The sequence below is a fragment of the Thermocatellispora tengchongensis genome (assembly GCF_014202315.1).
Classification (GTDB): domain Bacteria; phylum Actinomycetota; class Actinomycetes; order Streptosporangiales; family Streptosporangiaceae; genus Thermocatellispora; species Thermocatellispora tengchongensis.
Genome location: NZ_JACHGN010000008.1, coordinates 56,924 through 105,244, shown reverse-complemented (window position 1 = coordinate 105,244; position 48,321 = coordinate 56,924). Strand labels below are relative to the sequence as shown.

39 protein-coding genes (1 of these 39 running past the window's edge) are annotated in these 48,321 nt (G+C 74.0%); 17 read left to right on the top strand and 22 right to left on the bottom strand.

Going from position 1 to position 48,321, the window contains the following annotated elements; genetic code table 11:
- Positions 1–282 precede the first annotated feature (282 nt).
- Together HNP84_RS19820 and HNP84_RS19815 are read right to left on the bottom strand one after the other, a co-directional pair.
- Positions 283–1,443, bottom strand: coding sequence for an amidohydrolase family protein (locus HNP84_RS19820; RefSeq protein WP_185051252.1), 1,161 nt, complete (start codon positions 1,441–1,443; stop codon positions 283–285).
- Positions 1,444–1,553: 110 nt separating this feature from the next.
- Positions 1,554–3,701: an anthranilate synthase component I gene (locus tag HNP84_RS19815; RefSeq protein ID WP_312925258.1), complete on the bottom strand. Its 2,148-nt coding sequence runs from the start codon at positions 3,699–3,701 to the stop codon at positions 1,554–1,556.
- Between the two features lie 412 nt (positions 3,702–4,113).
- On the opposite strand from HNP84_RS19815, the gene HNP84_RS19810 reads away from it, so the two are divergent.
- Positions 4,114–5,151 carry a helix-turn-helix transcriptional regulator gene (locus tag HNP84_RS19810; RefSeq protein WP_185051250.1) on the top strand — a complete coding sequence of 346 codons (1,038 nt, stop codon included), beginning with the start codon at positions 4,114–4,116 and terminating at the stop codon, positions 5,149–5,151.
- Between the two features lie 31 nt (positions 5,152–5,182).
- Here HNP84_RS19810 and HNP84_RS19805 read toward each other — a convergent pair whose 3' ends face one another.
- Positions 5,183–6,115: an SDR family oxidoreductase gene (locus HNP84_RS19805; RefSeq protein WP_185051249.1), complete on the bottom strand. Its 933-nt coding sequence runs from the start codon at positions 6,113–6,115 to the stop codon at positions 5,183–5,185.
- A 345-nt stretch (positions 6,116–6,460) separates the two neighbouring features.
- Here HNP84_RS19805 and HNP84_RS53185 point away from each other — a divergent pair, with 345 nt between their 5' ends.
- The 7 genes from HNP84_RS53185 (at position 6,461) to HNP84_RS19770 (ending at position 15,590) form a co-directional block, all read left to right on the top strand.
- Complete coding sequence (locus tag HNP84_RS53185; protein WP_185051248.1) at positions 6,461–6,694, top strand: DUF3311 domain-containing protein; 234 nt, start codon at positions 6,461–6,463, stop codon at positions 6,692–6,694.
- A complete protein-coding gene (gene mctP, locus HNP84_RS19795; RefSeq protein ID WP_185051247.1) occupies positions 6,691–8,289 on the top strand; it encodes a monocarboxylate uptake permease MctP in 1,599 nt (532 codons plus the stop codon). Before HNP84_RS53185 ends, mctP begins: the two co-directional genes overlap by 4 nt.
- A 319-nt stretch (positions 8,290–8,608) precedes the next feature.
- Positions 8,609–10,375 (top strand): serine/threonine-protein kinase, encoded by a 1,767-nt coding sequence (locus tag HNP84_RS19790; RefSeq protein WP_185051246.1) that lies wholly within the window; start codon positions 8,609–8,611, stop codon positions 10,373–10,375.
- Between the two features lie 143 nt (positions 10,376–10,518).
- The gene (locus tag HNP84_RS19785) at positions 10,519–11,664 is read left to right on the top strand and encodes a hypothetical protein (protein ID WP_185051245.1); all 1,146 of its coding nucleotides are present in this window, start codon (positions 10,519–10,521) and stop codon (positions 11,662–11,664) included.
- Complete coding sequence (locus tag HNP84_RS19780; protein ID WP_221336489.1) at positions 11,661–12,791, top strand: hypothetical protein; 1,131 nt, start codon at positions 11,661–11,663, stop codon at positions 12,789–12,791. Before HNP84_RS19785 ends, HNP84_RS19780 begins: the two co-directional genes overlap by 4 nt.
- 13 nt (positions 12,792–12,804) lie before the next feature.
- Positions 12,805–14,274 (top strand): hypothetical protein, encoded by a 1,470-nt coding sequence (locus tag HNP84_RS19775; RefSeq protein ID WP_185051244.1) that lies wholly within the window; start codon positions 12,805–12,807, stop codon positions 14,272–14,274.
- Positions 14,271–15,590 (top strand): AAA family ATPase, encoded by a 1,320-nt coding sequence (locus tag HNP84_RS19770; RefSeq protein ID WP_185051243.1) that lies wholly within the window; start codon positions 14,271–14,273, stop codon positions 15,588–15,590. The genes HNP84_RS19775 and HNP84_RS19770 overlap by 4 nt, the downstream gene beginning before the upstream one ends.
- On the opposite strand, the gene HNP84_RS19765 is transcribed toward HNP84_RS19770, so the two are convergent.
- Together HNP84_RS19765 and HNP84_RS19760 are read right to left on the bottom strand one after the other, a co-directional pair.
- A complete protein-coding gene (locus HNP84_RS19765; protein WP_185051242.1) occupies positions 15,580–16,539 on the bottom strand; it encodes a GNAT family N-acetyltransferase in 960 nt (319 codons plus the stop codon). The two genes, HNP84_RS19770 and HNP84_RS19765, sit on opposite strands and share 11 nt — an antisense overlap.
- Positions 16,540–16,602: 63 nt before the next feature.
- On the bottom strand, positions 16,603–18,240 hold the full coding sequence (locus HNP84_RS19760; RefSeq protein ID WP_185051241.1) for an AMP-binding protein: 1,638 nt from the start codon (positions 18,238–18,240) through the stop codon (positions 16,603–16,605).
- 84 nt (positions 18,241–18,324) lie between these two features.
- Between HNP84_RS19760 and HNP84_RS19755 the strand changes: the two genes are divergently transcribed.
- Positions 18,325–19,188 (top strand): helix-turn-helix transcriptional regulator, encoded by an 864-nt coding sequence (locus HNP84_RS19755; protein WP_312925254.1) that lies wholly within the window; start codon positions 18,325–18,327, stop codon positions 19,186–19,188.
- Between the two features lie 50 nt (positions 19,189–19,238).
- On the opposite strand, the gene HNP84_RS19750 is transcribed toward HNP84_RS19755, so the two are convergent.
- From HNP84_RS19750 to HNP84_RS19740, 3 genes are all read right to left on the bottom strand, one after another.
- Positions 19,239–19,874, bottom strand: coding sequence for a DUF5709 domain-containing protein (locus HNP84_RS19750; RefSeq protein ID WP_185051239.1), 636 nt, complete (start codon positions 19,872–19,874; stop codon positions 19,239–19,241).
- A 103-nt stretch (positions 19,875–19,977) separates the two neighbouring features.
- Positions 19,978–21,093: a 5-methyltetrahydropteroyltriglutamate--homocysteine S-methyltransferase gene (locus HNP84_RS19745; protein WP_185051238.1), complete on the bottom strand. Its 1,116-nt coding sequence runs from the start codon at positions 21,091–21,093 to the stop codon at positions 19,978–19,980.
- Positions 21,094–21,182: 89 nt separating this feature from the next.
- Entirely contained in the window at positions 21,183–22,604 is a 1,422-nt protein-coding gene (locus HNP84_RS19740) for a rhamnulokinase (protein ID WP_185051237.1), read from the bottom strand.
- 127 nt (positions 22,605–22,731) lie between these two features.
- Between HNP84_RS19740 and HNP84_RS19735 the strand changes: the two genes are divergently transcribed.
- Together HNP84_RS19735 and HNP84_RS19730 are read left to right on the top strand one after the other, a co-directional pair.
- On the top strand, positions 22,732–22,980 hold the full coding sequence (locus tag HNP84_RS19735; protein WP_185051562.1) for a hypothetical protein: 249 nt from the start codon (positions 22,732–22,734) through the stop codon (positions 22,978–22,980).
- Between the two features lie 37 nt (positions 22,981–23,017).
- A complete protein-coding gene (locus HNP84_RS19730; protein WP_185051236.1) occupies positions 23,018–23,584 on the top strand; it encodes an ATP-binding protein in 567 nt (188 codons plus the stop codon).
- A 601-nt stretch (positions 23,585–24,185) separates the two neighbouring features.
- On the opposite strand, the gene HNP84_RS19725 is transcribed toward HNP84_RS19730, so the two are convergent.
- The 3 genes from HNP84_RS19725 to HNP84_RS19715 all read right to left on the bottom strand — a co-directional run bounded on the left by HNP84_RS19725 (position 24,186) and on the right by HNP84_RS19715 (position 26,190).
- A complete protein-coding gene (locus HNP84_RS19725) occupies positions 24,186–24,932 on the bottom strand; it encodes a DUF72 domain-containing protein (protein ID WP_185051235.1) in 747 nt (248 codons plus the stop codon).
- A 47-nt stretch (positions 24,933–24,979) separates the two neighbouring features.
- Entirely contained in the window at positions 24,980–25,147 is a 168-nt protein-coding gene (locus HNP84_RS19720; RefSeq protein WP_185051234.1) for a hypothetical protein, read from the bottom strand.
- Between the two features lie 119 nt (positions 25,148–25,266).
- Positions 25,267–26,190, bottom strand: a complete 924-nt coding sequence (locus HNP84_RS19715) for a Ppx/GppA family phosphatase (protein WP_185051233.1) — start codon at positions 26,188–26,190, stop codon at positions 25,267–25,269.
- A 93-nt stretch (positions 26,191–26,283) separates the two neighbouring features.
- Here HNP84_RS19715 and HNP84_RS19710 point away from each other — a divergent pair, with 93 nt between their 5' ends.
- Positions 26,284–26,529: a hypothetical protein gene (locus HNP84_RS19710; RefSeq protein WP_185051232.1), complete on the top strand. Its 246-nt coding sequence runs from the start codon at positions 26,284–26,286 to the stop codon at positions 26,527–26,529.
- Positions 26,530–26,710: 181 nt separating this feature from the next.
- On the opposite strand, the gene pgm is transcribed toward HNP84_RS19710, so the two are convergent.
- The 4 genes from pgm to HNP84_RS19690 all read right to left on the bottom strand — a co-directional run bounded on the left by pgm (position 26,711) and on the right by HNP84_RS19690 (position 31,344).
- Entirely contained in the window at positions 26,711–28,351 is a 1,641-nt protein-coding gene (gene pgm / locus HNP84_RS19705) for a phosphoglucomutase (alpha-D-glucose-1,6-bisphosphate-dependent) (RefSeq protein WP_185051231.1), read from the bottom strand.
- 114 nt (positions 28,352–28,465) lie between these two features.
- A complete protein-coding gene (locus tag HNP84_RS19700; protein ID WP_246518396.1) occupies positions 28,466–29,146 on the bottom strand; it encodes an NUDIX domain-containing protein in 681 nt (226 codons plus the stop codon).
- Positions 29,147–29,204: 58 nt separating this feature from the next.
- On the bottom strand, positions 29,205–30,443 hold the full coding sequence (locus HNP84_RS19695; RefSeq protein ID WP_185051230.1) for a DNA polymerase domain-containing protein: 1,239 nt from the start codon (positions 30,441–30,443) through the stop codon (positions 29,205–29,207).
- 106 nt (positions 30,444–30,549) lie between these two features.
- Positions 30,550–31,344, bottom strand: a complete 795-nt coding sequence (locus HNP84_RS19690) for an MBL fold metallo-hydrolase (protein ID WP_185051229.1) — start codon at positions 31,342–31,344, stop codon at positions 30,550–30,552.
- Between the two features lie 72 nt (positions 31,345–31,416).
- Between HNP84_RS19690 and HNP84_RS19685 the strand changes: the two genes are divergently transcribed.
- The gene (locus HNP84_RS19685; protein WP_185051228.1) at positions 31,417–32,034 is read left to right on the top strand and encodes a TetR/AcrR family transcriptional regulator; all 618 of its coding nucleotides are present in this window, start codon (positions 31,417–31,419) and stop codon (positions 32,032–32,034) included.
- A 16-nt stretch (positions 32,035–32,050) separates the two neighbouring features.
- Here the strand turns inward: HNP84_RS19685 and HNP84_RS19680 are convergent, their stop codons facing one another.
- Positions 32,051–32,716, bottom strand: coding sequence for a TetR/AcrR family transcriptional regulator (locus HNP84_RS19680; RefSeq protein ID WP_185051227.1), 666 nt, complete (start codon positions 32,714–32,716; stop codon positions 32,051–32,053).
- 91 nt (positions 32,717–32,807) lie between these two features.
- Here HNP84_RS19680 and HNP84_RS19675 point away from each other — a divergent pair, with 91 nt between their 5' ends.
- On the top strand, positions 32,808–33,173 hold the full coding sequence (locus HNP84_RS19675; RefSeq protein WP_185051226.1) for an SgcJ/EcaC family oxidoreductase: 366 nt from the start codon (positions 32,808–32,810) through the stop codon (positions 33,171–33,173).
- Positions 33,174–33,533: 360 nt separating this feature from the next.
- Here the strand turns inward: HNP84_RS19675 and HNP84_RS19670 are convergent, their stop codons facing one another.
- The 3 genes from HNP84_RS19670 to HNP84_RS19660 form a co-directional block, all read right to left on the bottom strand.
- Positions 33,534–35,984, bottom strand: coding sequence for an FAD-dependent oxidoreductase (locus tag HNP84_RS19670; RefSeq protein WP_185051225.1), 2,451 nt, complete (start codon positions 35,982–35,984; stop codon positions 33,534–33,536).
- 1 nt (position 35,985) lies between these two features.
- Positions 35,986–37,092, bottom strand: coding sequence for an alpha/beta hydrolase (locus HNP84_RS19665; protein ID WP_185051224.1), 1,107 nt, complete (start codon positions 37,090–37,092; stop codon positions 35,986–35,988).
- Positions 37,093–37,271: 179 nt separating this feature from the next.
- Positions 37,272–40,151: a helix-turn-helix transcriptional regulator gene (locus tag HNP84_RS19660; RefSeq protein ID WP_185051223.1), complete on the bottom strand. Its 2,880-nt coding sequence runs from the start codon at positions 40,149–40,151 to the stop codon at positions 37,272–37,274.
- A 168-nt stretch (positions 40,152–40,319) separates the two neighbouring features.
- Here HNP84_RS19660 and HNP84_RS19655 point away from each other — a divergent pair, with 168 nt between their 5' ends.
- Positions 40,320–41,300, top strand: coding sequence for a sulfotransferase family protein (locus HNP84_RS19655; protein ID WP_185051222.1), 981 nt, complete (start codon positions 40,320–40,322; stop codon positions 41,298–41,300).
- Between the two features lie 19 nt (positions 41,301–41,319).
- Here the strand turns inward: HNP84_RS19655 and HNP84_RS19650 are convergent, their stop codons facing one another.
- Positions 41,320–42,213, bottom strand: coding sequence for a hypothetical protein (locus HNP84_RS19650; protein WP_185051221.1), 894 nt, complete (start codon positions 42,211–42,213; stop codon positions 41,320–41,322).
- Between the two features lie 161 nt (positions 42,214–42,374).
- Positions 42,375–43,589 (bottom strand): hydroxymethylglutaryl-CoA lyase-like TIM-barrel protein, encoded by a 1,215-nt coding sequence (locus tag HNP84_RS19645; RefSeq protein WP_185051220.1) that lies wholly within the window; start codon positions 43,587–43,589, stop codon positions 42,375–42,377.
- 110 nt (positions 43,590–43,699) lie between these two features.
- Here HNP84_RS19645 and HNP84_RS19640 point away from each other — a divergent pair, with 110 nt between their 5' ends.
- The gene (locus HNP84_RS19640) at positions 43,700–44,962 is read left to right on the top strand and encodes a citrate/2-methylcitrate synthase (RefSeq protein ID WP_312925242.1); all 1,263 of its coding nucleotides are present in this window, start codon (positions 43,700–43,702) and stop codon (positions 44,960–44,962) included.
- Here the strand turns inward: HNP84_RS19640 and HNP84_RS19635 are convergent.
- Positions 44,955–46,328: a lanthionine synthetase LanC family protein gene (locus HNP84_RS19635; RefSeq protein ID WP_185051218.1), complete on the bottom strand. Its 1,374-nt coding sequence runs from the start codon at positions 46,326–46,328 to the stop codon at positions 44,955–44,957. The two genes, HNP84_RS19640 and HNP84_RS19635, sit on opposite strands and share 8 nt — an antisense overlap.
- A gap of 1,620 nt (positions 46,329–47,948) precedes the next feature.
- On the opposite strand from HNP84_RS19635, the gene HNP84_RS19630 reads away from it, so the two are divergent.
- Positions 47,949–48,321 carry the 5' portion of a PPOX class F420-dependent oxidoreductase gene (locus HNP84_RS19630; protein ID WP_185051217.1) on the top strand. 92 nt of this gene lie beyond the right edge of the window, so 373 of the gene's 465 nt are visible here — the first part of the coding sequence; the start codon lies at positions 47,949–47,951; its stop codon lies beyond the right edge, outside the window.

The following is a 48,321-nucleotide window of genomic DNA, read 5'->3' as shown; positions in this document are numbered from 1 at the left end:
GGGCCGGGCCAGGCGCGGGGGGCCGGGCCAGGCGCGGGGGGCCGGGCCAGGCGCGGGGGGCCGGGCCAGGCGCGGGGGGCCGGGCCAGGCGCGGGGGGCCGGGCCAGGCGCGGGGGACGGTGGCGCGGGCCGGAGCGGAGAACGCCGTGGTGCCGGAGGGGTGGCCGTCACAGGCGGTAGACGCGGCGGGCGCTGCCGGAGCCGGTCATGTGGGCGGCCCGGGGCGGGCGCGGAGGGCGGTGGCGCGGGCCGGAGGACGCGGTGGTGCCGGAGGGGTGGCCGTCACAGGCGGTAGACGCGGCGGGCGTTGCCGGAGCCGGTCATGTGGGCGGCGCGGGCGGCGTCGATGCTGCTCCACTCGCCCTCGTCCACGCGCGCCGCGAGGGCCCTGGCCAGGCCGCGGCGGAAGTACAGCGCGCCGAGGAAGCAGGTCTCGGCCACGCCGTAGCAGTCGGAGCTGTAGAGCTGCTTGTGGAAGGGCACGAGCTCCAGCAGCTCGGCGAGGATCGCGGGCGACCCGGCGGCGGCGTGGGTGAGCGCGAGGCCCACGTCCACGTACACGTGCGGGTACACCGCGGCCATGTACGCGGCCTGGCGGTGGTAGGGGTAGCAGTGCAGCAGCACCACCGGCAGGCCCAGCGGCTGCATCAGGCGGACGAAGCCGGTCAGCAGTGACGGGTCGCTGGCGTGCAGGTCGAGGTCGGGGTCGCCGAAGCCGGTGTGGAACTGCAGCGGCAGGCCGCGCTCGCGCGCCGCGTCGACGGCGGTCCAGATCAGGTGGCGCAGCAGCACCGGGTCGGTGAGGCGTTCGCGCGGCTCGGCGAGGCGGCGGTTGGCGGCGGCGATCACCGAGCCCCTGCTGGGCCGCGAGGGGTCGAAGCCGAGCCCGTGCCGGTAGGCGACGATCGACTTGAACCCGGCGGCGCGGGCGGCGCACTTGGCCAGCTCCTCGCCCAGGCGGTCCATGTAGTCGACGGCGGAGGGGCCGTCGGCGGCGACCTCGCGCTCGACGCGTTCCAGCCGCACGATCTCGTCGGCCGCCGCGCCGCCGAGGCGGCCCATCTCGGCCGGGGTGAGCAGGCCGGGCTCGTCGAGCCCGGTGTCGACCAGGAACGCGCCCACCCCGGCGGCGGCCAGGAGCCGCCGGTTGACCTCCTCGGCGCCCAGCTCGGAGCGGCGGGCCAGGTAGACGCCGGGCGGGGCGTGCGGCTCCAGGTCGAGCAGCGGCGCGCACCAGCGGCGGATCGCCACGCCGAGCGGGGTGTCGAAGTGGGTGGTGCCCGGCGGCGACGGCGCGTGCGACTCGGTCATGGCCAGCTCGAAGCGGGCGCGGTCGAGCTCGTCGCGCAGCACGCCGTGGCAGTGATGGTCGATGAGCGGCGCGAGCACCGCCTGCCGAGTCACCTCGGGCAGCCGCGACGGTATCAGGTCCTCGGCCCGCATGCGCCCCACCCCCGCTCTCCGGCGTCCCGGTCTGTCGTGATCACTCTACGTCCCCGCCCGCTCACGCACCTCCCCTTCGCGGGGCGGATCGCGGCGGGCGGGGACGGCGGTCAGCGGCGGGCCAGCCGCAGCACGTTGGCGATGATCCTGGCGCCCGCGCCGCCCTCGGCGGTGAGGATCGACTCGGGGTGGAACTGCACCGCGAAGCGCCGGTTGACCGGGTCCTCGATCGCCATCACCGCGCCGTCGGGGGTCTCGGCGGTGGCGGTGAACCCGCGTACGCTGTGCCGCTTGGCGTGCAGCGAGTGGTAGCGCGCGGCCACGAACTCCTCCGGCAGCCCGTCGAGCAGGGCGCTGTCGCCGGAGCGGCGCACCCGGCCGCGCTTGCCGTGCTCGGGGTACGGCAGCAGCTCCAGCTCGCCGCCCGCGTGCTCGACCATCGCCTGCAGGCCCAGGCACACGCCGAAGACCGGCAGGCCGCGCTCGTACAGGGCCTCGACCAGGGCCGAGCAGCCGAAGTCGGACGGCCAGCCGGGGCCGGGCGAGAGCACGACCAGGTCGGGGCCCAGCTCGTCCAGCATGGCCTGCGGGAAGCCGTGCCGCAGCGTGGTGACCTCGGCGCCCTGCTGGCGGAAGTAGTCGGCCAGGGTGTTGACGAAGGAGTCCTCGTGGTCCACCAGCAGCACCCGCATGCCCTCGCCGGGGAGCTCGCGCGCCGGGACGCGGGCCTCCTCCGCCGAGGCCGCGGACGAGCGGCCCACCGCGGCCAGGGCGCCGAGCAGCGCGCTGGCCTTCAGCTCGGTCTCGCGCTCCTCGGCGGCGGGGTCGGAGTCGAACAGCAGCGTGGCGCCGGCGCGCACGGCCGCGACGCCGTGGCGGATCTGCGCGGTGCGCAGGGTGAGCCCGGTGTTCATCGAGCCGTCGAAGCCGAGCACGCCGACCGCGCCGCCATACCAGCGGCGGGTGGTGGCCTCGTGGTCCTCGATGAACTGCATCGCCCACGTCTTGGGCGCGCCGGTCACGGTGACCGCCCACATGTGGGTGAGGAAGGCGTCGAGGGCGTCGAAGCCGGGGCGCAGCCGGCCCTCGATGTGGTCCACGGTGTGGATGAGCCGGGAGTACATCTCGATCTGGCGGCGGCCGATGACCTGGACGCTGCCGGGGACGCAGATCCGCGACTTGTCGTTGCGGTCCACGTCGGTGCACATGGTCAGCTCCGACTCCTCCTTGACGCTGGACAGGAGGGTGCGGATGGCCTCGGCGTCCTCGACCGGGTTGCTGCCCCGGGCGATGGTGCCCGAGATCGGGCAGGTCTCGACGCGGTCGCCGTTGACCCGTACGTACATCTCGGGCGAGGCGCCGACCAGGTGCTCGCCGTCGCCGAGGTTGAACAGGAACTCGTACGGCGCGGGGTTGCTCTTGCGCAGCGCCCGGTAGAACCCGGCGGGGTCGCCGCAGGCGGCGTGGAACACCTGGCCGGGGACGACCTCGAACAGGTCGCCGCGGACGAACTTCTCCTTGGCGGCGGCCACGACCTCGGCGTACTCGCCCTTGGGCGGGTCGGCGGGCAGCTCGGCCGGGGCGGGCACGAGCGGGATCACCTCACCGGTGCGCTCCATGCCGCGGGTGGAGACGCCGTCCACGGTGAACTCGTAGCGGTACTCCTTGCTGGTCTCGCGCTTGCGGTCGATGACCATGATCCGGTCGGGCAGGTGGAGCACCAGGTCGCGCTGGTCGGCGGGGCGCTCCAGCACCTGGCGGATCGGCTCGAACTGGAAGGCCAGGTCGTAGCCGAAGGCGCCGTACAGGCCGAGGTGGCCGTCCTCGCCCTTGAAGGCCGCGATGACCTCGCGGATCGCGGTGAACACGGTGGGCCGGCGGCTGCGCATCTCCTCGGGCAGGATGTCCTCGGACTCCGCGACGTACACCTCGACGAAGTCGGCGGAGGGCTCGCCGCCCGGCACCGGCTTGCCGGCCGCCAGCAGGCAGGTGGCCACGGCGGGCAGCACCACGCGCCCGCGCTCGTTGAGCGCGCGGGCGGAGATCCTGCGGCCCCTGGCCACGATCTCCAGGCACGGGTCCACGTAGGCGAGGTGCCAGCGGCTGTAACGGCCGGGATACTCCATGCCGGAGGAGAGCACGCCGCCCCGCCGCTCCCCCAGCGCGGTCACGACGTCGTCGAGCACCGACTCCGGCACGTCGAAGGTGGACACCTCGACGCCGACGCCGCCGGAGGTGGTATATCCGCTGATCTCCACGCTGTCTCGCCCCTTAATACCGTCTGTCAGGTGATGCCCCGGGGGCGGACATGCAGAAAGCCGCCTCTCGGGGCGGCTCATTCGCCTTCTCGCGTATGCGAAATCGAGCGCCGCCTAGAAGCGACGCCACCACTGGAGGGTCGGCTGATTTCGCATGCCGACCAGCGTAGCCGGGGCTCAGGACCCGTGCAACGCAATCCGCCCAACCGGGTGCGCCGCGTTCGCCCCGGATTCAAGCGGTCCAAGCGCTCCGGGCGTCATCCGCGGCGGCGCCGGCGGCGAATTCATGGTAAGCACGAGCCGGGCCCGGGGACCGCGGGCACTGTGGTGAGGCGACCGGTCCCCGGGCCCCTTGCGCACCCGTGCGCCTGCCGCGTCCGGTTCCGTTGCCCGCGCGCGTAGGGTCGTAGGCATGCGGGCGGCGCGGCTGATCTCACTGGTGCTGCTGCTCCAGACGCGGGGCGGCATGACCGCGGCCGAGCTGGCGCGGGAGCTGGAGGTCTCCGAGCGCACGGTGCACCGCGACGTGCTGGCGCTGGCCGAGGCCGGGGTCCCGGTGTACGCCGACCGGGGCCGGGCCGGCGGCTACCGGCTGCTCGACGGATACCGCACCCGGCTGACCGGCCTGGGGCGGGCGGAGGCCGAGGCGCTGTTCCTGTCCGGGGTGCCGGGCGCGCTGCGTGAGATGGGGCTGGCCGAGGTGGCGGCGGCGGCCCGGCTGAAGGCGGCCGCGGCCCTGCCCGAGGGCGTGCGCGACGCCCCCGAGACGGCCGCGCAGCGCTTCCACCTCGACGCGCCCGGCTGGTTCCAGAACGGCCAGACCCCGCCCGAGCTGGCCGCCCTGTCGCGGGCGGTGTGGGGCGACCTGGTGGTCACCGCGCGCTACCGCGACGAGGAGCGCACGGTCGAGCCGTACGGGCTGGTGCTCAAGGCGGGGGTGTGGTACCTCGTGGCCCGCCGCCGCGACCGGTTCCTGGTCTACCGGGTGGACCGGTTCGCCGGGGTCCGCACGGACGGGGAGCGGTTCGAGCGGGTGGCGGGGTTCGACCTGGCCGCCTTCTGGGCCGAGCACGCCGAGCGGTTCGCCCGCTCGCTGCTGCGCACCCGGGTGACGCTGCGGCTCAGCGCCCAGGGGATGCGGGCGCTGCCGCACATCGCCGACCGGGCCGCGCTGGAGGAGACGCTGGCCTCGGCGGGCGAGCCCGACGCGCTCGGCCGGGTGACCGTGACGCTGCCGGTGGAGTCGCTGGAGGTGGCCCACAGCCAGGTGCTGCGCTTCGGCGCGGAGGCGGAGGTGCTCGGCCCGCCCGAGCTGCGCGCCCGCCACGCCGCCGACGCGGCCCGCCTGGCCGCCCTGTACGCGGCCCCGGCCGGGCAGGAGGCCGGTCAGGAAGCCGGGCAGGAAGCCGGGCAGGAAGCCGGGCAGCGGGCCGGTCAGGGAGGCGGGTAGCGGGCCGCGCAGGGGCCGATGAGAGGGACGGTCAGCGGTAGCCGGTGGTGTCGGCCGGCTTGCCGGCGTCCTGCACCTCCACGATGTAGCGCCAGGCGTCGGGCCTGCTGCCGTCCACGTCGGTGAAGCCGTACTCCTTGGCGAGCTGCCCGCTGGACAGCGACCGGCCGGACCAGCGGGCGCGGGCGGGGTCGGCGGCCAGTGCGGCCACGGCCCTGCCGGTGAACGCGGGCGTCTCGGAGATCGCGAAATGCGGCTCCTTGTCCAGGGCGTCGCGCCAGTTCGCCTCGGTGACGCCGTAGATGTCCAGCATCATCTCCGAGCGCAGCCAGCCGGGCGTGAGCGCGACGGCGGTGCACCCGTGCGGGCGCAGCTCCTCCGCCTGCGCGTACGCCAGGCGCAGCACCGCCGACTTGGCCAGGTCGTAGTACAGGTTCAGCCGGTAGTGGCCGGCGTTGTACTCCAAGGTGCCGTCAGTCACCTCGACCACCAGGCCGCCCGGGTTCCTGATCAGCAGCGGCAGCGCGAAGTGGCTGGTGATGATGTGGGTGTCCACGGCGAGCCGGAGCAGGCGCAGCCCCTTGTCCAGGGAGTGCCGCCACACCGGCGTGTCCCACTCGGCGAGCGGGTCGCCGCCCCAGACGTCGTTGACGAGCACGTCCAGGCGGCCGTGCTCGCGGTCGATCCGCTCCACGACCGCCCGCACCTCCTCGGGCACGAGGTGGTCGGCGCGGATCGCGATCCCGGTGCCGCCGGCCTTGGTGACCAGCTCGGCGGTCTCCTCGATCGTCTCGGGGCGGTCCAGCTCGGAGCGGTGCTCCCGGGTGGTGCGGCCGGTGCAGTAGACGGTGGCGCCCGCCGCGCCGAGCTCCACCGCGATGCCCCTGCCGGTGCCCCGGGTGGCGCCGGCGACGAGCGCGACCGTGCCGCGCAGGTTCACGTTCTGGCTGGTGTTCTGCGTCATGCGGCCAGCCTCCCCGGAAAACAGGACATCTTCTGTCAACTTTTCCGGCGGCTTCCCCCGGCCGCCCGCGCCGGCACGGCTGTCAAGGGCCCTTACCACCGTTTTCGACAAGCGGCGGTAAATCCTCGTCGAGCGGATGAACGGTTCTTCCGCGGAGCGGGGTTGACGGGCGTGTTGACCTGGCGCGAGTGGACGCGGTCACCGCTTGCCGCGCCAACGCATCCGTTCGGCGATTGGTGAACGGCATTTCACCGCGAGGTAATTACGCTCCCGGCAGGGTCCCTGCTTGTTCGCGCTTTCGCCGCTCCGCCTGCTCCCACGCACCACCTCGCACCTGGAGATCGTGTGACCGCACAGAACGACGACCGGACGCCGCCCGTCAGGAGCGACCGCAGCCCGTGGAACTGGCTGCTGCTCCTGCCGATCGTCCTGCCGCTGCTCCCCTTCCTGTTCAACGCCGAGGAACCGGCCCTGTTCGGGTTCCCGCGCTTCTACTGGCTGCAACTGGCCTTCATCGCCGTCGGCGTGGCCTCCACCACGATCGTCTACCGGATGACCAGGCGGAGGAACGGCCGATGAGCGAGCACCTGACCGAGATCGTCATCTTCACCGTGCTGTTCCTGGTCGTCAGCGGCATGGGGTTCGTGGCCTCGCGCTGGCGCCGCCCCGAGAGCCTGGACAGCCTGAACGAGTGGGGGCTCGGCGGGCGCAACTTCGGCTCGTGGGTGACCTGGTTCCTGGTCGGCGGCGACCTGTACACGGCCTACACCTTCGTGGCCGTGCCCGCGCTGCTGTTCGGGGCGGGCGCCACCGGCTTCTTCGCGGTTCCCTACACGGTGATCGTGTACCCGATCGTGTTCCTGGTGCTGATCCGGCTGTGGTCGGTCTCGCACGTGCACGGCTTCGTCACGCCGGCCGACTTCGTACGCGCCCGCTTCGGCTCGCCCACGCTGGCGCTGCTGGTGGCGATCACCGGCATCGTGGCCACCATGCCGTACATCGCGCTGCAGCTCGTCGGCATCGAGGCGGTGCTGAAGTCGATGGGCGTGACCGGGCACCTGCCGATCGTCATCGCCTTCGGCATCCTGGCGGCGTACACCTACCAGTCGGGGCTGCGCGCGCCCGCGCTGATCGCCTTCGTCAAGGACACGCTGATCTACGTCGTGATCCTGGTCGCGATCATCTACATCCCGACGCAGCTCGGCGGGTGGAGCGGGATCTTCGGGGCGGCCGAGCAGAAGTTCGCCGCCACCCCCTCGGCCGCCGACGGCATCACGCTCACCGCCACCAACCAGTTCCAGTACGTCACGCTGGCCCTGGGCTCGGCGCTGGCGCTGTTCCTGTACCCGCACAGCATCACCGGCGTGCTGGCCTCCAAGAACCGCGACGTGATCAAGCGGAACATGTCCGCGCTGCCGGCCTACAGCCTGCTGCTGGGGCTGATCGCGCTGCTCGGCTACATGGCCATCGCGGCGGGGATCAAGCCGATCGGCACCGACACCAACACGGTCGTGCCGCAACTGTTCGACCGGATGTTCCCCGACTGGTTCACCGGCATCGCGTACGCGGCCGTCGGCATCGGCGCGCTCGTCCCCGCGGCGATCATGTCGATCGCGGCGGCGAACCTGTTCACCCGCAACATCTACCGCGAGTACCTGCGGCCGAACGCCGACGACGCCGAGGAGGCCCGGGTCTCCAAGCTGGTCTCGCTGGCCGTCAAGATCGGCGCGGTGCTGTGCATCCTCTTCCTCGACCTGCAGTTCGCCATCGACCTGCAGCTCATCGGCGGCGTGGTCATCCTGCAGACCCTGCCGGCCGTGGCGCTGGGCCTGTACACGCGCTGGTTCCACCGCGGCGGCCTGGTCGCGGGCTGGATCGCGGGCATGGGCGCCGGGATGTGGATGCTCTACAACATCCCCAACCCGGCCACCGGCAAGGCCCACTTCGGCGGCTCGGCGTTCTCGCTGGAGAAGCTGGGCTTCGACACCAAGATCACCCTCTACGCCGGCCTGCTGGCGCTGGCCGTCAACCTGGTCGTGGCCGTGATCGGCACGGTGGTCTGCCGCCGCCTGGGCATGGCCGACGGTCCCGACGTCACCCGCCCGGACCACTACCTGGCCGACGAGGGCGACCCCAGGATCAAGGACCTGGACATGAGCACCTCCTCCACCTGACGGGCCGCTCCCCCTCCCCCGCGCGACCGGCCTCCCGGCTCCCCCTGCCGGGAGGCCGGCGCGCGTTCAGCGCACCGCTCCAGGACGGCGTCCACGAGCGGGCCGGTGAACTGCGGCCCGACCGGCTCCCCTGTCACCAGCACCCGGTAGTACCGGGGCCCGACGAGCCGGCCGGCCTCGGCGGCGACGTCCAGACCGGCGTTCTACCCGGTGGAGGACGGCATGGAGATCAGTCGCCGCCTGTGAGCCGGGGCGGCACGCGAACAGGCTCGCCGTCCCCGCCGCCCCACTAGCCTTGGTCTCGCGACCATGGAGGTGGGTGTTGGGCGAGTTAGAGGTGCCGGGCTACGAGGTGCTCGGCGTCCTCGGTCAGGGCGGGTTCGGCATCGTCTACCGGGCACGCCAGTTGGCCGTGGGCCGCGAGGTCGCGCTCAAGGTGGACAACCGGGTGCTGGTGTCCGAGCGCGACCGGCGCAGGTTCATGCGCGAGGTGACCTCGGCGGGCGCGCTGTCGGGGCACCCGCACGTCGCCCACGTCTACGACGCCGGGGTGCTGCCCGACGGGCGGCCGTACATGGTGCTGGAGCTGTGCCCGGGCGGGTCGCTGCTCGACCGCATGCGCGCCGAGGGCACCCTGGCGCCCGCCGAGGTGATCGACATCGGCGTGCGCATCGCCGACGCCCTGGCCGCCGCGCACGCCGCCGGGGTGCTGCACCGCGACGTGAAGCCGGCCAACATCCTCATCAACCGGTACGGCAACGTGGTGCTGTCCGACTTCGGGCTGGCCACGATGCCGACCGGCGGCTCGTCCGGCGACCAGGTCTCGGTCACCCGCGAGGCGCTCACCCCGGCGTACGCGCCGCCCGAGGCGCTGCAGTTGAGCGAGCCCACCCCGCAGGGCGACGTCTACTCCCTGGCCGCGACCCTGTACGCGCTGATGTTCGGCCGCCCGCCGCGCTTCCCCGAGACGGGCGTCGTGAACGTCGTGGTGATCATGGCGTTGCACCGGCTGCCGATCCCCGACATCCCCGGCGTGCCCCCGGAGCTGACCGAGGTGCTCAGGCGCGCCATGGACAGCGACCCGGCCCGCCGCACCCCGTCGGCCGCGGCGCTGCGCGACGCCCTCGCCGCCCTGGCCCCCGGACGCCCCCACCCGGCTCCGGACCAGCAGGACCATCCGGCACAGGACCACCCCGCTCAGGACCACCCGGCGCAGGACCGCCCCGCCCCGGTCCACGACGCCGCCGCGGCCGTGCCGTCTCTGACCCCGGCCGCGCCGTCCTCCGCCCCTCCCCCGGTCTCGCCGTTCCCCGTCCCGCCGCCGGCCGCGGGGCCGCGCCTGGCGGCGTACGAGACCTCGCCCAAGGCGGTGCCCGGCGCGCCTCCCCCGCCGCCCGGCCTGCGCGCCGCCCCGACCTACCCGGGCGTACGGCGGGCCGACGGCGCGCGGCTGCCCGAGCCGCCCCAGACCTCCGGCTCGACGAAGGCGTTCGTCGCGGTCACGGCGGTGTTCCTGGTGCTGCTGCTCGCGGGCGCACTGATGATGGCCTTCGAGGGACGGCTGCCGGGCGGGCTGTTCGGCCAGGGCGACGACCCGGCGGTCTCCGATGCGGGCACTCTGGCGGCCGGCGCGGAGCGGTCGGAGGCGCCTTCGACCGGCGGCTTCGACGGCGTGGCGACCTACACCGAGGGCTGCCCGGCCGCCGCGGTGGCGGGCGCGGGCGCGGCCTGCGTGAAGGATCCCGAGTGCTGGGGCGGCATGCTGATCCTGACCGGCAAGGTCACGATCCGGCGGATCGCGTGCGAGGAGTCGCACGTGTGGGAGACGTACGCCATCGCGCCGCTCCCCCGTGACTCGATCACGTTCTACGCCGACGAGCTGGAGAAGCACCCCACGGTGAAGAAGACGTGCGCGGCCCGGATCATGCTCGCCTCGCGCAAGGGCGCCGCGAAGACCGTGGCCGCCTCCCGCTGGCAGAGCTCGGTGCTGCCGCCCTCGGAGGAGCAGTTCCAGCAGGGCGTGCGCACCTACCGCTGCGTGGGCTCCGTGCTCGGCCGCGAGGCCCCGGGCTCCCTGTTCCACTGATTCGCGGCCTTCGAGCCGAGGCCGCGACACCACATCCCGGGAACGCGCGGGAACTCACGGAAATGCGCGGGAACTCGCTGGAGGATGCTGGAAATCCCGGGAAATGATCGGAAGTGTCCAGGAGTGCTGTTACGCTCGCCCGCGTGAGTGACGCGTTGGACGCCCTGGAGCGGCGGATCGACGAGCTCAGGGCCGAGGTGCGCCGCGCCGTGAGGGTGCGCGACGCCGCGCTCGCCCGAGCCCTGCGCGCCGAGCTCCGGCGCGCCGAACGCGACTGGGACGCCACCGTGTCCGAGGAAGCCCTCGACACCCCGGCCACGGTGCCCGGGGACGTCCTCGACGCCTCCGGGCCCGCACCCGACGCCGCCTCCGCAGCGTTCCGGGCAGCCCTCGGCGGCCCGGCCACCGTGCCCGCGCATGCCCTCGGCACCGCCTCCATCGGGTCCGGGCAGGTGCCTGGCGCCCTCTTGCCCGGGGAAACCGCCGGCGCCCTTCGCTCCGGCGTCGCCTCCCCCTCTGCCGGCGCCTCCGGAAGCTCCGAGAGCGCCTCCGGAAGCTCCGAGAGCGCCTCCGGAAGCGGCGGCCTCCTGTCCTCCTCCTCTCGGCGGGCGGGCGGGCAGGCGTATGGCGGGCGGCGGCGGTCCGGGGGCGCGGAGCGGGCTGAGGGCGGCTCGCGGGCGGGGCTGGTGCCGGTGCGGGAGCAGGTGCATCAGGCGCTGGCCATGCTGGGGGCGCCGGCCGCGGGGCGGATGATCGTGGCGGTGCACGAGGCGTTCTTCGCGGGCGGGCTGCGGGCGGGCCGGATGACGAGCCTGCGCCGCGACGAGGAGCGGTCGTTCCGGGCGGCGCCGTACGCGCGGCCGTACTACCTGTGCGCGGCGCTCACCGAGCGCCTGTCCCCCGCCCGCGGCCTGTACGCCGTGAGCACCTGGCCGCTCGACCGCCGGATCGTGACCCCGCTGAGCCCGCGCGTGGACTTCCTGACGGCCGCCCGGCGCGTCGCCGAGCGGATACAGCTTCTGACCGGGCGCGGCGAGGAGCCCTCGGCGGCGGCGGTCCGCCTGCTCGCCCGCATGGCCAGGAACATCCCCGGCGCCATGCCGGGGGACGTGCTGCCGCCCGACCCGGCGGACGTGATCCGGGCCGCGGCGGCGGAGCTGGAGGTGCACCTGCCCGCCGACGCCGCCGGCCGCGCGAGCGCGGCGCGGCGCGCGGCGCGGCAGCTCGCTGACGTGGAATGCCTGTTCGGCGCCGCTACGCTGAGTGACGCCGCACGAAAGGGAGCATGATGAAGGATCGGCTCGATGCCCTGCGCGGCCCGGTGCCGCCGCTGGCGCACGACGCCCGCGCGATAGCGGCGCTGGCCGCCAACCCGGGCTGCGCGCGCCGCGCGGTGCTCGACGCGGCGGGGGTCGACAAGGAGCTGACGGCCCGGCACGTCGGGTTCCCGGCGCCGTTCGGGCGGTCGCGGTTCGCGATCACCCGGGGCGACGCCTTCGAGGCGCAGGTGAAGGAGTCCGGCTGCGCCGAGCTGCTGCGGCTGCTGCGCGAGGTGCTGCACCTGCCGATCCCGGAGGTCGCCTACCACGACGTGTCCGACGTCGGCGCGCACCTGCGGCACTCCCACACCCGCCGCCTGATCGACCGGGCGGCGCGCGACGACGGCGACGCGGGGACGTTCTACGACCATCCGCTGTTCGCGCTGGAGATCGCGGGCCACACGTCCTACCTGGAGCCCGACGTGATCGCCTTCCGGCTGGGCGGGCGGTTCCACGTCGTGGAGATCAAGTCGTTCCCGGTGATCGACGGCCAGGCCGACCCGGTCAAGGTGGCGGCGGCGGCGCGGCAGGCGGCGGTGTACGTCCTGGCGCTGCGCGAGCTGCTGCGGGAGCTGGGGCACGACCCGATGCGGGCCTCGCACGAGGTGGTGCTGGTCTGCCCGGAGAACTTCGCCAACAAGCCGGTCGCGGCGCTGCTGGACGTGCGCAGGGAGCTGGCCGTGCTGCGCCGCCAGCTCGCCAGGATGGCCCGGGTCGAGGACCTGGTGGCCTCGCTGCCGGAGGAGCTGACCTTCGACCTGGCCCGCGACGCCTCCGGCATCCCCACCCGGCCGGCGGCCGAGCTCGCCGACGCGCTGGGCGCGGTGGCCGCGCGGTACGCGCCGGAGTGCATGTCGGCCTGCGACCTGTGCTTCTTCTGCCGCGACGAGGCGCGGGCGTGCGGCTCGACCGACCTGCTGGGCCGGCACGTACGCGACCAGCTCGGCGGGGTGGCCACCGTGTCGGAGGCGCTGGCGCTGGCCGAGGGCGCCCGCGAGCCCGCCGACGGCCAGGACGAGATCGCCCGGCTGCTCCGCTATGCCGGCGAGCTGCGCGCGGAGTGCCTGGAGGGCCTGGAACTGGAAGGGGCGCGGTGAGGGTGATGCCCAGGTGAGCGCGCTGGCCGCGCTCGCGCGGCTGCGGGCGGTGCGCGAGGGGCGGGCGCAGCGGCTGACCACGGTACGGCACTGCCACGTGTCCGACCGGCCGATGGTGTTCGTGCCGTTCCAGCTCGCGGGCGAGGCGGCGGCGCCCCTGGCGGCGATGGTGGGCACCGACCCGGGCTCGCCCCGGCTGCTGGTGGTGCCGCAGCCGCGCGACCGCGACCTGCGCTTCGCCTTCGCCGCCGAGCTGGCCGAGGTGGTGCTGCCGTACGTCGAGGGGTTCGGCAAGGTGACCGAGACGGTCGAGCGGCGCAACGCCGACCCCTACGAGCGCTGCCTGGACGCGCCGCAGCTCGTGCTGCCGAACCGGCAGGGGGTGGCGTTCACGGGGCTGCTCGGCCGCTCGACCCGGTTCCGGCGGCCCGACGGGCCGTTCCCGGTGCACCCGTCGGTGCCGGTGCTGGGCCGATGGCTGACGTTCTTCGCCGAGCGGGCCTCGTACCCGGGCTCGTCGCTGACGCTGGCCGCGACCGACGCGCTGGCGATGCACTGGGCCAGCGGGCAGAGCGACCTGGAGGACGCCAACCTGGCCGCGCTGATGGGCTGGATCGACCCGCCGCCGGGCCGCACCGGGCTCCAGGCGGCGGAGGAGGCGGAGGACCCGCTGCTGTGGCCGCCGGCGGGTCCGGCCACCGACCCGGGGTTCGACAACGAGGTGCTGGCCCCGGCCATCGAGGCGTACGCCGAGGCGCCGACCGCCGCCGCGGTGGAGCGGATCAGGCAGGCCGTGCGCTCCCAGGCCGAGCCCGCCTGGCGGCTGACCTGGCGGGCGCTGGAGCTGCTGCGGGCGCTTCCCGCGGGCGGCAGCGTGGCGCAGCGCTGGGACTACGACCGCGGCGCGTTCACCGACTTCCTGACCCGTACCGCCGAGGGCGCGCCGCCGCAGGCCAGGCGCGACGGCGCGGTGTCGGCGGCGGCGCGGCTGGCCCGGATGGAACGGGCCAGGGCGTCCTTCGACGCGCAGCGGGCCTACGACGACCCGCTGGTGATGGCGGAGTACCGGCTGACCGGCGAGGCGTTCGCGGGGAACGTGGTCGCCACCGAGCCGGAGCACACCGAGGGCGAGGGGCGCTCGCGCAAGCTGCGCCCGCTGGTCACGGTGGCCACCGCCGACCCGGTGCGCCTGGCGCCGGGCACGACGCTGGGCACCCCCGACCGCCGCGGCCAGGAGGCCGAGGTGGTGGAGGTGGAGGGCGGCACGGTCACCATCAAGATCACCAAGGGGATGGGTCGGGGGAAGACCCCGGCGCCGGGCGCGGTGCCGGAGGTCGGCGAGCGGGTCTGCTACACCTCCGTCACCGACGACTTCCAGGCGGCGGCGGCACTCCCGGAGCCGGAGATGACCCCGTGGACCCACGGCGGTCCGCCGCCGGAGTACGTGCCGACCGACGAGGACGCGGGCGAGGAGTGGTCATGACGGCGCAGGCGGCACCGGAGCCGGTGCGGTCGCCGCAGGCGGAGGCCGCGGCGGTGGTCGAGGCGGTGCTGGCCGACCTGCCCCGCCACCGCGGGGTGGTGGTCGACTCCCCGCCGGGCGCGGGCAAGTCCACGCTGGTGGTGCGGGCGGCCGGGCACATCGCCGCGACCGGCGAGCCGCTGATGATCGTCGCCCAGACCAACGAGCAGGTGGACGACCTGGTGGAGCGGCTGGCGGCGGAGCACCCGGCGCTGACGATCGGCCGGCTGTCGGCGACCGGCTACCGGGCGCCCGAGCGGGTGTTCGCCCATCCGAACGTCAGGGTGGCGGGCAAGGTGGCCGACCTGGGCGACCCGGCGGTCGTGATCGCGACCGCCGACAAGTGGGCCTGGGCGGGCGACCGCACCTGGCCGTGGGCGATCGTGGACGAGGCGTACCAGATGCGCTCGGACAAGCTGCTGCGCATCGCGGGCTGCTTCGAGCGGGCGCTGTTCGTGGGCGATCCGGGGCAGCTCGACCCGTTCTCTGTGGTGGACGGCGAGCGGTGGGCCGGGCTGTCCTGGGACCCGCTGCAGAGCGCGGTGTCGGTGCTGCTGCGGCACAACCCCCACCTGCCGGTGCACCGGCTGCCGGTGTCGTGGCGGCTGCCCGCCTCGGCGGCGCCGGTGGTGTCGGAGGCGTTCTACCCCTTCACCGGGTTCCGGTCGGGCACCGATCACGGCGACCGGTCGCTGCACCTCACCGCGGGCGGCATGCGCACCTCGTACGATCTGGCGCTGGAGGAGGCGGCGGCCACGGGCTGGGCGCTGTACGAGCTGCCCGAGCGCCACACCGTGCGCACCGACGCGGAGGCCGTGGAGGCGGTCGCGGTGCTCGCCACCCGGCTGCTCCAGCGGGCCCCGGTGGCGGTGTCCGAGCGCGGCGAGCACCCGGTGGGGCCGTCCAGGATCGCGATCGGCGCCGCCCACCGCGACCAGGTGGCGGCGATCCGCGCGGCCGGGCTGCCCCCGGAGGTCACCGTGGACACCGCCAACCGGCTCCAGGGCCGCGAGTACGACGTGACGATCGTGCTGCACCCGCTGTCGGGGCGCAGGGACGCCACCGCGTTCCACCTGGAGTCGGGACGGCTGTGCGTGCTCGCCTCGCGGCACCGGCACGCGTGCGTGGTGGTCGCGCGGGCGGGGATCGCCGAGCTGCTGGACGCGCACCCCTCGGCCGAGCCGGTGCAGCTCGGCGTGCCGGTGAAGTTTCCCGACGGGTGGGAGGCGAACCAGGCGGTGCTCACCCATCTCGCCCGGCACCGCGTCACACCGTGACGGTCTTCCGCCAGACGTCGATCACCAGCACCGGGCGCATGCCCGCCGACAGGTACAGGTCCAGGGCGGGGGTGGTGTTGCCCGCGTCCACGTGCAGGTACGTGCCGGCCCGGCCGCGGCCGGCGTCGGCGGCGAAGGCGCGGCCGAGCAACAGCCGGCCCAGGCCCCTGCTGCGGAAGCGCGGCCGCACGGCCAGGATGCGCACGTAGCCGCAGTTCCCGTCGGGCACGAAGTGGTCGGTGCCCAGCAGCATCGCGGCCGGCTCTCCGTGCACCCTGGCCAGCAGGAGCTGGTCCCAGTCGTGCGCGCTGGAGGAGACCAGCTCCTCGCGCCAGGCGTCGTACGCCGTGGGCACGAACCCGAAATGCCCGGCGAACGCCTCCTGGTGCACCCGATGGGCCTGTTCGCGCACCTCCTCGGTGTGCCCCTGGTGGACGGTCACACCGGGCAGGTACGCGGGCCGGGGCGGCGGGCCGGAGTGGTCGATCCGCATCCGGTGGAAGCTCGTCGCCGGCGCCAGCCCGTACGCCGCCGCCAGCCCGGCCTTGGCGGAGTCCTGCCGGTAGATCCCGGCGTCCACGCGCACCCGGGGATGGCCGGCCTCGGCGCCCAGCCCGGCGGCCCGGCCGAGCACGGCCTCCCACAGCCACTCGGCGACCTTGGACGTGCCGGGCCGGGCGACCACCTCGACGTCCACGATGTCGCCGCCGCCGCGGCACACGGCCCGGCCCCATCCGGCGAGGGCGCCGGCGGCGTCGTGGACCAGCCACCCGTCACGGCCGGGGTCGAACCCGGGCTCGGCCAGCTCGTCGGCGATGTCGGCGAGCGTGCAGTCGGCCGCGCCGATCACCTGCGTGTCGTACTGCGCGACCAGCTCGTGGATCGCCTCGGCGTCCCCCGCCACGGGCCGCCGCGTCGTGTGCCCCGGCAGGGGGCGCGTCGTGTCCATGCTCCTCAGTGTCGCGCGCGTGCCTTGGCCGCGGTTTGGAGCGCACTTGCGTCCCCCTTGGGGTCAGGCGCCGCCGCCTTCGGCCTCCCGCTGGAGGCCGAGCAGTTCCACGGCCCGCTCGCGCATCTCGACCTTGCGGATCTTGCCGGTGACGGTCATCGGGAAGGAGCCGGTCACGTGGACGTACCTGGGGATCTTGTAGTGGGCCAGGCGGCCGGCGCAGAACGCGCGCACGGCCTCGGCGGTCAGCGGCTCGGCGCCCTCGCGCATCACCACCCAGGCCATCAGCTCCTCGCCGTACTTGGCGTCGGGGACCCCGATGACCTGGACGTCCTGGATGTCGGGGTGGGTGTGGAGGAACTCCTCGATCTCGCGCGGGTAGATGTTCTCGCCGCCCCGGATGACCATGTCCTTGATCCGGCCCACGATGGCGACGTAGCCGGACTCGTCCATGGTGGCCAGGTCGCCGGTGTGCATCCAGCGGGCGGCGTCGATGGCGCCGGCGGTGGCGTCGGGCTGGTCCCAGTAGCCGAGCATGACCGAGTAGCCGCGGGTGCACAGCTCGCCGGGCTCGCCGCGCGGCACGGTCAGGCCGGTCTCGGGGTGGACGATCTTCACCTCGACGTGCGGCATGACCCGCCCGACGGTCTCGGTGCGCCGGGCGAGGTCGTCCTCGCGCCTGGTCATGGTGGAGACCGGCGAGGTCTCGGTCATGCCGTAGCAGATGGCCACCTCGGCCATGTTCATCTCGCCGGCCACCCGCTTCATCACCTCGACCGGGCACGGCGAGCCGGCCATGATGCCGGTGCGCAGGCTGGACAGGTCGTACTCGGCGAAGCCGGGCAGGCCCAGCTCGGCGATGAACATGGTCGGCACGCCGTACAGGGAGGTGCAGCGCTCCTGCTGCACGGCCCGCAGCGCGGCCTCCGGATCGAAGCCGGGCGAGGGCAGCACGACGCACGCCCCGTGCGAGGTGGCGCCGAGGTTGCCCATCACCATGCCGAAGCAGTGGTAGAGCGGCACCGGCAGGCACACCCGGTCGTGCTCGGTGTAGCCGATCAGCTCGCCCACGAAGTAGCCGTTGTTGAGGATGTTGTGGTGCGACAGCGTGGCGCCCTTGGGGAAGCCGGTCGTGCCCGAGGTGTACTGGATGTTGATCGGGTCGTCGCAGCCCAGCGCGACCATGCGCTCGCGCAGCGCGGCCGGATCGACGCCGGCGCCGCCGCGCAGCAGCTCCTCCCAGCTCGGCTCGCCGATGTAGACGGTCTCGGCGAAGCCGATCTCCTCGATCATGGCGCGGTAGTCGCTGGTCTTGTGCGCGACGGCGCTGATCAGCAGGCGCAGCCCCGACTGCCGCACGACGTACGCCAGCTCGTGGGCGCGGTAGGCGGGGTTGACGTTGACCAGGATCGCGCCGATCTTGGCGGTGGCGTACTGGACCATGACCCACTCGGCGCAGTTCGGCGCCCAGATGCCCACCCGGTCGCCCTTGGCGATGCCCCGGGCGAGCAGCCCGAGCGCCACCCGGTTCACCTCGGCGTCGAACGCGGCGTAGGTCCAGCGGCGGCCGGTGGCCACCTCGACCAGCGCCTCGCGGTCGCCGAAACGGGTGACGGCGCGTTCGAGGTTCTCCCCGATCGTGTCGCCCAGCAGCGGGACGTCGGAGACTCCGGAGGCGTAGGACAGCGGAACGGCACTCATGGCGTCAGCATCGGGGGGGCGGGGCGCGCACGCTACCCCCGTTCGGGGGTGGCGTGCCATGCTGACATGAGGGGAGGGTCGGGTGTGAGCACTCGTACGCACCAGTTGCGGGCGCCCGCGGAGCGCCTGGCCGTGCGGGCCGCCCTGAGCAGGCTGCGCCGCGTCACCGGGGTGCCGGTCGCCTTCGGCGGCGGCGCCGGGCCGCGCGAGATGCGGCTGAGCGAGTTCAGCGGCACCGTCACCGACGCGCTGACCGGGCTGCGCATCGTCTCCGGCACCGGCCTGGGCGGCAAGGTGCTGGCCACCGGCCGGGCCGACGCCGTGGCCGACTACGTGGCGGCGCGCGGCATCACCCACGAGTACGACCGCCCGGTGGCCGCCGAGGGCCTGCGCGCGATCCTGGCCGTGCCGGTCGTGGTGTGCGGCGAGGTGGGCGCGGTCCTGTACGGCGGGCTGCGGGCGCCGCTCACGGTGGGCGCGAAGGTGCTCGACGCGGCGCTGACCGTGGCCAACGGGCTCGGGGTGGAGCTGTCGGCGCGCCTTGAGGTCGAGCGCCGCCTGGCCGAGGCCGAGGCCGCCGCCGCGGCCCGCGCCGCGGGGCAGCGTCCGGAGGCCCGTGCCTGGGAGGACGTCCGCGCCGCGCACGCCGAGCTGCGCTCGATCGCCTGCGGCGTCGCCGACCCCGCGCTGCGCGCCCGGCTGCAGGAGGTGTGCGACCGCCTCGCCGGCTCCTCCCCCGCGCCCGGCCCCGCGGCGCGCCTGTCGCCGCGCGAGCTGGACGTCCTGGCGCAGGTCGCCATGGGCTGCACCAACGCCGAGACCGCCCGCCGCCTCGGCCTGCTGCACGAGACCGTCAAGTCCTACCTGCGCAGCGCGATGCGCAAGCTCGGCACCCACACCCGCACCGAGACCGTGGCCGCGGCGCGCCGCACCGGCCTGCTGCCCTGAGGCGCCACCTGCGCTACCTGTGCCCCGGATCGGCTCAGTGTGGGCCGGCGCTACTCGCGCTCCACCCGCATCGCGGCCTCCTCGGCGGTGTAGCCGCCGCCGTCGGGGCCGACCTCCTGGGCGATCTCGTCGGCCTCGGTGTCGGGGTGGGCGCCCTCGGCGGGGTTCACCAGGCGGCCGGCGCGGCGGGGCTCGTCCCAGACGGTGCCGGACGGCTCCTCGGGCTGGGCCTCCCAGTCCTCGTCCACGTCCGGGCCCGGCTCGAAGTCGGTGTCCAGGTCGGAGCCGACGCCGAGCCCGCTGTCCTCGGTCAGGCCGCCCTCGGGGTTGGCCGCGGTGGCGCCCGCGGCCTGCTCCCGGGTCAGCTCGCCGGTCTCGGTGTCCACCGGCTCGGTTCCGTACGCGGTCTCGCCGCCGGTCCCGTACGCGTCCTCGGGCGCGCGCTCGTCGTAGGCGGGCTGCTCGTCGGGGATCTCCCGGCTGAGCCGGCCGTCCAGGGACTCCCCGGCGATCTCCTCCTCCTGCGTGGTGCCGTAGTCGTCGAGGGCGGCGGGGCTGTCGCCGGGCAGCGACGCCTCCTGCGGGTCCACGGCCCACTGCTGCTGCGGCGTGCCGTTCTGGAGGTCGGGGATGCCCTCGTCCTCGAAGCGCGAGTGCGGATCGCGCGGCGGCACCTGCTCGGTCATGTGCTTCCTCCCCCGGGTCGCGGACGTCGTGCTCAACCGTCCGCTGCCCAGGGGCGTTCGGGGCTAACGGCCCGCGGGGCCGCCGGCGCCGGACCCGGCGGGGTCAGGAGCCCCAGACCTCCTCGGCGACCTCGACGATCAGGCGCAGCTTGGCGAACTGCTCCTCGGCGGTCAGCGCGTTGCCCTCCACCGTCGAGGAGAAGCCGCACTGCGGCGACAGGCAGAGCTGGTCCAGGGGGACGAACTTGGCCGCCTCGTCGATCCGCCGCTTCAGGTCGTCCTTCGACTCCAGCGCGCCGCGCTTGGTGGTGACCAGCCCGAGCACGACCGCCTTGCCCGGCGGGACGTAGCGCAGCGGCTCGAACCCGCCCGAGCGCTCGTCGTCGTACTCCAGGAAGAAGCCGTCCACGGCCAGCTCGCCGAACAGGGCCTCGGCGACGAAGTCGTAGCCGCCCGAGGCGGCCCAGGAGGAGCGGAAGTTGCCCCGGCACATGTGCGTGGTGACCGACATCCCCGCCGGGCGGCCGGCGAGCGCGGCGTTGATCTGCTGGATGTAGCGCAGGTGCAGGTGCTCGGCGTCGTCGCCGCGGGCCTCGATCTCGGCGCGCTGCGCGGGGTCGTTGAGGTAGGCCAGGCTGGTGTCGTCGAACTGCAGGTACGTGCAGCCCAGCTCGCCCAGGCGGCGCACCTCCTCGGCGTACACCCGGCTCAGGTCGCTCCAGAACTCCTCGATGTCCGGGTACACCCCGGGGTCGATGGACGCCGGCCCGCCCCGGTAGTGGACCATGTTCGGCGAGGGGATGGTGAGCTTGGGCGTGGCCGTGGTCACCTGCTCGCGCAGGAACGCGAAGTGGTCGCCGAAGATAGTCTCATCCAGCCGCAGCCGCTCGCCGATCCGCAGGCCGGGCGGCGCGAACTCCAGGGTCTCGCTCTCGTTCTCGAACCGGACCTTGATCCGCTCCTTCGACTGCGACACGCCGCCGATCCGGTAGATGAAGTCCATGTGCCAGGAGTCGCGGCGGAACTCCCCGTCTGTGGCCGAGCGCAGCCCGGCCTCCTCCTGGGCGCGCACGACCTCGCGGATCGCGGCGTCCTCGGCCTCCTTCAGCGCGTCGGCGCCGATCCGTCCGGCGGCGAAGTCGTCGCGGGCGCGCAGCAGCGCGGGCGGGCGCAGCAGGCTGCCGACGTGGTCGGCGCGGAAGGGAGGCGTGGTGCGCATCCTGATCATCTCCCGGCGGTTCGATCGAGTGAGAACACGTTCCCGTTGGATGCAACACCATCCCCCGCGCGCCGACAACCGTCGGAATCTCAGGACGCGGGCCAGGCGCGCGCTTCGGCCTCCTCCCAGCGGCCGGAGGCGGGCTCCGGCTCGTACACGGCGATGGGCTCGGCCCGGCGCACCAGCTCGCGCAGCTCGGCCAGGCCGCCGACCTCGCCCCGGGCGCGGGCCTGCACCAGCGCGTTGCCCAGGGCCGCCGCCTCGACGGGCCCGGCCAGCACCGGCAGCTCGCAGGCGCTCGCGGTGAGCCGGCACAGCAGCTCGTTGCGCGCCCCGCCGCCCACGACGTGGATGACCTCCACCTCGTGCCCGCTCAGCCGCGCCGCGTCGCGCACCGCGCGCCGGTAGGCCAGCGCCAGGCTCTCCAGCACGCAGCGCACGACCTCGGCCCGGCTCTGCGGGGGGCGCTGGCCGGTGCGGGCGCAGAAGGCGGCGATGCGGGCGGGCATGTCGCCGGGCGGCAGGAAGGACGGGTCGTCGGGGTCGATGACCGCGCCGAACGCCGGCGCCCGCTCGGCCGCGGCCAGCAGCTCGCCCAGGTCGGGGCCGCCCCACACCCGCAGGCACTCCTGGAGTATCCACAGCCCCATCACGTTGCGCAGGTAGCGGGTGGTGCCGTCCACGCCGCCCTCGTTGGTGAAGTTGGCCAGCCGGCCCGCCTCGGTGAGCACGGGCGCGGGCAGCTCCACGCCGACCAGCGACCAGGTGCCGGAGGAGATGTAGGCGAACCGCTCGTTCGCCGCGGGGACCGCGACCACGGCGGAGGCGGTGTCGTGCGAGGCGACCGAGGTGACCGGGATCGGGCCGAGCTCCAGGTCGGCGCGGAGCGTGCCGGCCGGGCTGCCCGGCGGGCGCAGCTCGGGGAAGATCCGGCGCGGGATGCCCACGCGGTCCATCAGCTCCCAGGCCCAGGCGCGGGCGCGCACGTCGTACAGGCCGGTGGTGGAGGCGTTGGTGGCCTCGGCCCCGATCGAGCCGGTCAGCCAGTACGTGAGCAGGTCGGGGATCATCAGCAGCGTGTGGGCGGCGTCGAGCCGGTCGCCCTCGGCGAGAAGCTGGTAGATCGTGTTGAACGGCAGGAACTGCATCCCGCTGGTCTCGTAGAGCGTGGCGGCGCCCAGCTCGGCGATGGTGCGCTCCATGATCCCCGCCGTGCGCTCGTCCCGGTAGTGCACCGGGTTGCCGAGGAGCCGGCCCGCGCCGTCGAGCAGGCCGTAGTCCACCGCCCAGGAGTCGATCCCGGCCGAGACGATGTCCGGGCCGGCCTTGCGCAGGCCGTCGAGAACGCCCTGGTAGAGGGCCAGGATGTCCCAGTGCAGGGTGCCGCCGGCGCGAACCGGCCGGTTCGCGAACCGGTGCGCCTCGTCGAGGCGCAGCTTGTCGCCCGCCAGCTCCACGGTCATGACCCGTCCGTTGGAGGCCCCGAGATCGACGGCCGCGTAGATGCTCATGCCCAGATTAAAACGAATCAATGGCACAAACGCCAGTCCCGTACCGCTGTTCGGACACCCAAGCCCGCCCTGTCATTAAAACGTTCTACTACGGTTGCCCCGCCCCGCGGCGGGAAGCAACGCACACATGACTGAGAACACCGAGATCACCCGCCTCAAGGCCCTCATCGACGGGCTCTACACGGGCCAGGAGCGGGTCAACCGGGGTGAGATCTACGAGCGCATGGTCGCCGCGGAGCTGCCCTCCGACCTGCTGCAGTTCTTCGACCGGCTGCCCGAGGGCGACTACGAGCAGGAGGAGTTGGTCGAGACCGTGAACCAGATGATCGACGAGGCCGGAGAGCGCGGGCATCTAGGGCAGATTCCGGAGGTTTGAGGGGTTTGTACCCCTAGCTTTGGGCAGGGGTAACGACATGCAGACGAGGATCGCGCTAAGACTGCCGAGGGACGCCTCCAGCGTCCCCTTCATCCGGCGTCTCCTCGACGCGGCCCTCGGCGCGCTGGGCGTCGCCCCGCATATCCGCGACGACATCCGGATCATCCTCTCCGAGGCGTGCTCCAACGTCGTGCTCCATGCGGTGCACAGCCACGAGTACACGGTGCGGGCCGCGGTCGACGAGGAGCAGTGCCTGATCAGGATCATCGACGAGGGCGGCGGTTTCGATCCGGAGGAGATCGACATCGCGCCGGGCACCGCCGAGCACGGCAGGGGCCTGGCCATCATGCGCGCACTGGCCGACGACGTACGGGTGACGACGGCCGAGCACGGCGCCGAGGTCAGCGTCGCGAAGACCTTGCGGTTCTGCGACGACGCACCGGCGTGCGCGCTGCGCTCGCGCCCCGGCCACCACCTCGGGCACGACGGCGACCTGGGTGCTCCGTCCCCTCATGACCCCCATCATGGCCCTGAGTCCCGCGCGGCTCACGATCCGAGCCCTGTCGATCCGATCCCTGTCCCGCGCCAGGTGGCGCGGCGCTGACCTCGGCCCCACCGGGCTCGCCACGCCCGCCACGCTCGCCGGGGCGGTCTGCTCGCGAGGCGCTCATCTCGGGGGCCGTCTCGGGACCGGACGCCGGGACGCGCACCTCTGCCCCGTCTCGTGCCCCGTCTCGCCCGGCGGAGGCGGCCACGGGCGCGGCCGTGCCCTCAGCGGCCGTCGCGGCGGAGCCGTTGCGGGCCGCGGGCGCATCGGCGGCGGAGCGCGGGGTGACGGCGGGCGAGATCGGCTCGGCGAAGGCGGGCCGGGCGGCGGCGGGGCCGTGGATCATCCGGCGGACACCGCGGCGGACCCGGCGGCGGAGCGGCACGAGCAGGACGAACTCGCGCAGGGCGAGCCTGCGGGCGTACGCGCGTTCGGCGGGGGCGCTGGGGCGTTCCCGGTGGCCGGTGCGGCTCGCCAGCGCCGCCATGCCGGCCAGCACCAGGACCGCGATGAGCAGCACCGCCACGCTCGACAGCGCGACGACCACCACGAGCGTCGCCGCGACCTGCACCAAATCCAACCACATTGTCGGACCTTCCCTCGCCTGCCTCGCGATCTCCTGCCCGCTTCTTCCGGTCTCAACCGTAATCAACACTTATCACCGATGCGTTGTCAGAAAGCGTGACGATCGGGACAGTTCGCTGAACCGGAGCGCGTCGTGGACGGCGGCGCCGTTCTGGTCGTTGTTGAAGTAGACGTAGACGTCCTCCCAGCCGCCTCCCTCGTGGATTCGGCGCAGCCACGACCGCAGCGCGGTGTCGCCGTAACCCGGCCAGGCCCGGGCCCGGCCCTCGTGCAGGCGCAGGTAGCCCCACTCGGCGGTACGCCACAGCGGGGTGAGCGGGCGGCTCTCGCGGTCGGCCCAGCACAGCGCGGCCCCGCGGGCGGTCAGCACCTCGCGCACCTCCTGCGCCCACCAGGACGGGTGCCGCGGCTCGACGGCGACGCGGACCCCGGGCGGGAAGCGGGCGAGGCAGGCGTCCAGCTTCTCCGGGTCGGCGTGCAGGGTGGGCGGCAACTGCAGCAGGATCGGCCCCAGCCGGTCGCCGAGCCCGCCCGCCGCGTCCATGAGGCGGGCGACCGGCTCGGCCGGGTCCTTCAGGCGCTTGATGTGGGTGAGGTACCTGCTGGCCTTGACGGCCATGACGAACCCCGCCGGGGTGCGCTCGCGCCAGCTCTCGAAGGTCTCCCGCGACGGCAGGCGGTAGAAGGCGTTGTTGTTCTCGACCGTGCCGAAGACCTCGGTGTAGTGCTCCAGCCAGAGCCGCTGGGGCAGGCCGCCGGGATACAGCCGGCCGCGCCAGTGGGCGTACTGCCAGCCAGAGGTCCCGACATGCACCCGCACGGCCTCCCCCTACCCGTCAGACGGGCGGGCAGACCGCGCGGGAGGGGTCAGGCGCGGCTGCGACCGCGCGTGAAACGGGTGACCGCGCCGACGACGAGCACGACGAGCCCGATGATCAGGGCCCACTTCAGCAGCGTGCCGAGCAGGCCGAGGATCCAGCTCAGCAGGAAGAAGCCGACCACGACGGCCGCGATGATCATAAGAATGCGTCCCATGGCCTCACGGTACGCAGCCGGTGGCCGCGGCGGGCGGGCCGGAGCCGGAACTCAGGGACAACTCAGGGTCGCCCTCAGGGTCGGCGTCAGGCCCTCCCCCGGCTCCGCACGCGCCCGGCCTACATGCTGTCCAGCCGGCGCAGTATCACGCCCTCGCGCAGCGCCCACGGGCACACGTGCAGCTCGTCCACCTCGAAGATGTCCATCACCGCGTCGGCCACGATCGCGCCCGCGGCGAGCTGCGGCGCGCGCCCCTCGGAGACTCCGGGCAGTTCGGCCCGCTCGGCCGCGGTGGACTTGGCCAGCCGGTCGGCCAGCTCGGTGGCGGCGGCGTGGGTGAGCGTACGCGGGACGTACGGGCCCTCGCTGGACGGCGCGGCCCCCGCGATCCGCGCGAGCTGCTTGAAGGTCTTGGACGTGGCCACCGCCCGGTCGGGCTGGCCGTAGCGGATCACGTCGCCGACCGTGCGGGCGATCTCGGTGCGCACGTGCCGGCGCAGCGCCCGCACCTCCTCCGGGCTCGGCGGGTCGGCGCTGAACCAGTCGCGGGTCAGCCGCCCGGCGCCCAGCGGGAGCGACACGGCGGAGTCGGGCATCTCGTCGATGCCGGTGCCGATCTCCAGGGAGCCGCCGCCGATGTCGAAGGCGAGCAGCCGCCCGGCCGACCAGCCGAACCAGCGGCGTACGGCGAGGAAGGTGAGCCGCGCCTCCTCCTCGCCGGCGAGCACCTGGACCTCGACCCCGGTAGTCTCCTTGATCTGGTCCAGCACCTCCTCGCCGTTGGCGGCGTCGCGCACCGCCGAGGTCGCGAAGGCCATCACCTCCTCGACGCCCTTGTCCTCGGCGAGCTGGAGCGACTCCTGCACGAACTCCATCAGCCGGTCCGCGCCCTGCCGGGACAGGCGCTCGCCGTCTTCGAGATGCTCCGCCAGACGGAGCTCCACTCTGTGCGAGAAGGCGGGCAGCGGCCGGGCGCCACGGTGCGCGTCCACCACGAGAAGGCGCACGGTGTTCGAACCGACATCAAGTACTCCGAGTCGCATGATCTGACGCTACTACCCGCATTGCCCGGCTCATGCGCGCCGCGTCTGCCACGGGCCGCCCAAGCACCTTTGACCTGCGGTTACGCTCAGGGCATGGGCAGCACGTGGCGCGGGGCCGGCGGGATCGAGGTCGAGGCGATCGTGCTCGGGGCCCGCGAGGTGCTGCGCGTGTGCCGCTGGTACGGCGAGCGCAGGTACCTCGTCGCCTACTGCCGCGACGTGGAGGAGCTGGCCCGCCACGTGGACCTCGCCACGCTCGTCGAGGTCATCCCGTTCCGCCGCCCCCACGCCCGAGGCCAGTCCCGGCGCTCCGGCACCCCCGCCCCCGCCGCCGACTGAGCGCCGAGCAAGACGCGCCCGGCGCTCCGGCACCGTGGGTGAGTGAGACGCGCCCAACGCTCCCGCCGCCGAATGAGAGCCTCGCGAAACCCGCACGGCGCTCCGCCACCATGGGTGAGTAAGACCCGCCCGGCGCTCCCGCCGGCGACTGAGAGCCGAGCGAAACCCGCCCGGCGCCCGGTCACCCCGACAGGGCGGCGTCCACGACGGCGCGGGCGGCCTCCTGCACCTCGGCGAGGTGGCCCGGGCCCCGGAACGACTCGGCGTAGATCTTGTACACGTCCTCGGTCCCGGACGGGCGGGCCGCGAACCACGCCTCTGCCGTGCACACCTTGATGCCGCCCAGCGCGGCGCCGTTGCCGGGCGCGGTGGTCAGCACCGCGGTCACCGGGTCGCCGGCCAGGGTCTCGGCGGTCACGTCGTCGGCCGACAGCTTCGCCAGCGCCGCCTTCTGCTCGCGGCTGGCCGGGGCGTCCACCCGGGCGTACGCCGGGTCGCCGAAGCGGGCGACCAGTCCCGCGTACGTCTGGCTGGGCGTCTCGCCGAGCACGGCGGTCATCTCCGCGGCGAGCAGCGCCAGGATGATGCCGTCCTTGTCGGTGGTCCACACCGAGCCGTCACGGCGCAGGAACGACGCGCCCGCGCTCTCCTCGCCGCCGAAACCGAGCGTGCCGTCCAGCAGCCCGCCGACGAACCACTTGAACCCGACCGGCACCTCGACCAGCTCGCGGCCCAGGTCGGCGGCCACGCGGTCGATCATGCTGCTGCTGACCAGGGTCTTGCCCACGGCCGCGGCGGCGGGCCAGCCGGGGCGGTGGGCGTACAGATAGGAGATCGCGGCGGCGAGGAAGTGGTTGGGGTTCATCAGCCCGCCGTCGGGCGTGACGATGCCGTGGCGGTCGGAGTCGGCGTCGTTGCCGGTGGAGACCTGGTACGCCGTGCGGTTCTCGATCAGCGACGCCATCGCGTACGGGGAGCTGCAGTCCATCCGGATCTTGCCGTCCCAGTCGAGGGTCATGAACCGCCAGGTGGGATCGACGTCCGGGTTGATCACGGTCAGGTCGAGCCGGTGCCGCTCGGCGATCTCGCCCCAGTAGTCCACGCTCGCGCCGCCGAGCGGGTCGGCGCCGATGCGCACGCCGGCCGCCCGGATCGCGTCGAGGTCGAGCACCGAGGGCAGGTCGTCCACGTACGCGCCGAGGAAGTCGTAGCGGCCGGTGGTGTCGGCGGCGACGGCGCGCTCGTACGGGATGCGGCGCACCTCCTTCAGCCCGCCCGCGATCAGCGCGTTGGCGCGGTCCTGGATCCAGGAGGTGGCGTCTGTCTCGGCCGGGCCGCCGCTGGGCGGGTTGTACTTGAACCCGCCGTCGGCGGGCGGGTTGTGCGAGGGCGTGATCACCACGCCGTCGGCGAGCCCGGAGGCGCGTTCGCGGTTGTGGGTGAGGATCGCGTGCGAGACCGCCGGGGTCGGGGTGTAGCCGTCGCGGGAGTCGAGCAGCACCCGCACGCCGTTGGCGGCGAACACCTCGATCGCCGACACCCTGGCCGGCTCCGACAGCGCGTGCGGGTCGGCGCCCACGAACAGCGGCCCGTCCACGCCCTTCATTGCGCGGTACTCGCAGATGGCCTGGCTGGTGGCCAGGATGTGGTCCTCGTTGAACGCGGCGGCCAGGGAGGAGCCCCGGTGCCCCGACGTGCCGAACGCCACCCGCTGCTCGGGCCGCTCGGGGTCGGGATGCAGCGCGTAGTACGCCGTGACAAGACGGGCCACGTCCACCAGATCGGACGCCCGTGCGGGCGTTCCGGCTCGCTCGTGCACCATCAGCTCAGCACTCCTCGATCCCTAGTCGCCCTCGACGCCCCATCCGTACCCCCGGCGATGCGATTCACCCGGCACGCGGCTCACCCGGCAACGCGATTCACCCGGCAACGCGATTCACCCGGCAACGCGGCCTTGCCCCCGCATCAGCAACAGCGCGTAGGCCGCCAGCGAGCACCCGTCGGTGATCTCGCCCTCGTGGACCATCCGCTCGAATTCGGCGCGCGGCACCCACTGCTGCACCATGTCCTGCTCGGTGTGCTCGCGGCGGGGCTCGCCCGGGGCCAGCTCTGTGGCCAGGAAGACGTGGAAGCGCTGTGCGAGGGTGCCGTGCGCGTTGTCCAGCCGCCCGAGCGGCTCGATGCGCCCCGCGCCGAGCCCGGTCTCCTCGGCCAACTCGGTGCGCGCCATGGCCACCGGATCGGTCACGTCCGCCACCGTCCCCTGCGGGAAGCTCCACGTGCGCCGCCCCACCGGATAGCGGAACTCCTGCACCAGGTGGAAGCCGTCGTCCTCCATCGGGATCACCAGCGCGAAGTCGGGTTTGTCCACCACACCGTAGATGCCGCGAGACCCGTCGGGGCGCTCGATCTCGTCCTCGCGCACGCTCATCCACGCGTTCGCGTACACGACCTCGGAGCCGAGCCGCCGAATGACCCCGCCGGACCCGGTCACCGCGCCTTCACCCATCACCGCGCCTTCACCCGTCACCGCGCCGTGCCCCGTCACCGCACCGGACCCCGTCACCGCGCCATCCCGCGTCACCGCGCCCTGCCGCATGACCGCATCGTTCGGCATCGCCGCGCCCTGCCGCCGGATCTGATCCCCCCCGCGTCGCCGCTCACGACCGCCGATCCTATCGGGCGTCGCCCCGCCCGGCGCGGCCCTGCCGGGGATCGGCGCCGGGCTCGCGGTCGCGCAAGGCGGCCCACGGGTCGTAGTCGACCTCCAGGGGCTCCTGGGGCGGGCGCTCGGCCTCGGGGACGTGGCTCAGGTTGACGCGGATGCGGGTCCAGGTCGAGCTGCTGCCGCGCATCGAGTCGACCAGCACGTCGGCCGGGCGCAGGCGGGCGGCGACGCCCGGGTGGCGGGCCTTCCACCGCTCCAGCCCGGCCATCGCCTCGTCCTTGTGCCTGGCACGGGCGATCTCGATGACCGGGATCGTGCCCTTCTCCACGGTGGGCGCGGGCGGCAGCGACTCGGCGAACTCCAGCAGCGCGGCCAGCGAGCCCACCGACTCGCCGATGCCCGCCCAGGGGTCGCCGATCTCGCGGAACCGGCCGGGCACGGTGTCGATCGTGAACTCCCCGGGGTCGCACTCGCGCACCTCGCGCCAGGACAGCGGGGTGGAGACCCGGGCGTCGGGCGTGGGCCGCACGGAGTAGGCCGAGGCCACGGTGTGGTCGCGGGCGTTCTGGTTGTAGTCCACGAACACCCCCGAGCGCTCCTCCTTCCACCACCTGCTGGTGGCGACGCCGGGCGCGCGCCGCTCGACCTCGCGCGCGACCGCCTCGGCGGCCAGGCGCACCTGGGCGAAGGTCCATTCAGGCCGGATGCGGGCGTACACATGGAACCCGCGCGACCCGGACGTCTTCGGCCAGCCCGTCAGCCCGAACCCGTCGAGCACCTCGCGGACCACCAGCGCCACCTCGACGACCTGCGCCCACTCCACGCCCGGCACCGGGTCCAGGTCGATCCGCAGTTCGTCGGGGTGGTCGAGGTCGCCCGCGAGCACGGGGTGCGGGTTCAGATCGACGCACCCGAGGTTGACCACCCACGCCAGCGCCGCCTCATCGCGCACCACCACCTCGTCGGCGGTGCGCCCGGACGGATAGCTCAGCGTCGCGACCTCCACCCACGGCGGACGCTTCTCGGGCGCCCGCTTCTGGAAGAACGCCTGCTCCTCCACCCCACGCACGAACCGCTTGAGGATCATCGGCCGCCCGGCCACCCCCCGCAGCGCCCCCTCGGCCACCGCCAGGTAGTAACGCACCAGGTCGAGCTTGGTGTGCCCGGTGCGCGGGAACATCACCTTCTCGGGGCTGGTCACCCGCACGTCCCGCCCCGCGACCTCGATGACCTGCGCCTCAGCCATACCCCACACCCTACGCGCCGCCCCCGACATTCCCCGGACGAGACGACGAACAGCCGCCGGGACGGGTGTCCATGTGCGTGACGACGACCGGGTGGACCGGGCGGCTTCAGATGGTCGCGTCTTCGCCCTGCTCTAGGGTGAGGACCTGGTACGTCTCGGCGGAGGCGGCGTCGAGGAAGCGGGACAGTTCGCCGGGTTGGGTGCGGTAGAAGCCGTCGATGTGGAAGCCGTCGTAGTGGATCGGGACCGCGACCTTCGCGCCCAGCAGGCGGGCGGCCACGGCGGCCTGCTCGGCGTCGAGCGAGGCCGGGTAAGGGCTCGGCGGTCGGCAGTGCGGGAAGCATATGGTGGGGCCGTTGATGGGCGTCAGGACGGCGTCGAAGGGGCCGTAGCGGTGGGCGGCGCGCCACCAGTAGCCGTGGAACATGCTGTCGCCCAGGTGGATCACGCGCTTGCCGCCGGCCTCGACCGCCCATGACACCTGCGGGTCTCCGAGCGCGTCCACGGCGGGGACGGCCGCGATCGAGAACGGCCCGATCGTGGTGGTCTGCCAGGGCGCCATCGGCCGCCGGGGCAGGTTCCACCTGGTGAGCTCGGCGTCGGCCTGGAGCGTCCACAGGTTCTCGTGGTCGTCGCCGCCGTATGACTCGGGATGGAGCACCATTCCGCCGGGGCGCAGCGCCTGGGCGAGGGCGCCCGCGTCGGTGTGGTCGCGGTGCAGGTGGGTGCAGAGCCCGGCGAGCACGTCGCCCTCGGTACGCGGACGGGTGACCTTCGGCAGCGGTGCGGTGAGGGAGGTTCCCTCCAGGACGCCCTCGGGCCGGCCGAGCAGATCGATGACCAGGCTCTCGCCCTGCGCTTCGAGTTCCACCCCGGCCCACCCCAGCCATCGGATGCGCATCGGCTCACCCTCTCTTTAGCGTACGACCGTTCGCTAAACTTAGCATACGCACGTTCGCTAAACTCGGGAAGCATGAGGAGATCGGCCGAGGAGGCCCGGCGAACCCGCGAGCGCATCGTCAGCACCGCCGTGAGCCACGCCTCCGGCGAAGGGCTGTCCGGGCTGACCATCGGGGCCCTGGCCGAAACACTCGGCATGAGCAAGGCCGGGGTGATCGGCCCCTTCGGCTCCCGGGCCGGCCTCCAGGCCGCCGTCCTGGCCGAGGCGGTGGACATGTTCACGAACGCGGTGGTGGCGCCGACACTCGCCGCGGACCCGGGCCTGGCCCGCCTGCACGCGGTGATCGACGCGTGGTGCGCCTACCTCGCCGACAGCCCGTTCCCGAACGGCTGTTTCGTCACGGCCGCGTCCTGCGAGCTGGACGGGCGGCCGGGCGAGCTGCGGACCCGTCTTCGCGACACCGTGACCCGCTGGCACGGCTTCCTGCGCGAGCAGATCGTGACCGCGCAGGCCGCGGGCGACATCGGCGCGGAGCTCGACGCCGGCGACCTGGTCTCGCTGCTGTCGGGGATCGCCATGTCCGCCAATCAGGAGATCCAGTTGCTGGGCGACGAGACGGCGGCGGCACGCGCCCGGCGTCTCATGCGCGCCGCCCTCGGCCCCTCCCGCCCCGGCCGGGGGCAGGGGTGAGGGAGGCGCCGGGCCGCTAGGCGGGGGAGGTTCCGGCGGCGGCGTCCGGGGCCCAGCGGCCGGTGAACATCTCCTCGCCGGGCGGGCTTCCGGGCAGTGCGGGGCGCCCGGGGCGGAGCCCGTCGAGCACGATCGCGATCAGGCGCCGGCGGGCCTCGAAGGCGGCGGGGAGCAGGTCGTCGCGGGCCTGCTTGCGCAGTTGGTCGACCAGCGGGGAGCGACCCATCTGTTCGATCAGGAGTGAGATGTCCACGGCCGTCACGTCGGGCCGGAGGACTCCGGCCTCGTGCGCCCGCCGCACCAGGTCGCGCAGCAGCTCGTCGCCGCGGCGGGACTTGGCGCTCATCTCCTCGGTCACCTCGATGGTCCCCGCGATCGGGGCGAGCGATCCCTGCCCGAACTCCACGCAGCTCCGGACGAACCCGGCGAGCCCGGCCCAGGGGTCGGGGTCGGCCAGCCCCTCCTCCGCGGCCCGGTTCCAGTGGTCCAGCGACAGGACGCTGAGCCGCTGGAACAGCTCCTCCTTGGTGCGGTAGCGGCGGTAGAGGCTGCCGATGCCGACACCGGCGCGGGCGGCGATGGCGGCGACCGAGGCGTGGGCGCCGTCTTCGGCCAGCACGTCGCGGGCGGCCTGGAGCAGCGCGCGGTCGTTGCGTTCGGCGAGGTCCTTGCGTGGCGTCATCGCCTGCGACTCTACCAAGTTGCGGAGCGATTCGCTCCGCAATAGTGTGCTCATACCGGAGCGAATCGCTCCGCGAAAATGGAGGTGGGTCATGAACGCCGACATCGAGGCGATCGAGCGGGTCGTGCGCGACGCCGAGGAACTACAGAACGACGTGGACGGCTTCACCGGGCTGCTGACCGAGAACGTGTCCCTGGTCAACTTCACCGGCATCCGGCTGCAGGGCCGCGAGCAGGTACGCCAGGTCATGGCCAAGGCGCTGGAGACCCCGCTGAAGGACGTCCTCACCAGGAACGAACTGCTCGATGTCACGTTCCTGCGCCCGGACGTGGCCCTGGCCACCCTGGTCAAGCACGTCAACGACGGCCGCGAGGGGGCGCTGACGTTCGTGCTGGTGAAGGACGAGGGCACCTGGCGGATCGCGCTCGCCCAGACGACCCCGATCGTGCGCTCGTGAGCGGGACGTGAATGGAACGTGAACGGAACGTGAACGGGGTGCCCGTCGGTGAGTCTTTGTCGGCGGGTCTTTGTCGGCGGGTCTTTGTCGGCGGGTTCTTGTCGGCGGGGCCTCGTCAGCGGGGCCTTGCGGGCGGGCCCTTGTCAGCGGGCCCTTGTCAGCGGGCCCCTGTGGGCGGGGGCCTCGTCAGCGGGGCCTTGTCGTGCGGCGTGGGGGTGCGGTGGGTGGGCGACGCCGTAGGGGCCGGGCCGGCACGTGAGGAGAGTCACGGCCGGCGTGCCGGACCCTGGCACGCCGGGCCGTGCACGTGCCGGCCCGTAGCTCGTCGGACGGCCGCCGGAGGACCCGCCCGACGGCCCGTCAGGTGTGGTTGCCGTCGGGGCCGTAGATGTCCCAGAGGTTGCCGGCGAAGAAGCGGGCGAAGCGCTCCAGGGCCGCGAGGCCGCCGGGGCCCTCGGTGCGGAAGGACAGGAGCTGGCGGACGAAGTCGCCCAGCTCGATGTTGAGGGTGCCGGCGCCGACGATGGGGGCGTGGTCGTCGTCGCGCTCGGCGACGTGGCCGTCGAGGACGCGGAAGTACAGGGTGGTGGTCGCGGGCCAGATGTCGGTGGGCGGGCCGTGGAAGACGTTCTTCCAGCCGGAGAGCGTGCGGGGCAGGTCCGCGCCGTCGCGGAAGTACAGGCGGTACCTCATCAGACGGCGGTCCGGCGCGCCGCCGGGCGCGAACAGGTTGAACCAGCCCCGCTCGACCGGACGCCGGCCCCCGCACGCGTCGGCGTCGATCCAGCCCTCGGCTCGGGCGAGGTGCTCCTGGTCCTCAAGGAACCGGTCCACGTCGTCCACCGTGATGGTGAGACGGAAGGAGAACCGGTCGCCCAGGAGGCCGGGGTTGCGCACGCCCTCGCGGTAGAAGCCCTTCATCTCCTCGGTGAACGACAGCGACGTGCGATCGCGGTCGTCGCGGCGGCCCCCTCGGTCGCCGGACGGGCCGCGACCGCACATCGCGTCGCCCCCTCCCTTACCCGCCAGGCCGGCGGTGGCGCCCACCGGCCTGCTCCCCGCCGAGGCGCCCGCGTGCCGGCGGTCCAGCAGCCGCGAGCACATCCGGTCGGCCATGGCCGCGATCGTGAGCGAGGGGTTGGTCCCGACCGGGCCGGGCATCGCCGCACCGTCGGCGACGTACAGCCCGGGGTATCCGAAGACCTCTCCGTACGGGTCGCACACGCCCTCGCCGGGATGCCGCCCGATCGGGGCCCCGCCCACCGGGTGGACGGTGATGATCCTCTTGCGGAACCAGGTGGGGTTGTCGGCGTACTCGGCGCCCAGTACGTCGGCGATGCGCTGCATGGTCTTGCGCAGCCGCTCGAAGTACGCCTCGCTGGTGGCGGTGGACCACTCGACGTCGAGCCGGCCGTCGCGCAGGCGCAGCATGCCGTCGGCGACGTCGCGGCCCATGCCGAGCAGGGGCAGCGAGCTGACCGAGAGCTTGCCCTCGCCGATCAGCTCCGACAGCTCCCGCGACAGGTTGGTGTCGGGCGCGGTCTCGAAGAAGGCGAGGAAGCGCTCGAACAGGAACCGGGCGGCCCGGGAGACCGCGCCGCCGACGTCGGCGCCCTCGACCCACCAGTCGACGAACGCCGGGTATCCGCCGTCCTCGATGTAGGCGCCGCGCCCGGCGCCGGGCACCCCGTCGAGCTCGTCGGGCAGCCGGATCGCGCTGGTGATGACCGGCCCGCGGCTGGCGTCGAGCGGGCGGACCCGGCCCCGGTCGGTGGCCCGGGTCAGGAAGGTGAGCAGGTCGCCGTTGCCGCAGAAGCGGGTGCCGAGCGCGCCGCTCAGCCCCGGGAACGCGGCGCGGTTGCGCAGCAGCAGGTAGGCGGTGCCGTAGGTGCCCGCGGCGAGCACCAGGCGCTCGCACCCGATCGTGCGCACCGGGCCCATGCCCGCCGCGGCCCGCTCCTCGCGGCCCTCGCCCCCCTCGCCCGCCTCGGGGGCGTACACGACGTAGTCGACCTCGTAGCCGCCGCGCGGGCGCGGGCGAATCGCCCGGACCTCGTGCAGGGTGCGCACGTCGGCGCCGTGGTGGACGGCGGCGGACAGGTAGGTGTGGTCCAGGCTGTTCTTGGCGCCGTCGTTGCAGCCGATGTCGCACTCGCCGCACAACCGGCAGGTGAGCCGGCGGGCGTCGCCGTGCAGGCTGCCGTAGGCGGGCGTGGTGATCGGCACGCCGATCGCCGGCTCGGCCCCGGGCTCGGGCGCGAAGCTGACCGCGAGCGGCGGCAGCCGCCACTCCAGGCCCAGCTCGGCCGCGGCGTCCTGCATCGCGTGGGTCTTCTCGGTGCCGGCGTAGGCGGGCAGGTGGAACGGGTAGGGCGTGGCGCCCATCATCCGCTCGACCTCGTCGTAGTGCGGGTCGAGGTCGGCCCGGGTGACCGGCCAGTTCTCGTAGCCGCCGCCGGGCAGCGGGTGCTCGCGCACGAACCAGCGCTCGTCCTTGCGCAGCAGCACGTTGGCGTAGATCAGCGACCCGCCGCCCAGGCCGCTGGCCACCACCGAGTCGAACGCGCGGAACCCCCACACGTCGAACATGCCGTACAGGCCCGCGGCCGGATCCCAGAAGGCCCGGCTCATCTGGGCCGGGGTGCGCGCGAAGTCGCCCGGCGCGTACGCCCGCCCGCGTTCGAGCACCACGACCGACAGCCCCGCCTCGGCGAGCCGGTACGCCGCGACCGACCCGCCGAAGCCCGACCCCACGACCACCGCGTCCACGTGCTCGGATCCGGCGCCGCGCCCCTGTGCCGCCGCCGCCATCTCAGCCCGCCTGACGCTTGAGGAAGTCGATGATCAGCGGGTAGACGTCCGCGTGGGCGTTCTTGCCGATGATCGGGTCGATGTGCCCGTACGCGGGCAGGACCTGCAGCTCGTGCCGCCCCGGCGCGGCCTTCTCCAGCAGCCGGTGCATGACGATGTTGGAGTCGGTGAAGACCCGGTTGCGGTCGCCGGTGAGCAGCAGGATCGGGGTGTCCACGCCGCGCGCCCTGGAGAGGTAGTCGTCGGGCAGGGCGGCGTGGCGCGGGTCGCCGGGGTCGCGCCTCACCGCGCGCCCTGCGGCGACCATCTTGCGGATGTGCCGGTAGTAGTGCACACCCGAGGCGCCGTTGAGGTCGGCCAGCCGCTCGTGGGTGTGGGTCTCGCGGGCGAGGTTGGCGTGGACGTACATCGCCGGGCGCCCGCTGCCCCACATGAAGCTCTGCATGTGGCAGGCGGGCTCGCGGCACTCGGGGTGGAACAGCGAGACCGCGCGCGCGAACAGCCACCTGCGGGTGAGCGGCGGCGCGTGGTGGAACCGCGGGTCGATGTAGGGCAGGCCCATGAGGTACTCGAACACGGTGGCGCCGAAGGCCAGCTTCAGCCGGGACCAGCGCGGCACCCGCGGGGTGAGCGCCACGCTGTTGCAGACCAGGCTGGCGATCGGGCCGGTGGTGCCCGCGAACAGCGCCATGGTGAACGACAGCGAGCCCAGGCAGTGGGCGATGACGTGGATGCGCCGATCCGCGCCGACGTGCCGCCGGATCTCGGCCAGCGCGGCCGGGTGGTCGTAGAGGGCGATGTCGTCGAGGCTGTCGTCGCGGGTCTCGACGTCGTAGGGGAAGTGGCTGCTCATGCGGAAGTCGAGCGCCCACACGTCGCCGAAGCCGTTGTCGAGCAGGAACGAGGCCATGTTGCGGATCTCGGGCATCACGAAGATGTCGCTGGAGGAGGTCAGCCCGTGGACGAGCAGCACGACGTCGCCGTCGTGGCCGTCGCGGCGGAAGCGGGTCAGCTTCAGCCCCAGCTCGTCCTCGGTGGAGAACGGATGCACCGAGACGTCGGCGTCCTTGACGCCCTCCAGCGTGAAGCGGGGTATGCGGTGCTCCATGTCGTCTCCTCCGGCGATCCGAACGCCCCCACGATGCACGCCCACCCCGGTATGTGGGCATCGTGGAAAACCCGTATTTCCTGAGACCGGAAAACCACGGGCGGGGTTCGGGAGCCGGGTGCCCCAGATCGAGGGTCACCGCGATCTCCGCCGCGGTCAACCCCTCGTTCGGCTCCGGTTCACGGGCGGTTGTGCAGGGCGTTGGCCACGCCCACCCGCGATGTGACCGTGAGCTTGGCGAACACCTTGGACAGGTGGGTCTCGACCGTGCGGACGCTGAGGAACAGCTTCTCGGCGATCTGCTGGTTGGTCAGGCCCTGGGCGACCAGCTCGGCGATCTCCATCTCGCGCGGCGACAGGCCGTACGGCAGGCTCTCGCGCCCCTGCGGGCCGGGCACCGGGCCGGGCACCCGCACGCCGAGGCGGCGCTGCTCGCGTACGGTCTGGGCGTGCAGGTTGCGCGCGCCGCAGCGGGCGAACAGCTCGGCCGCCCGGCGCAGCCGGTCGCGGCCCGCGGTCCGCCGGCCCGCCTCGCCGTGCGCGATCCCGGCCAGCAGCAGGGCGCGCCCCTCGTCGATGCGCCGCTCGCCCGCCAGCAGCGCGGCGGCCTCGTCGGCCAGCGCCGCGGCGGCGGCCGGGTCGGACGGCCTGGCGGCGTGGGCGCGGGCCAGCCGGCCGATGCCGTCGAAGGTGGGCAGGTCGGGACGCGACAGGCCGTGCACCCTCGCGGCCCAGTCGGCGGCCTCGCCGACGTGACCGAGCGCGGCCTCGGCCTGGGCCAGCGCCTCGCAGCACGACAGCAGGGTGCCGCGGTCCAGGCGCGGCTTGGCCCCGAGCTCGCCGCACGCCTCGCGCACGGCCGCGGCGCCCTCGGCGTACCGGCCAGCGTTGATCAGCGCCACTCCCCTGGCGTAGCGGGCCATCGCGCCCCACACCTCGCCGCCGCCGACCCCGGCCGTCACCGCCTCGTCGCCCGCGCGCAGCGCGGCCTCGTCGTCGCCGGACCAGCTGGCGGCCAGGCACTGCTGGGTGAGCCCGAACACGAGCTGCTGGCCGCTGCCGAGCAGCCGCGCGGCCTCCACCGACTCCTCGGCCACGGCCCGCGCGTCGGCCAGGCGGCCGATCAGGGTGAAGGTCTTGGCCTGCCCGGCCAGCAGGTTGGCCAGGATGTACGCCTGGCCGGTGGCGCGGGCCACCGACACCGCGCGCTCGAAGTGGCGCACGGCCCCGGCGAAGCGGCCCATGCTGGTCTGGGTCCAGCACAGCCAGGCGATGGCGTCGAGCCATTCGGCCAGGTGCTCGTCGGGCGAGGAGGTGACCAGCCTGTCGGCCTCGTCCATGTGGCGCATGGCGTCGGCCATGCGCCCGTCGGCGTAGGCCGGCATCGCGCGCAGCGCGGCCACCGCCATGGACAGCCCGGGTTCCCAGTCCTCCCCCGAGTCGGGCATGAGGTCCAGCACGGCCTGCGCGGCGCGGAAGTCGACCCGCATCAGGCTCTCGGCGATCAGCCGCATGCGCAGCGGCACCGCGGCGGCGGCGCGCGGGTCGGGCATCTGGCGCAGCTCGTCCAGCAGCAGCGCGCGGGCCTCGTGCGGGCGGTCAAGCTGGCGCTCCATCAGCGCGCACAGACGGGCGGCGCGGGCGCGGCGGGTGTAGTCGTCCTGGGGCAGCAGGCGCAGCAGCTCGCGCGCGGTGTCGCGGCCGTCGGCCAGGCCGCCGCTGACGCTCTGCACCCGGGCCAGCTCCAGCAGCAGCTCCAGGCGGTCCTGCCCGGCCTCGTCGCCAGTGGTGGGCAGCAGGCGCAGCGCGGCCTGGAGCCAGTGGGCGGCGCTGGCCGGGGCCCGTACGGACACCGCGCGGGCCGCCTCGACCAGGGTGGCCACCGCGTCGCGGTCGCCGTACCTGCCGGAACGCTCCACGTGGTGCGCGCGGGCGGGCGCGGGCGCGCCGAGCGCCTGGAGGTGGTCGGCCAGGCGGGCGTGGGCCGCGTAGCGCCAGCCGGGGGCCGCCGACCCGTACGCGGCGCGGCGTACGAGGGGGTGGCGGAACCGGAACCGGCCGGGCGTGGCCTGGCGCACCAGGTCGCGCGCGACCATCTCGTTCAGCGCGCCCAGCACCACGTCCTCGGGCACCTCCGCGGCCACCGCCACCGCGGCCGGCTCGAACTCGTCGGCCGTCACCGCCGCGGCCCTGGCCACCAGCAGCGCATCCGGCGACAGCCCGCGCAGCTCGCCGTCGAGCGCGGCCAGCACGGCGGGCGGCAGCTCGCCCTTGCCGGCCTCGTCCACCGCCGGGGGCTCGCCCATGCGGGCCAGGGCCTCCAGGTAGAACGGGTTGCCGCCGCTGGCCTCGTACAGGCGGCGCCGCATCGGGGCGCTCACCTGCGGCCCGAGCAGCTCGTCGCTCTCGGCCCGGGTCAGCGGCCCGACCGGCACCTGTACGCCGTTGGCGGCGATGCCCGCCAGGCGCGGCCCGGCCTGGGCGGGGCGGTAGGCGACGGCGAGCAGCACGCGCCCGCGCGGCGGGTGGCGTACCAGGTGGTCCAGCAGCTCGATCGAGGTGTCGTCGGCCCAGTGCACGTCGTCGAGGATCAGCGCCAGCCCGGACGGCGCGGCCAGCTCCTCCAGCAGCAGCCGCACCGCGCGGTAGAGACGGTAGCGGACCAGCCCGGTGGCGTCGGCGGTCCCCGCGCCGGCGCCCTCGGCGGGCACCCGGGCGGCCAGGGAGGGGAACGCGGCGGCCAGCAGCCGCATGGTCGCGGGCGGCACCCGCCCGGCCAGCTCGGCGCCGGACTCGTCCAGGTGGTCGTCCAGGGCGTCGATCAGCGGGCTGAGCGGGAGCTCCTGCTCGAACTCGGCGGCCCGCCCGGTCCAGGCCCGCATCCCCCTGTCCTGCGCGAGCCGGAACAGCTCGGCGAGCAGCCGGGACTTGCCCACACCGGGGTCGCCGGCGACGGCGACGAACCCGAACCCTGCGGCGGAGGACGCCTCGACGGCCTGCTCGAAGGCCCGCAACGCGTCCTTCCGCCCGATCAGGGCGGTACTGACGCGTGGAGACATGGGGGGTGCGCCCTTCCCACCGAGGACCGACCGGAACCGATGAACATGATTGCGCGTCCGGCGGGATTCGTCAGCCGGTGCGGCGAGGTCGCTTGCCGTTCTCCCGCGCACGGCTATATTTAATGGATATAAAGTCGGTAATGCAGGTTTTTATGGGGAGGACGCCCGATGCCCCTACCCGACTTCCTGGTCATCGGCGCGCCGAAAGCCGGCACGACCGCGCTGCACGCCGCGCTGGCGCGGCACCCCCGCCTGCACATGTCGGCGGTCAAGGAGCCGAAGTTCTTCCTCACCGACGGGCCGCCGCCGACCGGCGGCGGGCCGGGCGACGCGCGTACGTACCGGGAGCACGTCTGGCGCCGCGAGGACTACCTGGCGCTGTTCGAGGGCGCGCCGCCCGGCGCCCTGTGCGGCGAGTCCACCCCCTTCTACCTGTACGACCGCGCGGCGCAGCGCCGCATCCGGGCCGCCATCCCCGGCGCCAGGCTGATCGTGGTCCTGCGCGACCCGGTCGAGCGCGCCCACTCCAACTGGACCCACCTGTGGTCGGCCGGCCTGGAGCCGATCGGCGACGTGGTGCGCGCGTGCGCGGAGGAGCCGCGCAGGATCGCCGCCGGATGGGCCCCGTTCTGGCACTATCTGTCCCTCGGCCGGTACGGCGAGCAGCTTGAGCACCTGTACTCCCTGTTCCCGCGCGAGCAGGTGCTGGTGTTCCGCTACCGCGACCTGGTGGACACCCCCGCCCGCGCCCTGGACCGCATCTGCGCCTTCCTCGGCGTGGAGACCGGCGTCATCACCGAGGTGCCGCGCGAGAACGTCACCGCCCACCCCGACCCGTCGCTCACCCACCGCCTGCTCTCGCGCTCGCTGCGCGCCGCCGAGTCGATCCTGCCCCCGGGCCCGGCCAGGGCCTTCGCCGAGTCGGTCGAGGGCCGCCTGCAGCAGCGCGGCCGACCCCGCCGCCCCCTCACCTGGGAGCAGCGCCGCGCCCTCATCCCGGCCTTCGCCGACGACGTGGCCCTGCTCCAGCGCCTGACCGGCGAGGACTTCGGCGACTGGCTCCGGCCCCGCGAACGCTCCGGCGGCCTCGTCGGCACCCGCCCCACCGGCCAGCGCCAGGCCCGCAACGGCCGCCCCCGCGGGGCCTGAGACCCGCCCGGCGGGCCCCCTACGGCGCGGCCTCGCGCAGCTCGGTGCGCAGGTCGTGGGCGCCGTCGGGGCGGGTGTACTCGTAGTACAGCCGCCTGCGGCCGCCGGGGAGGTCCACGATGTCGAGGTAGCGCAGGCCGCCGCCGTGGTGCGGTGAGGACGCGGCGGGGGCGGCGCCGAAGGCGGCCAGGGCGGCCGGGTCGGCCCCGAAGGCCACGCCGGTGCGCTCCTCGTAGTTCTCGGCGGCGGTGGCGCGGCCGTCGTAGAAGGCGACGGTCTGGCCGTCGAGGAAGCGCACGGCCGAGACGCGCACGCCGCGCGCGTCCCAGCGGCCCGGACGGCCGGCGAGGGCGGTGCCGTGCCAGGTCCAGTCGAGACCGTCGTGGCTGGTGGCGTAGTCGGTGACCATCTGGTCGGCCTCGGCGGGGTCGGCCAGCGGGTGACAGGACGCCCACAGGTGCCACACGCCGTCACGCTGGACGATCACCGGGTCCTTCACGCCGGTCTTGGTGTCGCCGGGCAGCACGACCCGGCTGGTGCGCGGGTCGAAGGAGGCGGGGTCGGCGGCGTCGAGCGCCTCGACCCGCCAGTGCTTGGACCCGTGGGTGGCACAGCTCAGGTAGAGGCGCCAGCCGCCCTCGGGGGTGCGGACCAGGGTGGGACGCTCCAGCGACTCGGTGTTCATCCGCTCGCGTTCGATGACGGTCAGCGTCTCGAACCGCTCGCCGTCGGAGGACGCCGCGACGGCGACGGCGTAGCCGCGGCCCTCGCCCACCGGGCGGCGCAGCCGGTAGGCGAGATAGATCACGCCGTCGCTCGCGACCGCGCTCGGCGCGCCGGCCCAGTGGCCCTCGGCGGGCTCGGGCGGCTCGACGGCGACGGCCGAGCGGGCGGGATCGGGGATAAGCTCCACGACGCGAGGGTCGTTCTGTTGAGTCAGCACGGGTGCGAGGGTAGAGGGGTCCCCGGTCTCGCTCATGCGGATTCACCCAATCATGGTCGCGCCGGCACCGGCCCTTGCCGATGCCCACCATCAGCTTAACCCATTAAATCAGTAGGTTTGATTGGACATTGTCAGAGCAGGCCGGGATAGAGCAGGGCGAGCTGGGCCGGGTACGCCGCGATCAGGCGCAGCTCGTCGTCGGTGAGCGGGCGGCCGGTGCCGGCGTTGCAGAGCTGGACCAGCTTGAAGGTCAGCTCCTCGTCGGTCACCGTGACCCCGAGGCCGTCCATGACATGCCGGAAGCCGGCCATGCCACCGTACTCGCCGGTCAGCACCACCCGGCCCGGGGTCGCGTGGCGGTCGTCCGGGAACGGGCCGAGCAGGGCCTCGTCGTACAGCTCGTAGTTGCCGTGGTCCTTCAGCGCGCCGTCGGCGTGGATGCCGGACTCGTGCGCGAACGCGTTGCGGCCGACGCCGGGCTGGTTGTACGGCAGCGGCCGGCCGAACGCGTACGCCGCCCACAGCCCGAACCGGCGCGCCCAGGACAGGTCGAGCGGGTCGCCGATCTCCACGTCGAGGCCGAAGCCGTGCCGGAAGGCCAGGATCGTGGACAGCAGGTCGGCGTTGCCCGCCCGCTCCCCCACGCCGTTGACGCAGGTGTTGATCCAGGCGTCCTGGCCCGCGTCCAGGTCGCCGAGCGCGCCCGAGACCGAGTTGGCCACGGCCATGCACAGGTCGTTGTGGCAGTGCGTCTCGACCGGCATCGCCAGCTCGGCGGCGAGCTTGGCGAAGCGCTCCCTGATCCGCTCGGGCGTGTCGCCGCCGATCGTGTCGCAGTAGCGCACCCGGTCGGCGCCCGCCTCCTTGGCCGCGTGCCCGAACTCGGCCAGGAACCCGTCACCGGTGCGCGAGGCGTCCTCGGCGTTCACGCCCACGGTCTCGGCCCCGCCCGCCTTGGCCAGGCGCACCGCGGCGGTCATCTCGCGGATCACGGCGTCGCGGTCGAGCCTGCCCCGGAACTTGTTCTGGATCATGTAGTCGGAGGTGGAGATCGACAGGTTGTAGTGCCGTAGCCCCGACGGCAGCGCCTTCTCCACGTCACCGGGCACCGCCCGGCACCAGCCCGACAGCCGCAGCGCCCCGAACGCGCCCGCCTCGGCGAGCGCCACCTGCGCGCGCACGTACGGGGCCTCGTGGAACAGGAACGGGAACCCGATCTCCGACTGCGCCACGCCCAGCCGGCCGAGATAGGCGTTCACCATCGTCTTGCCGAACTTCGACAGCCCCAGCCGGGCCGTCTGCACGCCGTCGCGGTTGGTGACGTCGAGGAAGTGAATCCGTGGCATGCCCGCTCCTGCTCCTGGTCGCGTCGTCCGGTCTCGCTCCCAGATTGACACTCCTGATGCACATGTATCAATATTGATTAAAATCAATGTTGCTGGCTGGAGGAGCCGCGGTGACGGAGTGGATCGACGCCGCCGAGGCGGCGCGCAGGCTCGGCGTCAAGCCCGCCACCCTGTACGCGTACGTGAGCCGCGGCGTGCTGCGGCGGCGCCACGCCCCCGACCGGCGGGCCAGCCTGTTCGACGCCGCCGAGGTGGAGGTCCTGGCCCGCCGGGGCCGCCCCCGCCGCCCCGCCGCCGCGGCCGGCGAGCTTCCCATCGAGTCGCAGATCAGCGTCCTGGGCGAGGACCGGCCGTACTACCGCGGCCGCGACGCCCTCTCCCTGGCCGAGAGCCGGCGCTTCGAGGAGGTCGCCCGCTGGCTGTGGACGGGCACGGAGGACGAGCACCGCGCGCCGGGCGACGCGACCGCACCGAAGAAGGCCGGCGGAGAGGGCGGATGGCGGGCGGACACGGGGGCCGTCACGGCGGCCATGAGGGCGCAGGCGGCGCTGCCGGGACGGCTGCTGCCGCTGGAGCGGCTGCAGATCGCCACGGCCGTGCTCGCGGCCTCCGATCCGCTGCGGTTCACGCTCGACGCGCCCGCCGTGGCCGAGACCGGGCGCAGGCTGATCGGGGGGCTGGTCGACTCCCTGCCGGCGCCGCCGGGCGCGCCGCCCGCCCCCGGCGAGTCGGTCGGGGCGCGGCTGTGGCGTGCGCTGTGCCCGCGCCGCCCCACCCCAGGGCTGCTGCGCGCGCTGGAAGCCGCCCTGGTCCTGCTCGCCGAGCACGAGCTGGCCGCGTCCACACTGGCCGCGCGGGTGGCCGCCTCCGTACGCGCCGACCCGTACGCCGTGGTCTCCGCGGGCCTCGGCGTGCTGGGCGGACCCCTGCACGGCGGGGCCTCGCTCGGTGCCGAGCGGATGCTGCGCGAGAACGACCGGCCCGAGCTCGCCGCCGGCCCGATCGGCGACCGCCTGCGCCGCCACGAGCGCATCCCCGGCTTCGGCCACACGGTGTACAAGTCCGGCGACGGGCGCATGCGGCTGCTGTACGGCCTGGTCACCCGGGCCGTGTCGGAGGGCGAGGGCGACCCGCGGCGGGCGGAGGTGGCGGAGGCGGTGCTGGCGGAGTCGGCGGCGCGGCGGCTGCCCGAGCCCAACGTCGACTTCGCGCTGGCCACGCTGACCACGGTCGCGGGCATGGTGACCGGCGCGGGCGAGGCGATCTTCGCCGTCGCGCGGTCGGCCGGATGGCTGGCGCACGCGATGGAGGAGTACGCCCGCGGCGTGCCCCTGCGCCCCCGCGTGACCTACACCGGCCCGCCGCCTAGTTGAGGCTCGGGGTCGGCAGCGGGATGGCCGGGAACGGGTTGTCGGGCAGCAGGACCTGCCGTCCGGCCTGCTCGGGGTGCTCGGCCGCGTGCAGGTGCAGCAGCGCCGAGGCGATGCCCGCGGCCCCGACCATGTAGCCGGTGTCGGCGGTCACCTCCCACGGGCGCAGCCGCCGGTACGCCTGGTACCACCGGTAGCCGGCGCCGTCGCCCCCGGTGGCCCGGCCGATCAGGTTCTCGGCCAGGACCCGGGCGAAGTCGAGGTAGACGTCGCGGCCGGTCGCGGACCACATGCCGACGAACAGCTCCACCAGCCCGGCGGTGCCGCAGCACTGGCAGGCGACGTTCCAGAACCCCTCGGTCTGGCGGTGCGGCACACCGCTCTGCATGATGCCCAGCGCCAGCCGCTCGACCCACTCCAGGTCGGCCGCGGCGGCGCGCGCGGGCTCCTCGCCGATGCGGTGCAGCTCGTAGAACAGGCGGGCGACGCCCGCGGAGCCGGAGCAGAAGCCGAGGTAGTGCAGGGCCCGGCCCTGCGGGACGTGGTGGGGCACGAGCGCGCACCTGCCCGAGACCACGCTCACGGTACGCACGAAGTCGGCGCCGCGCCGGGCCGCCTCGAGGAAGGCGCGCTCACGGGTGACGCCGTACAGGCGGGCGAGCACGAACGCGGTGCCCGCGGTGCCGGACAGGAAACCGGGGGTGACCGCGTCGAGGGGCAGGTCGGCGCAGCCCTCCTCGCCGAAGCGGTGCCCGGGGACGACCAGCTCGGCGATCCTCTCCCCGGCCTCGACCGCGACCCGCTCGTACTCGGGGACGCCGAGCATGCCGGAGGCGTGCAGCAGGGCCAGCACGATGCCGCCGTCGCCGCGCAGCGCGGGATCGGAGGTCCAGCCGACGCCCCGCGTGCGCAGGGCGGCGTGCCCGGAGCCGCCGAAGCCGCGCAGGCGGCGCACGAGGCGGTCGGCGGCGGTGCGGGCGGCGTCCTCGAAGGCCGCCTCACCGGTCGCCCACCCGGCCTCGGCGAGCGCGAACATCACCCCGGCCGTGCCGTGGTACAGGGTCGGGTCGCCGCCGCCCCCGGCCACGGTCGCCGCCAGACGACGGGCTCCGGCGGCGGCGTCGGCGAGGTAGCTCTCGTCACCGGTGGCCGTGGCCAGCTCGATGAAGAACAGCACGATCCCCGCGGCCCCGGCGTAAATGGAGGCCGAGGCGTCCGGCAGCGCCGACCTCCCCTGGGCGTCGGGGTTGGGCCGCCACCACCTGCCCAGCTCGTCGTCCACGGCGGCGCCCCTGATCCAGCGCGCGGCCAGCACGGCGGCCTCCAGCGGGGTCTCCGCGTGCGGCCATGACGGGCGTTCCCGGTCCATGTCCCCTCCCGCTCGCCGCAATACCTACTTACAATGTAGGAAAACTGGGTTTGGCCGTCAACCGACCCCACCTCTCTCCCGCCAGCCTAGGCCGACCGGAACCCCAAGCCTATGGCGAACCCGCCACCCTGATCGCCCTTCACCGCCCCACAACCCGGAAATTTCCCACCCCGCCCCGGCCCATACGGGCCACGGCCCCGGCGATATGGCCGCGGCACGACACGCCGCCCACCAAGGCGACCGGGAGGCCCACTCCACCGCAGCGGAAGCCTCCCCGGCCCGCACCACCGGTGGCCGGCACGGGCCACGGGATGGGCTGGCGAGACCGGGAGGACCACGCCACCGCAGCGGAAGCCTCCCCAGCCCAGGCCAGGGGATGGGGTGGCGGAGGCCAGGGGGTGGAGAACGAGGTCAGGAGGCGGGGTGAGGCCATGAGGCGGAGGTCGGAGCGGGGAATGGAGGGCGAGGTCGGGGGCGAGATCGGGAGGCGGGCAGGGCCGAGGGTGACCGCGAGGACCAGCGTCTCGGGCGGGTCGGGGTGACGGGCAGGAGGACCGGTGACCGGCGCGAGCACCGGCGACCGGCGCGAGCACGGGCGACCGGCGCGAGCACGGGCGACCGGCGCGAGCACGGGCGACCCGCACGAGCACGGGCGACCCGCACGAGCACGGGCGACCCGCACGAGCACGGGCGACCAGCGCGAGGACCAGCGTCTCGGGCGGGTCGGGGTGACGGGCAGGAGGACCGGTGACCGGCGCGAGCACCGACGACCGGCGCGAGCACGGGCGACCCGCACGAGCACGGGCAACCCCGCACGAGCACGGGCAACCCCGCACGAGCACAGCCGCACAAGCACGGGCGACGCGCACGAGCACGGACAACAGGCACGAGCGCCCATGACCCGCACTGCGACCGGCGGACCACCGAGGACCTGCACGAACACCCGCCACCGGCGAGGTCATGCGTGGATGGCGGAAACAGCGGTGGCGGAAGGGAGCAGGGTGGCGGAGGAAGCACTAGTCGCGGAAGGGCGGGGAGGGAGAGCGGACCTTCGGAGGGTTGCCGGCGTGAGTCGGGTCACCGACTCCTCGCCGAGCGCGAGACCGGCCAGCGCTCCGGGGGGCGGCGACGCGGGGGACGCCGGGCCGATCGGTGGCGAAGGCGAACTTCCAGGCAAGCCGCGCCGATCGGGAGCGAAGACGAACTTCCGGCCGAGTCGAGCCAGTCGGAGGCGAAGACGAACATCCGGGCAAGCCGGGCCTGCCCGGAGCGAAGACGAACGTCCAGCCCGAGCCGACCCAGTCGGAGGCGAAGACGAACATCCGGCCGAGCCGGGCCGATCGGGAGCGAAGACGAACTGCCGGGCGAGCCGAGCCCACCCCGAGCGAAGACGAACCCCCAGTGAGCCAAGCCCACCCCGAGCGAAGACGAACCCCCGGTGAGCCGAACCCACCCCGAGCGAAAACGAACCCCAGCGAGCCATCCGGGGTGAGGTCGCCGCAGTAGAGGGGCCGGTTGATCCTTCCTGGCAAGCTGGGCATTTGTTGTGCTGGCCGTCATTGAGGTGTCGCACGTCGCGGGGCGCCCGGGGCGGGTGGCGGTGGCTCTAGAGTGGTGCCCATGAGTCCGAGGATCGCCACCAACGAGACGGTAACCAGGGAGCAGTTGCTCGACTTCGTCCGGGATCGGCATCGTGCCATCCTCATCACGTCGCGGCGGGGCGGCGGTCCTCAGGCGTCTCCGGTGACGTGCGGGGTGGACGGGGCGGGGCGGATCGTGGTGTCCACCTATCCCGAGCGGGCCAAGGCGCGCAACGCGCGGCGCGACCCGCGGGTGAGCGTGCTGGTGATGTCCGACGACTTCGACGGGCCGTGGGTGCAGATCGACGGTGAGGCCGAGGTGCTGGACATGCCCGAGGCGCTGGAGCCGCTGGTCGAGTACTACCGGGTGATCGCCGGGGAGCACCCCGACTGGGACGACTACCGGGCGGCGA

Bases quoted from the DNA above. Each gene is read 5' to 3' on its own strand.
- HNP84_RS19805 (WP_185051249.1), bottom strand. From the start codon at position 6,115: ATGACGCAGAACACCAGCCAGAACGTGAACCTGCGCGGCACGGTCGCG.
- mctP (WP_185051247.1), top strand. From the start codon at position 6,691: ATGAGCGAGCACCTGACCGAGATCGTCATCTTCACCGTGCTGTTCCTG.
- HNP84_RS19760 (WP_185051241.1), bottom strand. From the start codon at position 18,240: ATGAGTGCCGTTCCGCTGTCCTACGCCTCCGGAGTCTCCGACGTCCCG.
- HNP84_RS19710 (WP_185051232.1), top strand. From the start codon at position 26,284: ATGGGCAGCACGTGGCGCGGGGCCGGCGGGATCGAGGTCGAGGCGATC.
- HNP84_RS19670 (WP_185051225.1), bottom strand. From the start codon at position 35,984: ATGGCGGCGGCGGCACAGGGGCGCGGCGCCGGATCCGAGCACGTGGAC.
- HNP84_RS19665 (WP_185051224.1), bottom strand. From the start codon at position 37,092: ATGGAGCACCGCATACCCCGCTTCACGCTGGAGGGCGTCAAGGACGCC.
- HNP84_RS19740 (WP_185051237.1), bottom strand. From the start codon at position 22,604: ATGAGCATCTACGCGGCCGTCGATCTCGGGGCCTCCAACGGACGGGTC.
- HNP84_RS19685 (WP_185051228.1), top strand. From the start codon at position 31,417: ATGAGGAGATCGGCCGAGGAGGCCCGGCGAACCCGCGAGCGCATCGTC.
- HNP84_RS19695 (WP_185051230.1), bottom strand. From the start codon at position 30,443: ATGGCTGAGGCGCAGGTCATCGAGGTCGCGGGGCGGGACGTGCGGGTG.
- HNP84_RS19820 (WP_185051252.1), bottom strand. From the start codon at position 1,443: ATGCGGGCCGAGGACCTGATACCGTCGCGGCTGCCCGAGGTGACTCGG.
- HNP84_RS19655 (WP_185051222.1), top strand. From the start codon at position 40,320: ATGCCCCTACCCGACTTCCTGGTCATCGGCGCGCCGAAAGCCGGCACG.
- HNP84_RS19675 (WP_185051226.1), top strand. From the start codon at position 32,808: ATGAACGCCGACATCGAGGCGATCGAGCGGGTCGTGCGCGACGCCGAG.
- HNP84_RS19730 (WP_185051236.1), top strand. From the start codon at position 23,018: ATGCAGACGAGGATCGCGCTAAGACTGCCGAGGGACGCCTCCAGCGTC.
- HNP84_RS19690 (WP_185051229.1), bottom strand. From the start codon at position 31,344: ATGCGCATCCGATGGCTGGGGTGGGCCGGGGTGGAACTCGAAGCGCAG.
- HNP84_RS19770 (WP_185051243.1), top strand. From the start codon at position 14,271: ATGACGGCGCAGGCGGCACCGGAGCCGGTGCGGTCGCCGCAGGCGGAG.
- HNP84_RS19660 (WP_185051223.1), bottom strand. From the start codon at position 40,151: ATGTCTCCACGCGTCAGTACCGCCCTGATCGGGCGGAAGGACGCGTTG.
- HNP84_RS19750 (WP_185051239.1), bottom strand. From the start codon at position 19,874: ATGACCGAGCAGGTGCCGCCGCGCGATCCGCACTCGCGCTTCGAGGAC.
- HNP84_RS19645 (WP_185051220.1), bottom strand. From the start codon at position 43,589: ATGCCACGGATTCACTTCCTCGACGTCACCAACCGCGACGGCGTGCAG.
- HNP84_RS19735 (WP_185051562.1), top strand. From the start codon at position 22,732: ATGACTGAGAACACCGAGATCACCCGCCTCAAGGCCCTCATCGACGGG.
- HNP84_RS19780 (WP_221336489.1), top strand. From the start codon at position 11,661: ATGATGAAGGATCGGCTCGATGCCCTGCGCGGCCCGGTGCCGCCGCTG.
- HNP84_RS19715 (WP_185051233.1), bottom strand. From the start codon at position 26,190: ATGCGACTCGGAGTACTTGATGTCGGTTCGAACACCGTGCGCCTTCTC.
- HNP84_RS19765 (WP_185051242.1), bottom strand. From the start codon at position 16,539: ATGGACACGACGCGCCCCCTGCCGGGGCACACGACGCGGCGGCCCGTG.
- HNP84_RS19745 (WP_185051238.1), bottom strand. From the start codon at position 21,093: ATGCGCACCACGCCTCCCTTCCGCGCCGACCACGTCGGCAGCCTGCTG.
- HNP84_RS19810 (WP_185051250.1), top strand. From the start codon at position 4,114: ATGCGGGCGGCGCGGCTGATCTCACTGGTGCTGCTGCTCCAGACGCGG.
- HNP84_RS19700 (WP_246518396.1), bottom strand. From the start codon at position 29,146: ATGCCGAACGATGCGGTCATGCGGCAGGGCGCGGTGACGCGGGATGGC.
- HNP84_RS19720 (WP_185051234.1), bottom strand. From the start codon at position 25,147: ATGGGACGCATTCTTATGATCATCGCGGCCGTCGTGGTCGGCTTCTTC.
- pgm (WP_185051231.1), bottom strand. From the start codon at position 28,351: ATGGTGCACGAGCGAGCCGGAACGCCCGCACGGGCGTCCGATCTGGTG.
- HNP84_RS19680 (WP_185051227.1), bottom strand. From the start codon at position 32,716: ATGACGCCACGCAAGGACCTCGCCGAACGCAACGACCGCGCGCTGCTC.
- HNP84_RS19635 (WP_185051218.1), bottom strand. From the start codon at position 46,328: ATGGACCGGGAACGCCCGTCATGGCCGCACGCGGAGACCCCGCTGGAG.